Genomic DNA, 57074 nt, shown 5'->3' with positions numbered 1-57074 from the left:
TGACCGGCAACTCGCTGTGTTCACTGGCCGCCTTGAACAGGGCGAAGACCTCATCGTCATTCAGCTGCTGATAGCCCACCGGGGCCAGCAGCACGCCGACGGCACCGGCGTCCCGGGCATCGCCAATATGTTCCAGGACGCGGGAAGTGCGCAGCGCACCCACGCCAGCAAGCACTGGGATCCGGTCCGCATGCTGCACGGCCAGCTCGATGACGCGCCGGCGCTCGGCGCGATCCAGGTACATATACGAGCCAGTTGAGCCCAGCACGGTGATCGAATCCACCTCGGCCCGCACTAGCCGCTGCACCAGGCCAATGAATGCCGGCTCGTCGAGCCGGTCATCGCGCAAGGGCGTGAGCGGGAAGGCGCTGAGCCCGGTCCACGCAGTTGCCGGCGCCGCGTTGTTCTTCGCTGCCAAGCTCATGATCCGTTCTCCTTGGTGATGCGCTGGTTCCTCGATCTTACGGCGAGCAGTGCGCAGAGGATGACCGCGCATCCGCCCACAACGGTGGGCCAACCGATGGGTTCGTGCAGCAGCAAGCCCGCCCAGCAGATGGTCATCACCGGTTGCGCCAATTGCACCTGGCTCACCTGCGCCATCGGCCCGATGGCCAATCCCCGGTACCACGCGATGAAGCCCAAGAACATGCTCACGACACCGAGATAGGCGAAGGCGGCCCACTCGCCGGGTGTCGCCGTGGGCGGGTGCTGGACCGCTGAGACGGTGGCGAGCGTCAACATCACCGGAGATGCGAGAACCAGCGCCCAGGAGATGGTTTGCCACGAGCCGAGCTCGCGCGAGAGCAGGCCGCCTTCCGCGTAGCCGATAGCGCAAGCCAGTACGGCGCCGAAAAGCAGCAGGTCTGCTCCGTGCAGCCCGCCCAGCCCGCCACCTTGCACAGCCGCAAAAGCCAGGGCGGCCAGTGCCCCGGCAGCTGCCGCAATCCAGAACCTGGTGCTCGGGCGTTCCTTGGTGCGCAGCACTGCGGCAACTGCCGTCGCCGCAGGCAAGATGGCGATGACTACCGCACCGTGGCTGGCCGGAGCCGAGGTCATTGCAAAAGAGGTCAGCAGCGGAAACCCGGCGACGACTCCCCCGGCGACGACAAGCAGCCGCCAGCATTGCGGCCGCGTAGGAAATTTCTGGCCGGTCAACCAGAGTGCGCCGATGGCTAGCGCTGCGGCGATCACCGATCGCCCTGCACCGGCAAACAGCGGATGCAGGTGGCCGTGCTCTACGGCGATGCGGGTGAAGGGCACGGTGAAGGAGAAAGCGAGAACGCCCAGTAGCCCCCAGAGCAGTCCGGCACCCGGGGTGGATAGCGGTTGTCGATTATTGACAGTAGCGGTACTATGTAGCTTCATGTTTAACAGTAGCAGTGAGCGTGTGGTTGCGAAACTCCAAGAGTGGATTGCGGCAGCCCCTGCCGGGAGCCAGTTGCCCTCCACGCGTGCTCTGGTGGCGGAACACGAAGTCAGCCCGGTCACGGTGCAAAAGGCTTTGCGCACGCTCATCGGCCAAGGCGTCGTTGAGTCACGCCCCGGTATCGGCACCTTCATCCGCAAGCAACCGGTAGCCCGGGCGCACGACTACGCCTGGCAAACCGCCGCGCTGGGGGTCGTCCATCGCCCGTTGCCGGAGTTGGCCGCCGCCCAGCGGGCGACACCCAATGACGTCATCTCCTTGCATTCTGGATACCCGGATCGCGAGCTGCTGCCTGAACGCCTGGTGCGCAGCGCCTTCGCCCGAGTTGCACGCAGCGACGCCGTGCTCCAGCGCACCGAAGCCGCGGGATTGCCGGAGCTGCAAAGCTGGTTCGCCAGCGAACTCGGGGCGATCACCGCGCCGGGACTGAGCGCCCCGGCGGCCAGCGATGTTGTCGTGCTCCCGGGCAGCCAAAGCGGACTGGGGTCGATCTTCCGCTCGCTGGTTGGGTCCGGAAAGCCGATGCTCATCGAATCCCCCACCTACTGGGGCGCCATCCTGGCTGCCGCGCAGGTCGGCGTGCAGCTCATCCCCATTCCCGCTGGGCCGCACGGTCCGGACACCGAGGTATTGGACCGTGCTTTCGAGCAAACCGGGGCTCGCGCTTTCTACGCGCACCCGAATTTCGCCAACCCCACCGGCGCCCGCTGGTCGCCCGAGGTTTCGCTGCGGGTACTGGAGATCCTGAAGCATCGCGGCGCGTTCCTGGTGGAAGATGACTGGGCCAAGGATTTCGGGATCGACGTGGATTCTTCACCGGTCGCCGCCCGTGATGACAGCGGCCATGTGGTGTATCTGCGATCCCTGACCAAGAGCGTTTCCCCAGCAGTGCGCGTGGCCGGGGTAATTGCCAGGGGCCCGGCACGTGAACGGATCCTGGCCGACAACCAAGCGCAATCGATGTATGTCAGCGGCCCGCTGCAAGCGGTCGCATTGGATGTGGTCACGCAACCCGGGTGGCGCACCCATTTGCGCTCCGTGCGCCAGCAGCTGGCAACCCGCAGGGACCTGGTCCTGGATGCTTTGGCGCAGCATCTGCCCGAAGCCCAGGTTGAACAGATCCCCCGAGGCGGGCTGAACCTCTGGGTACGGCTGCCCGATACAGCTAATCCGGCACAGCTGGTGCGCGACTGCGAGCTGCGCGGTGTAGCGATCGCGGCCGGCGACAGCTGGTTCCCTGCCGAGCCGACCGGACGCTTTTTGCGGTTGAACTTTGCCGGCCCGAATCCCGGAGCCTTCAGCCAGGGAGTGGAGATCATCGGCCAGGTGCTGCGCGGCTAGGTCCAATGCGAAGAGCTAACCAACATACCTGGTCTTCGTAGGGCTGCGAGGTCCGTTGGTCGAGGACAGTGCCTGCGATCATCAACTCCGTTTCGACCGGCAAGGCATTTGCCAGCGTCGCGGCATGTTCCTCGTACTCAGGATGCCAGAAGGCTTCCCAGTACCGTTTTCAGCGTTGTGGGCTACCCGTAGATATGGATGCTGCCGCCATACCCGGCGGGAAGACCTCGGCCTAGCAACCACTGGCCGAGCACTTCGTTGACCTGGGCGATGTTCAAGGATTGTGGGCCTTCGAATTCCATGTCCGTATCAGGATGGCTCGACAGAAAGTCCGGGTCGGCACCGTAGCCGACCCTGATGTTGCATGCCTGATGGCCAACGACAGCGAGCTCCAAAGTGTAGTTCCCATCAGAAAGCTTGGTGCCTTGGGCATACTTGGTCATCGGATTGTTTTCAAAGGAATAGTTTTCTCCCCATTCACGGACCATGCGCAATATTGAGGGGATCTGGGCCACCGATTCGAGCTTATGCAGCTCGTCATGCCGGCTGGTGCCCCACCAGATTTCCTCCGGAGCCACTTCATCCTCCAAGAAGGCATCAAGCTCGGTGGCGTTAAACCAGTTGAACTTCCGGCTCAAACGCAGCTGCCCGATTGAGTCCATAAACTTATCCATATTCGGATCGTAGCGATGAGGAAGGACAAATAAGACACATCCTGAGTCCGCCTGGACAGCCCAAGATACAAGCGGCACGAAACACGGGCCGATTCACTTGGCTAAGTTAGTCATAATCATGCGCGCGCCTCGTAGGTTTTGAAAGCAATAATCAGTTCGCTGCACCCCAACGACCCAAAGAAGGGCACAGGCCCCGGTGAATGAAAAATAATTTCATCCACCGGGGCCTGTTGAACTCTTTGCTGGCTACAGTCCGTCTACCTCGACCAGGCCGCGGCGCGTAGGCACCGGGGCCACGTGCGTGCCGTTGGCCGCCACGCGCTGAACCGACAGCAACCGCGGCGGCGCGCCGTCGGCGGTTTGCAGGATCCACGGACCGACCATCAGGTAGCCGCGATCATTTTCGGCCTCGGTGACCACGCCGGTAATCACGAAATCACCGTAGGGTTCCTGGCTGAAGGATGCGGCAACCAAATCGCCGTGGGACAGCTCGGAAACTTCAACGTCTTCCGGGGCGAACTCGCCTTCGAAGACTGCGGGGAATGAGCGCACGTCCTTATCAGGCTGGCGGGCCATGGTTTCGCCGCCGTCGGCGTCTTTGGCTTTCTTCTTGGCAGCGGCCGCGTTCAGCCCGCCGACCATGACGTCATCGAGCACGGTGGCGTGCGCGGCACCGGAGATCAGGAAGTTGCCGAAGCGGGCGGTCTTGTAGAGCACCGAGATCACGTCCCCGGCTTCCACCTCGCCGAAGGCCGCTTTCATGCCGGCTACATCGCGCTTGGAAGGGCCCTTGATAAAGACGTCCACGGGGTGATTCTCCGATTCTGCAGGAATTAGGTTCTGCGCTTAAGCGTAGGCCAGTTACCAGCCACGAAGAAAACGCCTAGCCTCGCAGGGCGGCGTCGAACCATCCGGTAATGCTCGCCGGATGGGTGATCGCGGTGCCCACCACCACGGCGAACGCGCCGGCATCCAGCGCGGCTTTGGCCTGCGCCGGGGTGTGGATCCGGCCCTCGGCAATCAATGGCGGCTCCAGGCCCGCTGCTGCGATCTGCTCCAGCAGCTCAAGGTCCGGCCCCTCGGTCTTGTCCCGTTCCCCGGTGTAGCCGGCCAGCGTGGTGCCGATCAGATCGGCCCCGGCCTGCGCGGCAGCCAGCGCGTCGTCCAGCGACCCGCAGTCGGCCATTACCAAGGCGGCAGACCGTTCGTGCACCGCGCTAATGGTTTGTTCCAGGCTCTTGCCGTCGGGCCGTTCGCGGCGGGTGCCGTCCAGGGCCACGATGTGCGCCCCGGCGTTGGCCACCGCCAAGGCGTGGTGGATGGTGGGGGTGATGAACACGCCCTCATGGCCGTCCTTGAACAGCCCGATGACCGGCACCTCGACGGCCGAACGGGTGAATTGGATATCCGCGATGCCCTGCACGCGCACCGCGCCGGCGCCTCCGATCACCGCCGAGGCAGCCACCTGCGCCATGGCCTGCGGGTGGCGCATCGGCTCCCCCGGATAGGCTTGCGCCGAAACGATCAGCCGTCCGCGCAGGGCTTGCAGTGCTGCTGCCGAAAGCAACATGTCTTTCTCCTCTTAGTCTTGTGGCCAGAATAGGCTGGCCGCCCCGATCAGGGCGGCATCGGTTCCCAAACGGGCAGGTTCCAGCGCGGTGCCCCGCACCAGGTCGATGGCGCTGGCGGCGAAGCCCTCGCGCAGACCCTCCCACCAGATCTTCCCCGCCCCGGCCATCCCGCCGGCAATGACGATTTTCTGCGGGTCCAGCACGTTGGCCAGCGATCCGGCGGCGGCGCCTGCGGCCAAGCCTCCGGTATGCACTGCCCGATAGGCCAAGGCATCGCCGGCTTCGGCCAGCGCGGTGACCGCCTGGGTGTCGCGCACCTTCGGGTTGCCGGCCAATCGCTGGTAGTGCCGGTGGATCGCCGGCCCGGCGGCGATCGCCTCCACATGACCGGTGCGTCCGCAGGAGCATTCCAGCCCGGTGGCGTAGGCCGAATCGATGTGCCCCATATGCCCGGCCACGTGGTGGAAGCCGGTGACCAGCTGGCCGCCGTGCAGGTAGGCTCCGCCGATTCCGGTGCCGATGGCCAACAGCATCATCTGGCCGGTTCCCCGGCCTGCGCCGAAGCGGGCCTCGCCCAAACCGTGGGCGTGCACGTCATTGACCGCGCGCACCGCTAAACCGGTGAGCCGTCCCAGTTCGGCTGCCATGTCGGTGCCGGCCCAGCCCGCCAGGGTATCGGTGGCCGATACCACCTTCGCGGTTTCCGGGTCGATGACCCCGGCGGCGCCGATACCCAACCCGGCCGGCTGCGCCGAGCATGCACCGCGCAGCTGCTGCACCACGCCGGCCATGGCCGCGATGATCGCGGCGGAGCCTTCGCGGGCCGGTGTGGGTGCTTGGCTGCGCGCGGTGATGGTGCCATCGCGGCGCACTACGGCGCCGGCGATCTTGGTGCCGCCCAGATCCAGGGCGAGCACCTCGCCGGCGCCTGCTAGTTGTTCTTGCACTGGGCCAGAGCCTACTTGGCGGCCACCGGCAGCAGGCCGGTTTCGGCCAGGATCCCGCGGATCGAGGCGGCCTCGGAGGCATCCAGCGACGCCATCGGGGCGCTCATGGCGTTATTGGAGATGATGCCCAGTTCCACCAGGGCGGTCTTGAAGGCGCCCAGGCCCGCAGCCCCTGGCGACACCCGGGAAGCATCGGGGGTGTAGACGATGTCGAAGACGCGGGCCAGGCGGTCCTGCTCGGCCGCGGCGCCGGCCCAGTCGCCGGCCACTGCCTTCTCGAACAGGCGGCGGTAGCCGGCTGGGTCCACGTTGCCCAGGCCCGGGACCACGCCGTGGGCTCCGCCCAGCAGTGCCCCGTCGACGACGACCTCATGGCCGGTGAACACCGAGAAGCCCTCGATGTCCTTGGTGGCCAGCAGCAGCTGGCGGAAGGACACGTCGTCGCCCGAGGAGTCCTTCACGCCCACGATGGCGCCGGACTGCGCCAGCCGGATGGCCACATCCAGCGGCAGCTTGTGGTGGGTGCGCACCGGCACGTCGTAGGCGAAGATGTCGACCTGCAGGGTGTCGTGGATGGCGGTGAAGTGCGCTTCGATCTCCGGGCCGTTGGAGATGGCATAGAACGGGGTGGTGACCACCAGCGCGTCGGCGCCCAGGGCGATCAGGCGCTGGCCCTCGTCGATGACGCGGGCGGTGGTCTGCTCGCTGGCACCGACCAGCACCGGCACGCGGCCAGCGTTGGCGGCCACGATCCGGGTGAGTACCGCGTCGCGTTCGGCATTGGCCAGGTAGGGCACCTCGCCGGAGGAACCGAGCACGAACAGGCCGGCCACTCCCCCGTCGATCAGGTGTTCCACCACGGCATCCAGGCCGGCGGCGTCAATGGCGCCATCGGCGGTGCGCGGGGTGATGACCGGCGGGATGACGCCGGAGTACTTCGGGTTGTTCGTGTAAGCCACGGGGATTCGGTCTTTCTCTAGGTGCCGCAATTGCGGCGATTGGTTAGTGCTCCAGCAGTGCCGGGGCAGCACCCAACAGGGTGCGGGTGTAGTCATTGGTGGGCGCGTCGAATACCTGTGCGGCATCGCCTCGCTCGACGATTTGCCCGGAGTTCATCACGCAGATGGTGTCCGAAACATAGCGCACGGTCTGGATATCGTGGGAGATGAACACCATGCCCAGGTTCAGCTCTGATTTCAGGTCGGTGAGCAGGTTCAGCACCTGCGCCCGCACCGAGACATCCAGCGCGCTGGTGGGCTCATCGGCCACGATCACCGCAGGTTCCAGGGCCAGCGCCCTGGCGATGGCCACGCGCTGGCGCTGGCCGCCGGAGACCTGGCTGGGCAGGGCCGAGGCCGCCGAAGCCGGCAGGCCCACCACCTCAAGCAGTTCCAGCGCCTTGGCCTTGCGCGAAGCATCGCTGCCGATGCCATGCACGCGCAGCGGGTCGGTGAGCGTGTCCATGATCGACATGCGCGGATTCAGCGCGGTGGCCGGGTCCTGGAAGACCACGCCCACGCTGCGCCCGAACTCCTTGCGGCCTGCGGCGTTGCGCTTGCCCACCGGCTTGCCGTTGAACAGCACCTGCCCGCTGGTGGGTTCCTGCAGTCCCACCAGCACCGAGGCCAGGGTGGACTTGCCGCAACCGGATTCGCCCACGATGCCCACGGTCTTCCCGCGGCGCACCGCGAAGTCCACCCCGTTGACGGCCTTGATCAGGCGCGGGGAGAACAGCTTGCCGCCGCGGATCTTGTGGTGCACGTGGATATCCTGCAGCTCGATGATCGCGTTGCTCATTTGCTGGCTCCTTGAAGGTGGCTGCCATTGCCCTGGTGGCTGGCCCAGCGGTGCTCGCTGCCGGCGTCCACCGGGACGAAGGACAGGTGCTGGTCCGGGTCGGCGCCGGCACGCTGCGAACGCTCGGCGAAGCGGTCGCCGGCGGCGAAATCGTACGGGCTGGGGACGGTGCCCGGGATCTGGTGCAGGCGTTGCGCCTTCGACTCGATGGAGAGCACCGCGCCGAGCAGGCCCTGGGTGTATTCGTGATGCGGGTCAGAGAGCACCTCGCTGATCGGACCGGACTCCACCACCTGGCCGGCGTACATCACGGTGACCCGGTGGGCCAGCGAGGCCACCAGTGCCAGGTCGTGGGAGACGAAGACCATCGCGAAGCCCAGCTGCTCGCGCAGCTCGTTGAGCAGGTCGACCACCTGCTTCTGCACGGTGACATCCAGCGCGGTGGTCGGCTCGTCGCAGACCACCAGCTTGGGGCTGCGCGAGAGGGCCATGGCGATCAGCACGCGCTGGCGCTGGCCGCCGGAGAGCTCATGCGGGTAGGAGCGCAGGGTGCGCTTGGCATCCAGCTTGACCAGGGCGAGCAATTCCTCGGGGGTCTTGCGTCCGCCGCGGCGGGTGAGCTGGCGCAACTGGTCGCCGATGAGCATCGAGGGGTTCAGGCTGGACAGCGCGTCCTGGTAGACCATCGCGATCTGCTCGCCGCGCAGGCCCTTGTAGACCTTGTCGTCCCCGGCCCGGGTGCCGCCATCGGAGGTGGCCGGCAGCAGCTCCCGGCCCTCGAAGGTGATGGAGCCGGAGAGCTTGGCGCTGCCGGGCAGCAGGCCCATGATGGCCAGCGAGGTGATGGACTTGCCGCAGCCGGATTCGCCCACCAGCGCCATGGTTTCGCCCTCGCGCACCGCGAAGGAGACATCCTGCACGATCGGGGTGTCCCCGTAGCGCTCCGGGAAGCGGATGGACAGGTTCTTGACCTCCAGGATGGTGCGCGGCGCGCCCTGGGAGGTATCGAGCACCAGGCGGTCGGTGCGCTGGGCCTCGGCCGCTGCCAGCAGGTCCAGTTCCCCGCGCAGCCGCTCGGCGGCCTGCGGGTCCGCGGCCGCCTTGGCCTTGGCCAGCGCAGGTTCGCCGTTCTTCTTCGCCTGCTTCCTGGCCGAGCCCTTGGTGTTCACCAGCGCATCGGTCATGCCTTCGGCCAGCATGTTCAGCGCCAGCACGGTCAGCAGGATCACCAGGCCGGCGAAGGTGGTCGCCCACCACGCGCCGTTGAGCACCAGGGTGCGGCCGTAGGAAATCACGTTGCCCCAGCTCGGGGCCGGGTCCTGGATGCCTGCACCGAGGAAGGACAGGGATGCTTCGAGGATGATCGCGTCGGCCACCATCACGGTGGCGAAGACCATCACCGGGGCCGCGCAGTTGCGCAGCACGTGGGTGCCCAGGATGTAGAAGCGCCCGGCGCCGATCACGCGTTCGGCGCGCACATAGTCCTCTCCCCATTGGGCCAGCACGTTGGCACGGACCACCCGGGCGATCTGCGGGGTGTAGATGATCGCGATGGACAAGATGATCACCGGCAAGGTGTTGCCCAGCGAAGCCAGCAGCGCGGCGGCCAGGGCGATGCCCGGGAAGGCCATCACCATGTCCATGATGCGCATGATCGTCTCATTGGCCCATTTGGCGCTGGTGGCGGCCAACGCACCGAGCAGCCCGCCCATGACCAGTGCCAGCGCCACCGACCCCAGGCCGACCAGCAGCGAGGCTTGGGCGCCGAAGAGCAGGCGCGAGTAGATGTCGCGGCCCAGCCGGTCGGTGCCGAAGAAGTGCTCGGCGCTCGGCTTCTGCGCCGGGATTCCGGTGGCCAGCGGGTCGTGCGGGGCGATCAGCGGGGCGAAGAGGGCCACCGCGGCAATGGCCAGCAGGAAGGCCAAGGCGATTTTGGAGCCTGCCGGCAGCGCCTTGAAGCGGGCGCCGGAATCGGAAAGGCGGTTCACGAGGTTGTTGCGTGGGGCCATGATGCTCATCCCTACACCGTCCTAATTCGTGGGTTGATCAGCAGGTAGAGCAAGTCGACGATGATGTTCACGAGCACGAAGGTGATCGCGATGGTCAGCGTGACGCCCTGGACCAGGTTGGTGTCCTTGTTGGTAATGCCGTTCATGATCAGCTGTCCCATGCCGGGCAGGGAGAAGATCATCTCGATGACCACCGCACCGCCCAGCAGGTAGCCGATGCGCAGCCCGAGCACGGTCACCGGGGTGACCAGGGCGTTGCGCAGCACGTTCTTGGAGATCACTTCGCCGCGCGGCACGCCGTTGCCGATGGCGGTGCGCACGTAGTCGCGGTCCAGTTCCTCGACCATCGAGGTGCGCACCACGCGGGTGAGCGAGGCGGAGACCGGGATGGCCAGGGCCAGGGCCGGCAGCGCCATATGCAGCAGCCAGGTGCCTGGGCCCGATCCTTCGGGGGCAGCTCCTCCGGAGGGGAACAGCGGGCTTGAACCCAGGGCGAACCACTGGATGAGCAGGATGCCCAGCCAGAAGGACGGGGTGGCGATCGCCGCGATGGAGAAGATGCGGACCAGCTGGTCCGGCCAGCCATCGCGGTACAGCGCACCGAGCAGGCCGAAGGCCAGCGAGATGACCACGGCGATGACTACGCCCAGGAAGGTCAGCTGCAAGGTCAGCGGGAATGCGCCGGCGATCATCTGGGAGACCGATTGGGCTGGCGGGGTGGTCAGGCCGAAGTCCAGGCGGATGAGCCGGCCGATGAAGCTGATGTACTGGACCACCAGCGCGTCGTTCAGGCCGCGTTCCTCGCGGTAGGCCTCTTTGGCGGCCTCGGAGGCGCCCTCGCCCAGCGCGGAGGTGGCTTCATCGCCCGGGGCCAGCTTCATGATGATGAAGACCATGGCGGAGATGCCAAGGACCATCACCGGCAGCGCGGCCAGGCGGCGTAAGAGCAGGTTGAGGAAATTCCCCATGGAGTAGCTCCGTCGAGTATCGAAGTGTGCAGGTCATTGCGCTGTGCGGGCCGGGCGGCACGGCGTGGGTGCCGTGCCTCCCGGCCTGCTGCGCGGGGCCGGGGCCAGCTAGGCCTTGCGGTTCACGCCGACAAAGGAGATGCCGGTGGTTGGCAGCGGTGCGAAGCCTTCCAGCGCGTTTTCGTCCCAGGCCGATGGCAGCTGGCGGTGCAGCACCGGGTAGAGCGGGGCCTGTTCGGCGACGATGTTGATCGCCTTGCCCCACGCCGCCATGGCCTTGTTCGAATCATCGGTCTGGATGGCCGCGTCCAGCTGCTTCTGCAGCTCCTTGTATTCGGCCGTATCGTTCCAGCGGAAGCGGTTCTTCGGCCAGACATCGCCGCGGTAGAACCAGCTCATCAGCAGGTCCAGGTCGTTGCCGAAGACCGATGGGTCGCCCGGGGCGGCCACCACCGAGAAGGTGCCGCTGTCCACGTTGTCGGTGTACAGCGCGCCGGACTGCAGGTTCTTCATGGTGACCTTCACGCCCGGGATCTTGTTCCAGGATTCGAGGATCAGCGGGGCGATGTCCTTGACCCACGAGGTGTCGGTGGTCAGCAGCTCGAATTCCAGCTTGTCCACGCCGGCTTCGGCCAGCAGCGCCGCGGCCTTCGCCGCGTCGTAGCCGTAGACCGTATCCGCCTTGATGTACTGCGGGTGGCTTTCTTGCACATAGGAGCTGGCCGCCTTGGCGTTGCCCAGCAGCGCGGTGCTGATGATCGACTCGGTGTCCAGGCCGTAGTGCAGTGCCTGGCGGACCAGCGCGTTGTCGAATGGCTTCTTGGCGCAGTTGAACATCAGGAACAGCAGGCCGAAGGAATCGGCGCTCTTCACCGTGGCCTTCGAAGCCAGGCGGTCCATATCCAGGTACGGAACGTCCTCGATGGCCTGCACGCGGCCCGATTCCATGGCGGTCACGCGGGCCGCCGCATCGGAGAGCAGGAACCAGGTCATGCCGCTGGCGGTCGCCGGGTACTTGCCGTTGTAGCCCTCGAACTTCTCGAAGACGATCTTGTCATCCTTGGTGGCCGAGACCAGCTTGTACGGGCCGGTGCCGATCGGCGCGGCGTCGAAGCCGGCCTGGTCCTTGGAAGCCACGGCCTTCGGCACGATCTTGACCACCGAGATGCGGGTCGGGAACAGCGGGAAGGCGTAGTTCAGCGTGAACGCGACGGTCTTCTCGTCCTTGGCCTTCACCGACTTGATGAAGGGGATGAACTGGGCGAACAGCGAGGCGTTGCCGGTGTCCAGCACCCGCTCGAAGGAGTAGACGACGTCCTGGATGGTGACCGCTTCCCCGTTGTGGAAGGTGGCCCCGTCGCGCAGGGTGATTTCCCAGCTGGTGTCGTCAATCTGCTTCGGCTCCGCCGCTGCCAGCGCCAGGTACGGTTCACGGGTGGCCGGGTGCAGGTCCACCAGGCCTTCGAAGATGTGCATATTGGCGGCGAACGGCGTCGCGCCGGAGGAGGTCATCGGGTCGAAACCTGTGGACAGGGCGTAGGAAATGCCTGCCTCGATGGTGCCCGTGCCGGCAGCTGCGGTGCTGCCCGCGCCGCCGCTGGCTCCTGGGGAGCAGGCGGCCAGGCTGGCCGAGAATGCCGCAGCAGCGCCAACCATGCCGGTGATCTTCAGGAAATCTCGTCGTGCAAAGGGCTTGTTGGCTACTTCGTTCAAAGCCATTCTTGCCACCTCCAGGAAAATGAGTGAGTGTTGTAGGACGTAGGATGTCCGATCTATGGTCTAGACTGTAGTGGACGTCACGCCGCATGGTCAACTGCGTCACATGAACTTCTCCGCCCGCCGAGGAAAGCAGGATCCGTTGAGCACGATGCCAGCCCGCCGATCAGATGCCCGTGCCCGCCTGCGCGCGCTGACCAATGACATCACCACGCTGATCCTGGAACGCGGATTGCTGCCCGGGGACCCGCTGCCCACCGAGCAGGAACTCATGGCCGAGCTGGGTGTGGGGCGCAACTCCCTGCGCGAGGCGATCAAGGTGCTCCAGGCCCTGGGCATCATCGACACCCGCCACGGTTTCGGCATGTTCGTGGCCCAGGAAAACCTCAACGCCCTGCATGACTCCCTGGCCTTCCGCGGGCAGATGTCGCTGCGCCACCATGGCCATGAGGCCAGTGAGCTGGTCGATGTCCGCCAGGCACTGGAAACCGGACTGATCGGCCTGGCCATCCGCGCGGTCACCGACGAGCACCTGGAGGCCTTGGAGCAGTGCGTAAGCCAGATGGAGCAGCACGCGGCGCGCGAGGAGACCTTCGTCGAGCAGGACAAGGCCTTCCACCGCATCCTCTTCGAGCCGCTGGGCAACCAGCTGCTGACCAACCTGCTCGGAGTGTTCTGGGATGTCTACCGCACCATCTACGATGCGATCGACTCCGATCTGGAAATCACCCAGCCGGCCAAGACCGCCCAGGACCACCGCGATATCCTCGACGCGGTACGCGCCAAGGACGTGGAAACCGCCCGGCAGCTGATCTCCGAGCACTTCCACGGCATTCGCGCCCTGCTGGCGAGCCGGGAAGTTTAGCAAAAAGAACCCTAAAGCATTCCTTTCACAGCTAAGCTGGGGTGGTGGACACACTTCAACGCTATGCACCCAATGAAAACCTCAGGCGCGACGAAGCGGCCTGGCGCGCACGGAATATCGAATGGCACTTCGCCGAGGTCCAGCTCGATCTTTCCAATGCCACCGATCGCACAGCCACCAGCTTCAGCTCGATCACCACGCTGAACTTCAGCTCCAAGGATCCGGCAGCCTTCATCGACTTCATCCACGAATCCGTGGACGAGGTACTGGTCAACGGCACCGCGATCGACCTGGAATCCGCAGTGCTCGATGCACGCATCTACCTCGATCAGCTGCGCACCGACGTGCCGAACACCGTGAAGATCACCGGGCGGGCGATCTACTCGCGCTCCGGCGAGGGCCTGCACCGCTTCGTGGATCCGCAGGATGGCCAAACCTACCTCTACACCCAGTTCGAGCCTTCCGAGGCGCGCCGGGTCTTCGCCTGCTTCGAGCAGCCCGACCTGAAGACCAGCTACCGCTTCACCCTCACCGGCCCGGCAGCCTGGCATCTGGCCAGCAACCAGCCGATCGTCGATGAGGTACTGCACGATGACGGCACCAAGACCGTGGCCTGCGCCCCGACTCCCCCGATCTCCAGCTACATCACCGCGGTGCTGGCCGGACCGTACCACGTGGTGCGCGGCGAGCACCTCCAGCGGCTGGAGGACGGCGAAGAGCTGAGCATCGAGATGGCCGCCACCTGCCGCGCCTCGCTGGCCGGGCACTTCGACGGCGACGAGATCATCAAGCTGACCAGCCAGGGCCTGGACTACTACCACCAGCTGTTCGACTACCCCTACCCGTGGGGCAAGTACGACTCGGCGTTCGTGCCGGAGTACAACCTCGGCGCCATGGAAAACCCGGGCCTGGTCACCTTCACCGAACGCTACGTCTTCACCTCGCACGCCACCGAAGGCCAGTACGAGCAGCGCGGCAACACCCTGATGCACGAAATGGCGCACATGTGGTTCGGCGACCTGGTCACCATGAAGTGGTGGGATGACCTGTGGCTCAAGGAATCCTTCGCCGACTACATCGGCACCCTGGCCAACGACGAAGCCACCGATTTCACCACCGCGTGGACCACCTTCGCGGCGCGCCGCAAGGCCTGGGCCTACGTGGCCGACCAGATGCCCACCACCCACCCCATCGTGGCCGACATCCCGGACCTGCTGGCCGCGGACCAGAATTTCGATGGCATCACCTATGCCAAGGGCGCCAGCGTGCTCAAGCAGCTGGCCGCCTTTGTCGGCGCCGAGGCCTTCCGCGACGCCGCCCGCGCCTACTTCCGCAAGCACGCCTACGGCAATACCTCGCTGGATGACTTCCTCGAAGCGCTCGAAGCGGCCAGCGGCCGCGATATGGGCCAGTGGGCGGATGCCTGGCTGAAGACCAGCGGCGTGCCGAAGCTGCACGTCGAGTACACCACCGATGCCGGCGGCACCATCACCGCGGCATCGCTGATCCAGTCGGGCACCGATCCGGTCACCGGGCAGAAGATCGCCCGCCCGCATGTGCTTTCGGTCGGCGCCTACCAGCTGGACGGGAGCCAGCTGGTGCGCACCGACTCGGTGGACGTGGAGCTCTCCGGCGAATCGGCGGCCCTGGACTTCCTGGTCGGACGCCGGATCCCGGATCTGCTGCTGCCCAACGACGGCGATGAGACCTATGCGCTGATCGAATTCGACCCGGTTTCGCGTGCCACCTTGCTCGGCCACCTCTCGGGCCTGGGCGACTCGCTGCCCCGCGCCACCTGCTGGGCGTCGCTGTGGGATGCGGTGCGTTCGGCCACCTTGGATGCGCAAAGCTACGTGCAGGCGATCCTCGATCACGCGCACGCCGTCACCGACGCGGGCGTCTTCGGGGTGCTTACCGACCAGTTGGCCACCTCGATTTCCAAGTACGTTGCCCCCGAGCTGCGCGCGGAGCTGCGCCAGAAGGCCGCCGCAACCCTCACCGGGTGGCTCACCCGGTTCGAGGCCGGCGGAGACCAGCAGACCACCACCGCGCGCACCCTGGTTCGCCTGGCCCGTGCCGGCGTGGCTCCGGAGGCGCTCGACGCCTTCCTGGGCGAGCAGCCCAATGCCTACCAGGTCACCGTCGATGAGCAGCTGCTGTGGGGTTCCTACATCGCGCTGGCCGCTTCCGGCCGGCTCGACGAGGCCGCCGAGGCATCCATGCACGAAGCGGCCAAGGCCAACCCCACCAGCGTGGCGCAGAATTCGGTTCGCACCGCGCTGGCGGCGCGCCCGGATCCGCAGGCCAAGGACACCGCTTTCGACACCGTGCTGATGGCGCGCGATGAACACGGGGAGCTGTCCAACGATGCCCTCTCGGCCACCGCGCTGGGCTTCACCATGGGTTCCTCCGCCCTGCTGGCACCGTTCGAGGAACGCTACTGGGCCGCGATCCTGCCGGTCTTCGAGACCATGGGCATGGAATTCGCCACGCGCGTGATCGAGGGGCTGTATCCAGGGCACCAGGATCTCCAGGGCGCCATCGAGCAGAACCATGCACTGGCTACCGCTACTGCATGGCTGGAACGCCATGAGAGCGCACCGGCCGCCCTCAAGCGCATCCTGCTTGAGGAACGCGCAGAACTGGAACGCTCGCTGAAGGCCCAGGCCTACAGCCGCACCAGCCGCTAGGCGCTGGCCCTCCGAAGGCCGGCCCGCTGCTTATCCACGCAGCGGGCCGGCTTTTCCGTGCCGCTACACGCTGCCGGCCCAGCGGAGATGGCAGGGCCACAGCAACCATGGCCTCAAGCAAAACAAGGGCCTGGCCTCGAACTTGATCGAGAACAGGCCCTTGGATCTTGGCTCGCTACGGAACCCGCGCGGTCCACTGCGCGGTAGCGAATTTGGCCTCGGCCAATTCCTTCGCCGCCAGACGGGATTCGGCATCCAGCTGCGCCGGCTTGGCCCCGGTGCGCTTGGCGAAGGTGTCCATCATGACGTTGATGATCTCCATGCGATCCAGCTTTGTCTGCGACTTCAGCGGATCCACACGCTTGACCGCTGAGGTGATGCCCTTGTCGGAGATCTTCTCCCGGCCAATGCGCAGCACCTGGGTCATCTTCTCCGCGTCGATGTCGTAGCTCATCGTGACGTGGTGCAGCATCGCACCGTTGGCCAGGCGCTTTTGCGCTGCGCCGCCGATCTTGCCGGCAGGGGTCGCGATGTCGTTCAGCGGCTTGTAGTACGCTTCCAGGCCGATGCTTTCCAGCGCTTCCATCACCCAGGCGTCCAGGTACGGGTAGGAATCGGCAAAGCTCATGCCGTCCACCAGGGATTCAGGAGCGTAGAGCGAGTAGGTAATGCAGTTGCCAGCTTCCATGAACATCGCGCCGCCTCCGGAAATGCGGCGAACCACCTGGATGCCGTGCTTTTCGGCTTGCTCCATGTCCACTTCGTTCTTCAGCGACTGGAAGGAGCCGATCACGACGGCGCCTTCGCTCCAGTCCCAGAAGCGGATGGTCGGCTTGCGGGTCCCCTTGGCGATTTGCCGGGTCAGCACCTCATCCAGCGCCACTTGCTCGGTGATTGGAATGATCTCCGGGCCCAAGACTTCCCACTCGTGGTCTTCCCACTTGGTGGCGTGTCCCAGCGCGCGGCGGACGACGCGCGCGATGGCGTCTTCGTCAAAACCGAACATCACTGCGCCTTCACGCAGATTGTCGGTTACCGCATTGCGTATGGTGCTGTGGCTGGCGTCCGCTGGCAAACCGCGTAGCGCATCATTCAAGTCATCGAGTGCATCATCTGGTTCCAGGAAGAAGTCGCCATTCAATGACACTTCGGTGATCACGCCATCGGAAGTATCCAGATCTACAACGACTAATTTGCCACCGACTACCTTGTATTCACCATGATGCTTCATGGTTTCATTCTATCCCCGGCTGCCCACTAGTCGAATCCACGCGCCCCCGGATTCGGTGGTTCGCAGTGGCAACATTCGACGCCGGATAATAATCGAATAAATATTCGAGAATACTTCCACATTCCTCGGATTTCCGGGCCAAACTGTCTGTTGCCGGCAGGATAATTAACTATGGCTATACCCGATTTCATCCATGACGACGATGATGAACATCGTCTACCGTTGCCCCCAGCTGGCACTCGCACAGAATCCCACAAGGATTCGTTATTCAGCGACCATCTCGAACATCACCTGTTCCATGGTCCGCTGAAGCAATTGGCAGATGAGCTCTACGACGCGGGCCCGCTCAATGGCCCCGACGACGCCCTCGAACGGCTGAAGAAGATCCAACGCATTCAGAGCACCCTCGATGCAATGACATCTGTGCTGCTGGCCGATTCAGTAGAACAAGTCAGTGAATCATTTGCCGATATGATCGCCACCGCGGGGACCGCTACCGAGGAGGAGGAACGCGAGGCTCGGAAAAGTGCTCAATACTATGGCGTTGACCGCGGCAGTGACCAGGTCATCAACTCCAACTTCATCGCAGAAGCGGCTGTCGCGCTGCGTGAGACCCCCCGCATGGTATTCAAGCGGATGTTCTATGCCAAGGGTCTTCGCTACGCCTGCAAGGAAACTCTCACGGCTCTGGCTGCCGGAGAGATCACGCCCAAGGCAGCGCATGACATCGTGAAGTATTCGCAGGACTTGCTCCCCGAACAAATCATGCAGATGCAACGCGTGCTGTTGCCCATGGCGAAGACCGCGTCTGATGACGCGATATACCAACGCGCACGCCGGTTCCATGACAGGATGTGCCCGGAGGCCGCCGAACAAAGGTACAAGAAGTCTGAAAAGAATCGCAAGCTCACGCTGTGGGATAACGAAAATGGCATGTCCACCCTCAAGTACTACAACAGTGCCGCAGTGATTCATTCCATCAAGAACTCCGTGAAGTGGCTAGCTGATCAGCATAACGATCCGCAGGATCCCCGTACCCGGGAGCAAATAGAAGCGGACGCCTTTGCAGACATCATCCTCAACGGCTGGCCGGACCGGGAAGGCACGCCCCTCAAGCCACGGGTATCCATCACGATTCCCGCGGTGGAAATGCTGGCGGATCCCACAAGGACCGTGGCTGACCTGGAAGGCTACGGCCCCATCCCACTGGGGGTCGCATTGGCGTTGGCAAAGGATGCGCCTTCGTTCCAGCGCGTGCTGACCGATCCATGGACTGGCGCCGCGATAGATGTCGAGCGCAGGCGCTACCGGCCCTCGCAGAGTCTCAAGGATCTGTTACGGCACCGCGATGAGCATTGCTGCTTCCCCGGCTGTCGCCGTCCAGCTGACCGCTCCGAGATTGACCATATAAATGGCTGGGCTCACGGAGGGCATACGACCAGGAACAATACGCATCTGCTGTGCAAGCAGCATCAAATGTTCAAGCATGCATTGGGTTGGAAAGTCGTTCCGCGTCCTGACGGATCCAAGATGTGGGTGACTCCACACGGGCTGAGCGCACTCGTTATTCCGGAAAGCGTCAAGCGTGTGGACCAATTCGATCATGTAAATGATCATTGCCCAGAGCGCCCTAAGGTCATTCCTTTGCCGCATATTCGACTCACGGCAGAAGTACGCAGGGTACTTGGGCTCAAGCCTCGCGTCGACATTCCAGACGAGGATCCCGGTCCTGAATCGCCGCCAGATGACGGCCAGAAGGAAACAGGCTGAGGACGCTATCCCGATTGACCGGTTTTTGGGTGACAGAATTTTTCAGTCACCAGCACCTCCACACCACCAATAACACCATTCACGCAACGGCGATGGAGCCAGTTGCTCGGAGCAGTGCGGCCAAGACGTCTGCTTCGACGAGTCAGCGAATCCTTATTCAGCCGCCACTGGAAACCCCGACGGCTATAGCACCGAAAAGCTCTGGGCAAACGCTCCTGACAATATTTTTCAGTCATCCCCGGCTGCCCCGACGGCTATTGCGCCGAACGACGCTGGGGCGGACGCTGCTGACAATATTTTTCAGTCACTGGCGCATCCAGGAAACTGCCAAGATGCCGCGATGCGCATCGTGGCGCGAAAAACGAATCCTCTTAGACGGTTCCGTGAAAACATTTTTCAGTCACTGATGGACAGGCGTGCTGTTAAAGCAGCAGCGGCGTGTTCCCAAATACTGGAAACACGCCGCGAAAGCTTGCTAGGGACGAAGTATTACTTCTTGCCGCCGAAGCCCTTGAAGCGGGCGTTGAAGCGCTCGACACGACCAGCGGTGTCCATGATGCGCTGCTTGCCGGTGTAGAACGGGTGCGAAGCTGCCGAGATTTCGACGTCGATTACTGGGTAGGTGTTGCCATCTTCCCATTCGATGGTCTTGTCCGACTTAGCGGTCGAACGGGTCAGGATCTTCTCGCCGGATGCCAGGTCGTTGAAGACAACTGGGCCGTACTGTGGATGGATATCAGCCTTCATAGCTATACACCTTTTTTGTTTATGGCCACTGGATTTTGCCAGTAGCTACTTACTCGGAAATTGTGTCCCGCATTCAGGGCTCCATGAAGAGACCTCAATGCACAGACAGTCCATCCTATCGCAAAAGCGGCGGCGGCAGAAACCTTCTTAGCGTGGCGCGGAGCACAAATGCCAGAATGCAATTGCGCTAGCGGCACCAACATTCAGGGAATCCACTTCGCGGTACATAGGGATGATCACGGTCCGGTCAACGGCGGCCAGAGCTTCATCGGTAACTCCCCTGCCTTCGTTGCCCAAGATCATGGCGACCTTCTGGCCAGACTTGATCTCTACTTCGTTTAGCGGGATCGCGTCCTCGGTCAGTTCCATGGCGAGCATCTCGTAGCCATGCTTCTTCAAGGTCTGGATGTCCTCTGGCCACGACAGCATGCGTACCCAAGGAAGGTCGAAGACCGTCCCCATTGAAACGCGGGCGCTGCGACGGTACCAGGGGTCCACGCATTTGGGGGTGAGCAGCACAGCGTCAACGCCGAGCCCTGAAGCCGAACGAATAATTGCGCCGAGGTTAGTATGGTCGGCGATGTCTTCCAAGATGGCAACGCGCGAACTGGCTTCAAGCACTTCGTCCAGATCCAGCGGTTCGGGACGAGTCATCGCTGCCATGGCGCCGCGGTGCAAGTGGAAGCCGACCAGATCCTGGAGCTGCCGATCATCCCCAATGAAAATCGGCGCGTCCGGGAAACGGTTGAACTCCTCGGTTAGCTGGTCCAAATGCTTTTCGGCGAGCAAGAAGCTGCGCGGCACGTGGCCCGCGTTGATCGCACGCTGCACCACTTTGGTGCTCTCGGCAATGTAGAGCCCGTTTTCCACGTCAGTGCGCATACGCAGGTTCGCTTCGGAGAGCCGGAGGTACTCGTCGAGGCGGGAATCAGCCAGATCCGCGACCGGCAGGATCCGTTCAGGGTTGAGAATTTCAGCCACGAGCTACACCAACTTGTAGAGCATGTTGCCCAAGGCAACCAGGCCCAGGATGACGATGACCAGGCGCAGCAGCCCAGGCGAGAGCTTGCGGCCAATCTTGGCGCCGGCAAATCCGCCGATCAGCGAGCCGACAGCGATAAGCAGGACGACGAGCCAATTGATGCGTTCCGGCGCAATGATCAGGTACATCGCGGCCGCCACGAGATTCACGATCAGGGAGAGGATGACCTTGATTGCATTGGACTGCTGCAGGGATGCTTGCAAGAACACGCCGAATACCGCCATCAGCAGGACTCCCTGCGCGGCGGTGAAGTAGCCGCCATAGACACCGATGATGAACACCAGGATGTAGAGGACCATTGGAATCTGGGCGCGATCGGCATCATCCGGGTCGGTGCCGCCGGAAGCGGCCTGCCGGGTCTTCGCCCACTTGGCAAGACGGGGCTGGAAGATCACCAGCACCAGCGCGCAAACCAGCAGCACCGGCGCAACGATGCCGAAGACGGACTCCGGCAGGTTCAGGAGGAGCAAGGAACCGATCAACCCGCCGACCAGTGAAACCGGCACGAGTTTGAGCAGCGTCTTCTTGACGCTGGCAGCTTCTCGACGGTACCCCCAGGCACCGGAGAAGCCACCAGCAACCAGACCCATGGCGTTGGAGACGACGGCATTCACCGGAGCCATGCCCAACGCCACGAGAATGGGGAAAGTGACCAACGTGCCCGAACCGACGACGGTGTTGATAGTTCCGGCCCACAGTCCGCCAATGAAGACCAGGGCTTCGCGCCAAAATTCGATCACGTGGAATTTTCCCCTTTAGTTATTGCTGTTAGCTGCGTGCAAAAGCAGAGTAGCGTCCACCTTCACGGCGCAGGCTCAGCGGCATGCCGTAGGTTGCTTCCAGGTTCGCTTCGTTCAGCGTGGATTCGATCTCGCCGGCAGCGACAACTTCGCCGTCGCGCATCATCAAGATGTGGGTGAATCCCGCTGGCACCTCTTCAAGGTGGTGGGTTACCAGAACCAGCGCCGGGGCATCCTCGTCGGCTGCCAGTTCCGCCAGCTTGCCAACCAGGTCTTCGCGCCCGGCAAGGTCCAAGCCTGCTGCAGGCTCATCGAGGATCAGCAGTTCGGGATCGGTCATCAAGGCACGGGCGATCAGCACGCGCTTGCGCTCGCCTTCTGAAAGCTTGCCGAAAGGCTGGTTCATGAAGGTGGACATGCCCCAGTTGTGCAGCAGATGGAAAGCACGGCGCTCATCGAGCTTCTCGTACTTCTCGCGCCAGCGACCGGTCATGCCGTAAGCCGCGGTGAGTACTACGTTCAGCGCGGTTTCGTTGGCTGGAATGGAGTTGGCAACCAGGGCTGAGCTCAGGCCGATCAACGGACGCAGATCGAAGACCGACACCTTGCCCAAACGTTCGCCAAGGATATCCGCGGTACCGCGGGTTGGGTGCAGCCGGGTGGCCGCAATGTTCATCAAGGTCGACTTGCCGGCGCCATTGGGGCCAATCACAATCCACCGCTGTCCTTCTTTGACTTCCCAGGACACGTCCTTGAGCAGGTCTTTTCGCCCGCGTACAACGCTGACATCTTTGAAAGTTAGCACTTCGCTCATGGTATTCAAGATTAGACTTTTCGCCCCTGTTTCACTAATTGGAAATGCCGAACGGGGCCTGAGATCGCCGGATTGACCTGTATTGCGTCCAACGGCAATACTAGTTCGCTCCCCTGGGCCTGGTCAGCAGCTTTGCGCCAACACGTCATGTTTGGTCGTAAACACCGAAGCAATGAAAAATGGTTGCATGGCTTCATCATTGGTTTTCGCATCCCGCCCCGCTTTCTCCCGCACCGACTTCAACGCTGTATTGCAGCAAGCGGCCGCCGCCGGGCTCATTCCCGCCGCGGACGAGAGCCAGATCAAAGCCAGCGAAGAGCGGCTGGTCGCCAAGTTCCGCCTTGAACAGGCCGATCAGGCGAAGCTGCAGCAGGCTGCTGCGGCATTCGTCGATGCGCAGGTCGCCGACGGCGCACTGGAATACGCGGACATGTGCGTAGCGGTGGTACCGGCCGAACTCGTCGATGCTCCGCAGCTGCTCTTGCTGATGGATGTCGATTCCACCTTGATCAAGCAGGAAGTCATCGAACTGCTCGCCGCTCACGCTGGACGGGAAGAAGAAGTGGCTGCGGTGACCGAAGCCGCGATGCGCGGTGAACTGGATTTCGCCCAGTCCTTGATCCAGCGCGTAGCTACCTTGAAGGATCTGCCAGATACTGTCCTTGCCGAGGTAGGCCAGCGCATTGTCCTCTCGGACGGCGCCGAAGCCCTGGTCAAACGGTTCCACGCTGCTGGGCACAAGGTCGGCGTAGTTTCCGGCGGGTTCCAGCAGATCTTGGATCCGTTGGCTGCCCATCTGGGCCTGGACCATGCGCTGGCTAACACCCTGGGCATTTCCGAGGGAATTCTTGACGGAACCGTTCACGGCCAGATCGTCGATCGCGGCATGAAGGAAACGATGCTGCGCGCCTGGGCCGAGGAACATCAGATCCCGATGACGGCAACCGTCGCCGCCGGTGATGGCGCCAATGATCTGGCCATGGTTGCTGCCGCGGGTTTGGGCGTGGCTTTCAATGCGAAGCCTGCCCTGCGCGATGAGGCGGTCGTGCGCCTGGACTTCTCGCGCCTGGACGTCATCGCCGACCTAGTACTCAATGATTTGGCTTAGCGGAATCCAACAACTGCATAACAATTCTGCCGATAGCGGCTTTCGGTAACTTGATCGGTTGTTCCAGCGGTTAGTATTTCTATTGACGCGTTTAACGGCTGACGGCATAAGTCCTAGCCGCGCGCGTAGCCCCTATCGCTTTCGAAAGAGCTACCAGACCAGTGCAGACCCCCTCCCCGGACAGTTCCTCAACTACGCCTACGCACTCCGCACAAGACAAGAAGAAGCCGAAGAGCAAGGCCAAGCCTTGGATCATTACCGGTTCTTGTGTCGCAGCCGTAGCCGCAGCATATTTCGGCGGAGCCGCCTATGTCAGTTCCCAGGTTCCAGCCAACGCGTCAATTGCGGGCGTGAACATAGGATCCATGAACAAGGACCAGGCTCGCGCCGAATTGGAACGCGAGGTACTCCCCCTGGCTGAAAAGCCAATGGATGTCACCGTCAACGGTGAAAAGTACACCCTGGATCCGGCCAAGGCCGGCCTGGAACTGAACGTTGATGAAACCATCAACGAACTGACTTCCTACGAAATCAACCCGGCCAAGCTCTACGAGCGGCTCACCGGCGAATTCCACGTCACCCCAGCGGTCGACGTAGATCAGGAAAAACTGGGCGCGCAGCTTGAAGCGCTGGCCAAGAAGGCCAATGCCGAGGTCGCCGAAGGAACTATCGACTTCAAGGATGGCACCTCGAAGCTGACCAAGCCCGTTGACGGCGTAGCGCTGAAGACCGAAGAAGCCGCCACACTGATCAGCGAGGAATGGGAAATTGCCGGCGCGGCGATCGACCTTCCTGCCGAAGTCAGCAAGCCGGCGATCTCTGCCGACACCCTGCAGGCGTTCTACGACAAGGACGTCAAGGCGCTGCTGAAGGACGAGGTCATCCTGGCATCGGATGACAAGAAGGCGTCCATCTCGGCCGCGTCTATTGCCGCGGCGGCAAAGTACGCGCCCAAGGATGGCGCCCCAGCGATCGCATTGGATGACGAGAAGCTCTACAAGGCTGCGACGAAGAATTCAGATCTTTCCAGCACTGCCAAGGATGCGCAGATCGTCTTGAAGGACGGCAAGCCGTCCATCATCAAGTCCTCCAAGGGCATCTCGCTGGAGACCAAGGGCCTGGGCGCCAAGGTCCTGGCCGCCACCGCTGCCAAGAACCGCACTGCCGAAGTTGAGATGACCGAGAAGGAAGCCGACTTCACCACCGCAGATGCGAAGAAGCTCGGCATCAAGGAACCGATCGTCACCTTCTCCACTCCCTACCCGGCTTCCGATACCGTACGCACCAAGAACCTGCATGCCGGTTCGGCGCGCGTCAATGGCGATATCATCAAGCCCGGCGAACGCTTCTCGCTGCTGCAGGCCTTGGGCCCGATCACCGTGGCCAACGGCTATTACAGCTCCGGGGTCGTGGAAAGCGGCTTCAGCACCGAAGCCGTAGGCGGCGGACTCTCGCAGATCTCCACCCAGATGTACAACGTCGGCTTCCTGGCCGGATACGACGACATCACCCACAAGCCGCATTCGCGCTGGTTCGAGCGCTACCCCGCGGGACGCGAAGCCACCTTGTGGGAAGGCCAGATCGACATGATCTGGGAGAACAACACCCCCTACGGCGTGATGATCCAGGCCTGGGTTTCGGGCGACAAGGTCAATACCCGCCTGTGGTCCACCAAGTACTGGGATGTCTCGCAGAAGAGCTCGGGCAAGTACAACCAGACCAACCCCGAAACCAAGTACAACCCGGCCGAAAAGTGCGTCTCGGAATCTGGTGGCAAGAAGGGCTTCAGCATCGATATCACCCGCTACCGGGAAGCCTTCGATGGATCCAAGAAGCTGCCAGCTGAAACCAAGAGCTGGACCTACAGCCCATGGCACAAGATCGTCTGCGGCGACAAGCCCAAGGACTGATCCAAGCGAAATCGCCGGGCGCCTCCCTTTCGGAGGTGCCCGGCGATTTCGCTTAACCCTGCGCATTTTGCCCCAGGCACGGAAAAGCTGGCGGTCGGAACCCCCGCACGGGGTAACTGCCGCCAGCTGATGCGCGCTGCTGCGGGGGCTTACTTGCCCGACTGCTCCAGGAAGTCGCCTGCGCCGCCAACCAGCTCGGTGTGGCCGGTCTCGACGTCGGCGAAGACCATCTTGGCTACCTCGGCGCCGAACTCCTCGACGGAGTACAGCTTGCCGGCAGCTTCGCGGCGGGCGTCGATAGCACCTGGCTCCATGCGGTTGAGCAGGGTTGCGGTGATGGTGCCTTCGATCATGTCACCGGAGACCACCACGAAGGTGATGTTCTTCTCGGCCAGCTTCGGGATCATTTCACGCAGTGCATCTTCGCCGGCGCGCTTGGACTTGGCCACAGCGTCGTAGGCATCCATGGTGGTTACTTCGTTGATGAAGTGCGCCTGGTGGCTGGTAACGAAGACCACGCGGCCGCCCTCGCTCAGCTGGGGCAGCGCGGCTTCCAGCATGGCCACCTGCGCGTCGCGGTTCAGGCGCAGCGCATAGTTTTCGCCCATGGAGGTTTCCATGCCGCCCGAAGCGTTGAGCACGACGACATCCAGCGAGCCGAAGTTCTCAACAGCCGCGTCAACCAGAGCCTGCGGACCCTCAACGGTGGTCAGGTCGGCGCCCACGGCAACGGCCTTGCCGCCCTTTTCTTCAATAGCGGCAACAATCTTGTTGGCGCGCGGGGCCTTGGCGCGGTAGTTGACCACTACGCCAACGCCCTGCTCGGCCAGCAGCTGCGCGGTCACCGCACCGATGCCGCGCGAGGAACCGGTTACAACGGCACCTTTGAATTCACTCATGGTGGTACTCCTTTGGATTTCTTGCTTAAATCTTCTAGTGGCCCATGCCCAGGCCGCCATCAACCGGGATCACGGCACCTGAGATGTAGCCTGCTTCGTCGCTGGCGATCCAGCGGACCACGTTGGCAACCTCTTCAGGCTCAGCAAAGCGGTTGGCAGGGATGCTGGAGAGGTATTCCTTCTGGGTGTCCTCTGGCAGCACAGCGGTCATCTCGGTGTTGATGAAGCCCGGAGCCACAACGTTGGCGGTGATGCCGCGTGAGCCCAGTTCACGGGTCAGCGAGCGGGCGATGCCCACCAGGCCGGCCTTGGACGCCGCGTAGTTGATCTGCCCTGGCGAGCCGTAAAGGCCGACGACCGAGGAGATCAGCACGACACGGCCGCGCTTGAGCCGGATCATGCCCTTGGACGCGCGCTTGATCACGCGGAAGGCGCCGGTGAGGTTGGTGTCGATCACCGAGGTGAAGTCGTCTTCGCTCATGCGCAGCAGCAGGGTGTCCTTGGTGACCCCGGCATTGGCGACGAGGACTTCTACCGGACCGTGGGCCGCTTCAACTTCCTTGAAGGCCGCGTCGATCGATTCGCCGTCGGTGACATCGGCCTTGACGCCGAGCAGTCCGGCGGGAACCTCGCCGCTGCGGTAGGTAATGGCCACTTTGTCGCCGTTGGCTTCGAATGCGCGCGCAATAGCAAGTCCGATGCCGCGGTTGCCGCCGGTCACGAGGACACTGCGGCCAGTGGTTGGTTCCGTAGTCAATGTATTTCTCCGTTCATGCGCTCGCTGTCCTGGCATGGTAAATCTCTCCAAGGGCCAGCCGAAAAGCGCACTTTGCCTAGTTAAGTAGCTACTCCGTGAACAATCCTATTAGTTACTACCCAGTTTTACCGCTTCGACAGCGCGTAGAAATTACACTCTTCGTGCCGCAGGTGAGACAATGGGAGCAGATCCCGTACTGCGAAGCGAAGTCTTTTACATGTCCCCACAGCCCACGAATCACGGTTCCAGCCAACCGGAAGTTCACCGCATTACCGAAGCGCGCGAGTCCCATACCACCGAGCGCGATTCACGTGTGCGCAAATACACGATTTCCATGACCGTGCGCCTGATCTGCTTCGTTCTCGCTTTCTTCTTCGATGGCTGGCTGCGCTGGGTCTTGCTCGCGGGCGCAATTATCCTTCCCTATATCGCAGTGGTGATCGCCAACGGCGGTGCGGATCTGACCAAACGCGAACCGCCCGCCGAGTTCTACAAGGCTCCCGGCGCCCAGGCTATCGCCGCACCGGACGAAACCGCGCCGGCCGCGCAGCAGGCACCGGAACCAGAAGTGATCGACGGAAGCTTCGCCGAAGAAGCTGATCCGGTGCAACAGCCAACAACTGCTCCCAAGGAGGACTAGTGGATCTGCTAGGTTCGCTCGGCGGCTCCCCTGCCGCCGCCGAAATCCAGTGCTCGCGAAAGGGCTGCCGCAACGCCGCCAGCCACCAGCTGCTGTGGAATAATCCGAAGATCCACACCCCGGACCGGCGCAAAATCTGGCTGGCCTGCGAAGAGCACCGCGACTGGCTCGAAACGTATCTGAAGGAACGCCTGCTCCACAAGGAAACGCTGCCGATGCCGGGCAATGAAGGAGAAAGCAAGTAGATGTATCGTTTTCTGGCCAGTACCCGGTGGGTCGGCTGGCTCATTCTGGTGGCGATCTTCGCCGCCGCCTGCATTGGCTTGGGCAATTGGCAAGCCGACCGCCGTGCCGAAGTCCTCGAGGGCATCGAACGGGTCAACCGCAACTACTTCGCAGAGCCGGTCACCGGCACGCAGGCCCTGGAGAATTTCCAGGACCTGGACGAGGACAAGACCTGGATGACCGCGCAGCTCACCGGCCAATATCTGCCCGCGGATACCATGATCGTGCGCAACCGCATCAAGGCCGGCAGCCCCGGCTACGAGGTGCTGGTGCCGTTCAGGACCAACGAGGGCGGAACTGTCGTCGTGAACCGCGGCTACCTGCCGATCGGCAACCAGGAAGACGGCCACCCGGATGCTGTTCCAGCGCCACCTGCCGGAGAAGTCACTGTGGATGTGCGTTTGAAACCATCGGAAATCCGCTTGGACCGCGGCGCCCCGGAGGGCCAATTGGCTTCGATCCAGCTCGAAGACTACGCCAAGCTCCTGGACTACGAGATCGCCCAGGGCGCCTACGGCCTGATGTATGAAGAGGATCCGGCCCCGGCCACTGCGCCACTGCAGCTGGACGCTCCGGATATGGATGAAGGTCCGCATCTTTCCTACGAGATCCAGTGGTACATCTTTGGCGTGCTGGCCTTCATCGGCTTCTGGTATGCCGCTCGCCAGCAGAAGAAGCTGAACGCCGAGGATGCCGCCGAGCAAGCCGAAGCCGAGGCGCTGGGCCTGGACGAGCCGCTGCACAAGGTGCGCAAGATTCGCGCCAAGCCGGATAAGAAGTTCCGCCGTGACGGCACGCCGACCGATGAAGCCATCGAGGATGCGCTGCTCGACCAGGCCGACCACACGCCAGGGGGCCTCCCGAAGTAGCTGCGGGAAACAAGGGAGCCGCGCGGCAGCTGGAATATTCCAGTTGCCGCGCGGTTCTCTGCTTAATGCAGTTTTCTTTCAGCTGCCGTTGGCCGGCGGAGTCCAGCGGATCCCGCTGTCGCTGCACCCAGGAGTCTTGTGCCCCTCGCCTTCGAGGCAGGAGGCATCGATGAGGGTGCGGTCCCCCACCGGCTCCTGCAGTTCCAGCGTGTAGGGCGCGGTCTCGTTGCCCTGGCAGGCATGCGCTTCGCCTTCCAGCGGTTCAACCACGATCCCGATGGCGATCTGGTCTTTGGACAGCTCCACCTGGGTGGCGGTCACCTCGCCGGTCACCCCGGAGGAACAGGCAAGCCGCATGACCCCGAGGTCGAGGCTGGTGCTCGACGCGTTCACCCCGGCAGGGTCCAGCAGCGTCCACTGGGCGTTGACCTCATCGGAAACCTGTGCGGCGCAGCCGGCCAGCGCGCTGGCAAGCAGCAGCCCAGCGCCTGCGATCCGCGGTAATTTGCGTCCAAAAACACTCATGGCTTGGCAGCTCCCCTTAAAGATGGTGATCTGCCAAGCCTACGAGAGCTATTACGGGTTGTCAGGAGTTAAGTCAGCGAAACCAATTCCAGGTAATCCTCGTTGAAGAGGTCCTCATCGCCATCAGGCAGGATGACCACGCGCTCAGGCTGCAACGACATCACTGCGCCCTCATCGTGGGACACCATGACCACGGCACCCGGGAAGGTGGACAGCGCGCCCAGCACCTCGGCGCGCGAGGCAGGGTCGAGGTTGTTGGTCGGCTCATCGAGCAGCAGCACATTGGCGCTGGAAGCCACGATGGTGGCCAGGGCCAGACGGGTCTTCTCGCCGCCGGAGAGCACGCCGGCCGGCTTGGTCACGTCGTCGCCGACGAACAGGAACGAGCCGAGGATCGAGCGGACGTCGGCATCGTTCAGGTGGTCAGGCGCGTTGCGGCGCATGTTCTCCAGCACGCTGGCTTCCGGATCCAAGGTGTCATGCTCCTGGGCGAAGTAGCCGATCTTCAGGCCGTGGCCCGGAATGATCTTTCCGGTATCGGGTTCGGAGACACCGGCGAGCATGCGCAGCAAGGTGGTCTTGCCGGCACCGTTCAGGCCCAGGATGACAACCTTCGAGCCGCGGTCGATGGCCAGCGAGACATCGTTGAAGATCTCCAGCGAGCCATAGGCCTTGGACAGGCCTTCGGCCATGAGCGGGGTCTTGCCGCAGGGAGCCGGATCCGGGAAGCGCAGGGCTGCAACCTTGTCGGAGGCACGCTCTTCCTGCAGCCCGGAAAGCATGCGATCCACGCGCTTGAGCATGGACTGCGCCGCCGAGGCGCCGGAGGCGCGGGCCTTCATCTTGTTCGCCTGGGTCAGCAGGACCGAAGCCTTCTTCTCGATGTTGGCGCGCTCGCGCTTGCGGGCACGCTCATCGGTTTCGCGCTGGATCTTGTAGCGCTTCCAGTTCATGTTGTAGACATCCACCACGCCGCGGTTCGCGTCGAGGTTCAGCACCTTGTTCACGGTGGATTCCATCAGGCCGGTATCGTGGCTGATCATCAGCACGCCGCCGGGGTAGTTCTTGATGAAGTCGCGCAGCCACATGATCGAATCGACGTCCAGGTGGTTGGTCGGCTCATCGAGCAGCAGGGTCTCGGCGTCCGAGTAGAGGATGCGGGCCAGCTCGACGCGGCGGCGCTGTCCACCGGACAGGGTGCGCAGCGGCTGGTCCAGGATGCGGTCCGGCAGATCCAGGTTGGCGCAGATGGCGGCCGCTTCGGATTCGGCAGCGTAGCCACCGGCAGCGATGAATTCTGCTTCCAACCGGTCGTACTGGCGCATGGCCTTGGCGGAGACGGCAGCGTCCTCGCTGGCCATGTCCTCGCGGTTCTGGGCCAGCTTGGTGACCACCACGTCCAGGCCGCGGGCGCCAAGGATGCGATTGCGCGCCAGCTGCTCCATGTCAGGGGTCTTGGGGTCCTGCGGCAGGTAGCCGATGGAGCCCTTGAAGGTGACCTCACCCGAGGCTGGCTGGGTCTCGCCAGCGAGGACCTTGGTCATCGTCGTCTTGCCGGCACCGTTGCGTCCCACCAGTCCGATCTTGTCGCCCTTGTCGATGCGGAAGTTCACTTCGTCCATCAGCAAGCGGGCGCCGACGCGTAGCTCAAGGTTGGCTACGGAAATCATATGGTGTGGCCCTTTCATGCGGGTACAAGAATTGTGCGGCCCACAAATTGGGCAACTTGACTATTCTACCGGCCAACCACGCCGTGGCCGGCGGAACGTGCACAAACTAACAGTTTGGGGTTGAGCTGGCTAAAGAATCGAAGCCCGCACTTCCACCGCAGTGGAAATCCGGGCTTCGAATCGAAATTATTCCTTGTCGCTGGGTTGCGATCGGTAATCCATCATCTGGATCAGGCGGCGGCGCAAGGAGGCTTCGCGGCGCAGGTCCCCGCCGCTGGTCTTGTCGATGTGGTCCTTGCCGAAGCGCCAGAGCAGCACGTCGTCCAGCAAGCGGTCCGGACCCGGCGAGTACCGGTGGTCCAGCGCCGCACGCACATCGGTGACCACATTCGCATCCAGCAGCTGCGCCAGCTGCCAGGTCTGGTCTATGCCGTGGGAGCCGAGCAGCTCGGCGGCCCAGGACCAATCGTCATCGCGCTTGCGGTCCACGTGCGGCAACAGCGTCTGCCATATTTCGCCGATCTTCTCGCCGGTCAACGGCTCGGATCCGGCGCCCTGCTGGTCGTGGTAGCCGTTCAGGCGGTGGTACAGCTCGTCGATGTCCGTGAAGTAGTCCTCCACGGTTTCCAGCATCGCCGCGGTGGCGGTGAAGTGGCGGTCGATCTGCGGATTCCAGGCGGCCTCGCCGGGATGCTTGAAGCGGATGTCGTGCTCCATTTCGGACCAGGCATGCTGCAGCACGGTGCGGATCTGCACTTCGAAAACGAAGTTGCCGCTGGCTACCACCGGCTTGCCCAAAGCCTCCTGGAATTTGCGCACGATCGGCTCGCTGCGGGTCTTGAGCAGCAGGTGGCGCGAGGAGTAGCCGTAGGTGCCGGACTCCACCGAGCCGATGTCCTTCTCCCGGTCGCTGCGGCAGTCGAAGGAGTCGCGGTGCGACTTGATCAGGCTGGCCACCTGCTGGATTTCATGGGGCAGCATCACGATGATGCGGATGCCCACCATGTCGTGGATTTCGCGCAGCGGGTTGGGGAATTCCAGCACCGGGGCGGTCTCGGAACTTTCCTGCAGCCGGCGCGAGGCCTTGGCCGCGAAGGACTGCGGCGATTTCACCCGGCCGGTAATGAACAGCGGTTGCACCTCGGAATTCGCGAACAACCGGCGAATCTTCGCCTTCATGGCCGACATGACGGTATTGAGTTCGCCGGTCACAGACTTGTACTGCTCAACGGCGGCCGCAATCTGTTCGGAGAACTCGTCGTTCGCCTGGCCCTGCGCCGGATCCATCATTGATGCCTCCTGGATGCTAAAGCGTTCCTGAAAATGCTGTCCTCATGCTCATGCCCTGGCGCCAGCCGGGTGCGGCGACGGCCCTTATGGGCGGGAAAGGCGCTTAGCCATGTCGTCGAACAATGGCGCCTTGTCCTCGGTCTTCTTCTGCGCTGCAGGCTTGGCTTCCTTGGCTGGCTGCGCGTTCTGCTTGATCGGGGTGACCTTCGAGTCCGATCGGCCTGCCGCGATGCCTTCGGCGCGGGCTCGGGCCAGCGCGTCCTGGTGATCCTGTTCCAGGACCGATAGGCGTTCTTCCTCGGCGGTCTTGGTGTCGGTCAGCGCAGCGTTGTAGCCATCATCATAAGCGACGCCGTACTTCTCGGCGTTTTCCCGCTCTTCGTTGTATTCCAGCTCAGCGCGCAGCTTCGCGGCTTCGGACTTCTTCTGGTACATGTGCACAGTCAGGTGGGTGATGGCCAGCAAGACGATTGGCGGCATGGCGGCAACCAGCGCGGAAACCAGCGGCGGCACTCCGTTTTCGATCGAGTCCACGGTCAAGATTGCGTGGGTGGAGTTCGCCGCGGTGGAAACGATCGCACCGAAGAACAGCAGCGACCACGGGTAGATCATGGCCTTGCGATGGAAGCCGTTCAGGGCCACGATGGCCACGGTGGCGGCCACGATCATGCCGTCAATGATGATTGGCCAGATCCAGGCCAGGCGCGGGCTGATGCCCGAGCGCTCGGCCAGGTCGGTCAATGCAGCGAACGAGAGCACGAATGCGCCGATGGCAATGAGGACCGTCGCGCCTACGGCCGTGCCTAGGACGGCGCGGTGCGGTTCGGCCGGGACCTCTGGTTTGTTATCTTCCATGCTGCTGAGCAGACCTAACTTTTTGGGAATTATCGGTATGTCTTCAAACGCGAGTTTGCTGGACCGCACCCGAGGCGCAGACCACCGCGTTCCATTTTAGCGTGCGCCTTGCGGTGCTGGGGTGCCTCGGCTCAAAGGGCGCGAAGGTCGATGAAACCGGTACCGCTGATTTTTCCGGCCAGTCCCCGGTGATTCGCCTCGAAGATGAAGTAGAAGGCGCTGATCGCGATATAGATCACAACGAGCATGTTCAGCAGCGGGTAGGGCGTGAAGTCGACCATGCTGGTGGAAATCTGGAAGAGGAAGTTAATCCCGCCAAATCCGAGCAGGCTGCGCAGCAAGGCCCGGACGGCCGGAGCCGGTTGCCCCTGCCCGTCGGTGAGCATCAGCCAGGCGCAGCGCTGGCCGAGGGTGGCCCGTCCCGGCGCCAGGCTCGGCAGCCAGAAGACGCAGAAGACCACGAACAGCGGAAGCCAGAAGTTCATCCACTGTTGGCCGAACTCCGGAGCACCCAAACGCTCCAGCAGTTCCAGGGCAGCACCGATGACAAGGAGCGCTCCGGCGGTGAAGCCTGCATCGAAGATGTTGGCCAGTGCACGGCGGGCGCGGGTCACCGGCCGCGCCGGCGCATTGGCCGCGTCCGCTTCCACCGGGCCGGACAGGAAGCGGAACATCGGCAGGTAGGCGATCATCGCGCCCAGCAGCGCGCCGGCAGTGTTGGTGATCAGGTCATCGACGTCGGCCACGCGGTAGGCGCAGGTGTACAACCCCCAAATAGCGGTGTACTGGGTCAGCTCGATGGCCAGCGAGGCCGCGAAGCCGAGCAGGACACCGGTGAAGATGTTGCCGCGCAGCCAGCGCACGGCCAAGATGCCCAGGGGCATGAACAAGATGATGTTGAACAGCACCTGCCACAGGGTGAAGCTGGTGGCGAATCCGCTCAGCCCGCGTTCCACGATGGCCAGCCTGAAATCATCGACGAAACGGCCGGGCACCAGTTGCGGGATGGCCACCCCGGGACGGCAGAATTCGTCGCGCGTGGACGGCAGCGGAAGCATGGTGTAGCTGAACAGGCCGAATCCGTAGACGGCTGCGGTTGTGGTGGTGATGGTGCGGCGCCAGGACAACCGTCCATGCCGGCGGTATTGCACGGCCAGCAGGAAAACGCCGGCGGACGCCAAGAAGAGGGCGCCGCCGAGAATGGCGATTGCCGCTGGCCAGAACATTGTTTGCATATTTCTATCTAAGCGGAATATTCCGGGAGAAAGCTGGGCTGCAGAATGTGACCTTGGCTATGCTTTCGGCCCGCGCAGCACTTGCCTGGTTCTGGCATCGGCAGTGAAGAGGCCGATGAACAAGCCCGCTACGAGCACGCCAGCCAGGGTCTTCATCACCCAGGCCGAGTGCCACTGCTCGATGGAGAGCTGGTCGACGAAAACCGCCACCAGGATCAGGCTGGATGCATAGATCATCAGCTTTTCAGATCCCCAGGACACCTTGTGCGAAATGGCGAACAGCGCCATCAGCCACAGGATGTACCAAGGCTGGATAATCGGAGCCAGCAGCACCACCGCCGAAAGCGCCCACGCCGCTAGGCGGACCGGGCTGGAGGTGTCCTTGGCCAGCGCCAGGCGCGCCACAATGGCCAGCGCGATGACCTGGAACACGCCCACCACGATGGCATTCACCAAGGAGATATCGGCGCCGAATATGCCAGCGAGATTGCTCAGGGACCAGCCGATCAGTCCCACGGGAGCGTACGGGAACGCCGCATCGCCCGCGGTGAACATGGCAAGCAGCCAGCCGAACCAGAGGTTGGTGACCGCACCGATCAAAAGCAGCCAGGTCAGCGAGAGTGCTGCGACCTTGGCCCAGATTTTCCACCTCTCGCGCATCGACGGGCTCCTGCCCAGCAGGACCAAGCCGATAAAAGGCAGCGCCAGCAGCACGATCGGCTTGACCGACACGGCTATGGCCAGCGCCATCGTGGCGGCCATGGCGTGGCGGTCGTAGGCATAGGCGAAGGCACTGAAGACACCTGCGATCATCAGCGCGTCATTGTGGACGCCGCCGATCATGGTCAGCAGGAACAGCGGATTGCCCACGATGGCCCAGTTGGCCCAGTTGGCCCAGTTGGCGCTCTGCCCCATTTTCTGCGCCAGCTTCGCAGTGAAGTGATAGCAGCCCCAGACACCGAGCACGGCAACGATGCGCAGCAGGCCCACGCCGATTTCGGGAATGCCGTTGGAGGCGAAGTAGATGATGCGGGCGAGCACGAGGAAGAACGGGCCATAGGGCGAGGGCGATTGCGCCCACAGGCTGTCGGATCCGCCATCGAACCAGCCCGGAAGGGCGGACACGCCTTCGGCATACGGGGATTTGCCGGCGTGCAGCATGCGGCCCTGGGCCAGGTAGGAGTAGACGTCGCGGCTGAGGATCGGGAAGCTGAGCATCAGCGGAGCAGACCACATGGCCAGCACGCGGGCCAGTTCCCGCCCGGTGATCTCGCCGGCAGCCTGAACCCATGGCCGGGCCAGGATCCAGGTTCGGGTCAACCAGACAATTCCCACGGCCATCAGCACGATGCAGCTGATGACACCTGGCACTTCGGTTCGGAATTCTATGAAGAAGCCGCTGCGTGCCAGCGGGGACAGCTGGTTGCGCGGGAACCAGCCGATCCCCCAGGAGGCGACGGTGATCATGGCCGAGGCGGTGAACCCTTGCCATGATAGTGACCGCAGGCTAGCGCGCTGCGGTGCCAGCTTCGGCTGCTCCACTGCCACTAGGCTTTCTTGCTCTTCTTCAGCCAGTTGGTCGAGCTGAGCAGATCAGCGCAGATGTTCTTGGTCTTCGGATCGAAGAAGACAAGGTACAGGGCGCAGGCGATGGAGATGCCCCAGGAAATCAATTGGACGCGTGGAACCAGGGAATCCTGCAGGAACTGCCAAACGAAGATCTGGTCAGCGGCCTGGTAGGCCAGGAAGAAGATGGTGGTCAGGTGCAGCCAGAGCATCTGCCAGTCATCGCGCAGGCCGGTAACGGCGAAGAACGGCAGCAGCCACAGGAGGTACCACGGCTGGATCACCGGGGAGAGCACGACAATCGCCGCGAAGGCGATGGCCATGCGCTGCACCAGATGCGAGTGCTTTCCGCGGAAGATCAAGACGAAGGCGATGGCTACGCCGACCAGGCGGCCGAAGAGCTTGGCCGCGGGCAGGATCCACTCGGTGGACAGCCCGAAGGCGGAGACCAGCCCGCTCAGCGCGATGACCGCAATGCCTACCGGGGAGAAGATGGAGTATCCGGTACCGGTGAAGAGCATGACCTTCAGCCAACCGAACCAGTAGCCGTTGAGCCACCCAACCACGGTCATCAGAGCCAGGAAGATCATGCCGGTGTAGAACCAGTAGAGGATGCGGCGCGGCCAGGCAGCATTAGGCCCTGCCCAGAGCAGGCCGATAAACGGCAGCAGTACCAGGGTAATCGGTTTGACCCCGACCGAGGCCGCCAGCACCACGATGGCCCAGAAGCCGTAGCGCTTGCATGCCAGGTAGACGGCCCAGACCGACAGGCCGGTCATCAGTGCATCGTTGTGCGCACTGGCCACGAAGTTCACCAGGAACAGCGGGTTCGCCACGGTCATCCAGGCGGCTTTGGCCCCGGAGACACCGTGCAGTTCGGCAAGCTTGGGCACGTAGCGCAGGCAGAGCAGCACGCCGATGAATGCAATGGCGCGGAAGGCCAGGATCGCCGCGTCGGTCGAAGGGCCGGTCAGCTTGACCACGAGGAATTCGATGCTCAGGTAGAGCGGGCCGTAGGGGGTGCCGTCCTGCGCCCACATGGTGTCGGCACCGAGCTGGAACCAGTTATTCAGCGAGGATATTCCGTCAACATAAGGATCCTGCCCGGCATCCACCAGCCGGCCTTGGCCGATGTAGGCGAACACGTCCCGGCTCATGATCGGCAGGGTGACGAACATCGGGATGCTCCACAGCCAGACCGCGCGGCGGACCACCTTCAACGAACCTTCGCCCCAGCCCTTAAGCTTCTGGCCCAGGCGCCACCAGGAACGGAAGAGGACCCAGCAACCCAGGGCCAGCAGGATCACGCAGGTGATCACGCCGGCCGGTTCGGTGCGCAGCATGATGAAGAACGGGTCGCGGTTCAGCGGGGATACGCTGGCCAGCCACCCGGTACCGAAGGATCCGAAAAGGATCAGGGAGGAACCGATGACGCCGCTGAGAAGGGTCCTGTTCACTCCAGCGTAGGGCGGGGAGCTCACTGCTGCTGGCTTGCTGGCTGACACACTGACACCTCGGGCTGTAACGGACATGAGTTCGAGAGTAATTAAGCCAGCGTCGCATGTGCCGTGCCCTTGCAAGCAGGCAATTCAACAGCCGGAAATCTCAGACGATTTTAGCATCGAGCACGCGTCCAAGCCGGTTGAAACACTGTCCCTCCGCCCTGCGACGAGGGTGCGCTCCCCCACAGCGCTTCTTGAAGTGTAGATTGGTTACGTGGCTAGTAACTCAGAAAAAATTGTATGGATCGATTGCGAAATGACCGGCTTGGATCTGGTTAACGACGCATTGATCGAAGTAGCAGTGCTCATTACCGACTCCGATCTGGAGATCGTCGACGAGGGCATCCAGGTAGTCATCAAGCCCGAGCCGGCAGCTCTGGCGCAGATGGATGATTTCGTTCGCAATATGCATGTGGTTAGCGGCCTGCTGCCCGAGCTGGCGAACGGCATTCCCATGGAGGAAGCCCAGCGCCTGGTGGTCGACTACATCAAGAAGCACGTTCCGGAACCGAACAAGGCGTTGCTGGGCGGCAACTCGGTGGGCACCGACAAGAACTTCTTGGCACGCGATATGCCCGAGGTCATCGAGCACCTGCACTACCGCATTATCGACGTGTCGACCTTGAAGGAGTTGAGCCGCCGCTGGTTCCCGAAGGCGCACTACGGCGCTCCAGCCAAGACCGGCAACCATCGCGCACTGGGCGACATCCAGGATTCGATCAACGAGCTTCGCTACTACCGCGACGCCATCATGGTTCCGGCGCCGGGACCAACCTCCGATGAGGCCAGGAAGATCGCCGCAGGGATCACCCAAAGCGCCGGCTAGCCGCCAAACGAAGGCCCCGGCGCATTGGTGATGCACTGCACAGTACCCCAGGGGCCTTCCGATTGGCATCAAGCGCGGAATTGTGTGTATAGTATTTCTCGTTGCCAGATACGGAATTGGTTCGCAAAAGCGTTCTGACTAGTAACGAAGCAAACATGGTGGGTATAGCTCAGTCGGTAGAGCGTCTGGTTGTGGTCCAGAAGGTCGCGGGTTCAAACCCCGTTACTCACCCCAGAGACAAAGACTCGATCCAGAACGAAAGTTCCAGATCGAGTCTTTTGCTTTACCCGCACGCCTGGCACCGGCAGGTACGTTTTTCGTTACGACCGCGGAGGCAGCGACAACTGCGTTCTCTCCGATCGTGACGCCGGAAAGCAGGGTCGCGTTCGCGCCAATCCAGACGTTGCGCCCTAAGATCACTGGAGCGGGAATAGTATCCGCCCACCGAGCAGGATCATGATCGTGTTTGAGTGCAGCCACAACAACGTTGTGCCCGATCAAGCACTCATCCCCGCTACGGGTACCGCCTTGGTCAGGGAATTTGCGGCGAGCATTGATGAAGACGCTCGTCCCCAGTTCGATATTGCGTCCAAATTCCGGGTTGAACGGCTCGAATAGCACCACTGACTCGTCAACGTCCATGCCGGTCAACTGCCGCAGCAAATCCCGTACTTGCCCTGGGCTGCGGTAGCCGTTGGCCGGCTCCGCGCAAATGCGCAGCTCGCCCTGGCTAGTGCGATGCATGAGCGCATGCAGCTGCGAACCGGCGGTAATTCCCTGGCCGGCGTGCAAGGCTTCTCAAAGATCACCAATATCCAAGAATTCACTCATTATCCATTCTTCACAGTGGCTCGAACCATATCGCCCCTGGACCCGCGGCAAAGCCTTTCCCTCAGGTACTGCAAGCAAAGGGATGATCACGGCACAGGGATTCATCTCATGAGGCAGCTCAGCGGCGAGCAACAGCCCCACGGCCATGAATAATGAGCATCCCGTCACAATCCCGGAGATGGCGCCATGCGAATTGGTATTTCCGGCCTGGATACGTGTATAGTATTTCTCGTTGCCCGGTACGAAATCATGAGCACTACAGCTTCTGACTAGTAACGAAGTAGACATGGTGGGTATAGCTCAGTCGGTAGAGCGTCTGGTTGTGGTCCAGAAGGTCGCGGGTTCAAACCCCGTTACTCACCCCAGATCGAAAGACCTGGTTCGGAATGAAAATTCCGAACCAGGTCTTTTCTCGTTTTCGACGCCTTGAAGCGCAATCGGCAAGGCACCGGGCCTCGTTGACTCCAGACCGAACACCCGGAATCCAGAGGCACACACCGCCAGTCCACGCCAGCGAATCCTCCTCGGCGTTCAGCATCGCGCCGCTAGCCGCCAACCCGCCTTCACCGCCGGCAATGGCCACCGCATGGAACCACCAGATGCCCAGGCACCCTGCCGACGCCGAAACAAGCGGATTCCATCATGCGACAACCGGGTCGATTTCGCGTGGAGCGATCCGCAACCCGCGGGACGGCTCCAGGGTTGCATCATTGGCACTGCGCGCCCCTGCACAACGGGCCGTTTGCCTCCACTAGGCCCCGGTCCGAATTATCGTTGGTTCCGGTGAAGCCAACGCCATTACGCGCGGATTCGAGCTGCGGATTCGTCGCCGACAGGACCGGTTGAACATGCGGTTCGAACCTACCGGCGAGCGCAGTGCTGCCCTGATGCGGTGTTAAGTCATATTTCGGTGGCTAGGAACACGGATTCGAAACTATGTTCGAATGGGTTGTGTTTTGGGGTCTATCCCCGTGTTTTTCGAGACTTTTTGCGTTATCTAGTGACTTGAATCGTTGTTTGCCCTGGCGAGTAGGCACGAATTGGCTTGAGCAACCATAATGGATGATGTACTTCGGCAAGCCAGTGAGCTTTATGCCTTCGTTCCATCCACCGAAAGGTACTCCCCCTGTGAAACGCGCGCTCTTTGAAGAGGACCACGAGCAGTTCCGTGAACTGGCTACGGAATTCAACGCCCGGGAGATTTCCGGTAAATACGCTCAGTGGGAAAAGGATCATCAGATCCCCCGCGAGGTGTGGCAGTCTGCCGGTGAAAACGGCCTGCTGGGTCTTGCAGTGCCTGAGCAGTTCGGTGGCATGGGCATCGATGATTACCGCTTCCGTGTAGTGCTTGATGAGCAGCTCGTGCGTTCGGGGCATCTGTCCGTAGCCTTGGCCTTCCACCTGCACGACGACCTGGTGCTGCCGTACCTGCTCTCCTACGGCTCTGCCGAGCTCAAGGCCAAGTGGCTTCCACGCATGGTCGATGGCTCCACCATTACCTCCTGCGCGTTTACCGAGCCTGGAGCGGGGTCCGACCTGCGTGCGGTGCGCACCAAGGCGGTCCGCGATGGGGATGACTGGCTGATTAGCGGCCAGAAGACTTTCATCGGCAATGCTGCGTTTGGCGATGCCGCTCTGGTGCTTGCGCGCACCGATGGCGAGAGCGGACGTGCGGGCGAGCAGTCATTCTCGCTGTTCATGGTCGAGCGTTCCGAGGGGTACACCAACGGCAGCCCCTTCGACAAGATTGGGCTGCGGGCTTCTGATACCGCTGAGCTGTTCTTCGACGATGTCCGCGTCTCGTCTGCGGATCTTGTTGGCGAGGCTGGACAGGGCCTGGCCTATGTCAAGGCGCAGCTTCCCCAGGCCCGTCTGGCTATTGCCGTGGCTGCCTCGGCGATCTGCACCGCGTCTTTCGAGCAGGCGCTGGAGCATGCGAAGAACCGCTCTACCTTTGGCCAGGCGCTGACCGAGTACCAGAACACCCGTTTCGAGCTGGCTAACCTGAAGACTGAGGCGCATGTCACCCAAAGCTTCGTGGACCGGGCCGTCCTGGCATTCAACGACGGCGAGCTGGATCCTTCCGAGGCTGCCGAGGTCAAGCTTTGGGCTAGTGAGAGCGCTAAAAAGCTTTCCGATCAGGCATTGCAGCTGCATGGCGGCTATGGCTACATCATGGAGTACCCGATTGCCCAGTCCTTCACTGCCTCCCGCTTGCTGACCATCTTCGGTGGCACAAGCGAGATCATGCGTGAAACTATTGGACGAGCACTCTAAGCACTTTTGAAAGGAACCGATCACGTGCCTATTCGGCAGATCACTGTTTACGGAGAACCTGTACTTCACAAGCGTGCGGTGGAGGTCACCGAGTTTGATGGCGCCTTGCGCGAGCTCGTTGCCGATATGCACCTCACCATGGATGAAGCGCATGGCGTGGGCCTGGCGGCTCCGCAGATCGGTTTGGGCCTGCGCATGTTCACCTACGTCTTCGCTGACCAGGACGATGCTCCCGAGCGGGGCGTAGTGATCAACCCCAAGCTGACCCTTTCAAAGGTGTCGCAGGCTCCTGCGGATGCTGATGACGACTCCGAGGGCTGCTTGTCCGTGCCCGGGTTGAACTACCCTCTGCAGCGTGCTGACTATGCGAAGGTGGAGGGTTTCGACGAGTTCGGCAATCCGATCTCTTTCGAAGCGCACGGCTGGTTCGCGCGCATCATGCAGCACGAGTACGACCACCTTGATGGCTACCTCTACGTGGACAAGTTGCAGCCACGCTGGGAGAAGAAGTGGAAGAAGGCCAAGAAGGCTCTGGGTTGGGGCGTGCCTGGCAATACCTGGTTGCCGGGTACCGATGAGGATCCATTCGGCCACTAGGCTTCCCGCCGCCTACCGGGCAGTCTTGAAGTCCAGATACCGCTGATGCAGCGCCGCACCGATTTTGCCGGTGGGCGCTGTTTCTGCGTTCCAGACCTTCGAACCCCTGCCTTGTTCTAGCCAGAAGGGCAGGAACATGCCGTTCTTGCCGGGCAGGATCTGCGCAGCCATCTGCTCGTCGGCTACCAGCGTGCGATTCGCGTAGCCCAGGTAGTACTCGTCAAAGGGACCAAGCAGGCGCAGTGGCAGCCCGGCGGGCTCCATCGCTTCAAGCTCCCGGTGGGCGCGGCTGCCGGCGATGACCCAGTAGCCCTCTCCGCGCTCATCGTTGCCTGCGTCCGCCAGCAAGCCGCCGAGTGCTTCTGCGGCGGCTCTCATGGTGGTCAGCGTCTGTCCCGTGTACCAGGCTGCGTCGCGAAGGGTAGCTGGCCCATGCGAGTGCAGGTACCGGCGCAAGAGTTGCGCCAACGGATCTTCTGGTTCCCGGTGACTTGCAATCCATTCATCCACGAGCACGAAGTCCTGCGCGATGAGTTTCGCGTCTTGTGGAATGGGCCCCTGGCAGATCAACCCGTCCAGGACGAGGACCTGCAGGATAACCAGTCTTCGCTGCTGGCCCGTCTCCACTCCATTCTGGTTCAGTGCCTTGAAGAGCGCGGAGCGGCTGGCTTGCCCGTGCTCCTGCAGATGCGCGCTGATGATGCCAGCTGCCTGGTCAATGTCCTGGGTGCCGATCTGCAGTCCCCGCATCCTTGTGGCCGAGGAGCGCAAGGTGCGTTCACGTGTTGCGCGAGTCATCCAGCGCGCATCTTCGGCCAAGCAGATATGCAGCGTGCCCCGCATGGTCCATGACCGCATGAGCCGTCCTTCGCTGAAGAGCGCATCGACTTGCTGGCGGGATTCTTGCGCTGCGGAGCGCTGAGCCAGCGCGTAGCGTCCTGCAGCGAAGTCCTGGGACTTGGAACGCGAGCATGTGTTCTGCGGCCTGCAGTACGGATTCTGCCGGCTCCAGTAGCAGCTGGCTCGCCATGCGCGCCGCCAGCGTCCGGGTACTGTCTATTAACCAACCTCGATCCAATGCTTGATGGCCTAAAGCCTAGCAGTGCGGGGGTCCAGAGGTGCCCGCGAAGCGGCGCACCTGCAGTCGCCGTTGACGCAGGGGCGGCGCAGGTGGAAACGGACCTCCAAGCCCGGATGCGCGCAAAGGTCGAGACCTGCCTGGACTTTGCTGGAGAGGTGCTGGCCAGGTGCTGGTTCTCGTTGGTGCGCTGGACCCGGGAGGCCCTTTTGGAGGGCGTCGTGCCGCCCGGATGGAATAGCCGAAGGGACCATCCCAGCGCGCAATGCGTTGGGATGGTCCCTTCAGCTGCAAGCAGCGGGGTCCTAGGCGGTGACGGCTTCAGCCTTCACTGCAGGCACTGCAGCCGGGTGGGTGCCGGCCATCGATTCGATGACGCGAACAACTTGGCAGGAGTAGCCGAACTCGTTGTCGTACCAAACGTAGACGACAGCGTTCTTGCCGGACACGATAGTGGCCAGGCCGTCAACGATGCCGGCGCGGCGCGAGCCGACGAAGTCGGTGGAGACAACCTCAGGCGAATCAATGTAGTCGATCTGCTTGTGCAAGCTGGAGGTCAGCGAGGTTTCACGCAGGTAGGCGTTGAGCTCTTCCTTGGTGGTCCCGTTCTCCAGGTTCAGGTTCAAGATCGCCATGGAGACATCCGGGGTCGGTACGCGGATGGCGTTGCCGGTCAGCTTGCCTTCGAACTCCGGCAGGGCCTTGGCCACTGCCTTGGCGGCACCGGTTTCGGTGATCACCATGTTCAGCGCTGCCGAACGGCCGCGGCGCTCGCCCTTGTGGAAGTTGTCGATCAGGTTCTGGTCGTTGGTGAACGAGTGAACGGTCTCGACGTGCCCGTGGGTAACACCGAACTTGTCGTTCAGGGCCTTGAGCACTGGGGTGATGGCGTTGGTGGTGCACGATGCAGCGGTAACGATCTTGTCTTCTGCGGTGATCCACGAATCGTTGATGCCGTGGACGATGTTCTTCAGATCGCCCTTGCCCGGTGCGGTCAGCAGAACGCGGGAAACGCCCTTGGCAGCCAAGTGCTGGGACAGTCCTGCCTCATCGCGCCAGCGGCCGGTGTTATCCACCACGATGGCGTTGTCGATGCCGTGCTCGGTGTAGTCGACGGTGGTCGGATCATTCGAGTAGATGACCTTGATCAGGGTGCCGTTGGCGAGGATCGTGCTGTTTTCCTCGTCGACCGTGATCGAGCCTTCGAAGCGGCCGTGCACCGAGTCGCGGCGCAGCAGCGAAGCGCGCTTGACGATGTCGTCATCCGAGCCCTTGCGGACCACGATGGCGCGCAGGCGCAGGCCGTAGCCGCCACGCTCGATCAGGATGCGGGCCAGCAGGCGTCCGATGCGGCCGAAGCCGTAGAGGACAACGTCCTGGGGTTCAGCGTCGGTTGCGCCGGCCTGGCCAACCTTCTCGCCCAATTCATCGGCCAGGAAGGCGTTCAGATCAGCGGAACCGGATTCCTTGAACTTCTTGTTCACGCGGCCGAGGTCAATTGCTACCGAACCGACGTTCAGGGCCTCGATGGCATCCAGGATGGCCTTGGTGTCGTTCAGGTCGAGCTCTTCGCCATCGATGCGGCGCACTACTCGGTGGGCCTTGATGATGTCGATGGCGGACTGGTTGATCAGCTTGCGGCCGTAGACGGAGGTCACCACATTGTTCTTGCGGTACAGACGTCCGATCAGTGGGATCATGGCCTCGGCGAGCTCTTCGCGCCCGCTCCATTCTTGCTGGGCAACGACAGACTGCTGGGTCACAGAAAATCCTTCCAATTCAGCCGACTCGCAGATCCATAAAGTCGGTTGGCACCGTGGGAAGCACCATTGCTTTTGCGGTGGCACGAGGTAACAGGATCATCCTCGTAAGTACATGATCCATTCTAGACCGTGCGCAGAAAAACTGAGGATCGGGGACTGTGAATCATCTCACCAGCGCACTAAGGGCTGATGCCGGCGCAATCGCAGGAAGGAAGAGTGTGAATGGGATGGCCGATACGCCGGGTTTTGTCGCGCCGAAGCGGGACGGTCATCTATCTACGACTGCCGTTGCCGGCAGCCTCTAGCGGTCCACCCGACTGCATGGGGCGAACAGCCCTCATAACGCAGTCTGTCTGACCTTGCTCCGAGTGGGGTTTACCTAGCCACCCCAATCACTTGGGGTGCTGGTGGTCTCTTACACCACCGTTTCACCCTTACCAGGAAATCCTGGCGGTCTATTTTCTGTGGCACTAGCCTGCGGGTTACCCCGAGTGGGCGTTACCCACCACCCTGTTCTGCGGAGCCCGGACGTTCCTCGGGGCAATTGCTTGCCACGCGACCGTCTGGCCATCCCATTCACTACCAGTCTAATGCGTTGGGCGTGGGCTGCAGACCACTTCCGAACGCTGATTCGATCACAGCCGGCTTCACCCGAACCGCTGCGCCTCAAGCAACCGCAACCAGATTTCGCTGATCGTCGGATAGGCGGGGACCGCATGCCACAGCCGGTCCAGGCTGACCTCGCCGACGATCGCAATGGTGGCCGCATGCAGCAGTTCCGCGGCATCCTGGCCAGCGAAAGTGGCGCCGACGATCACCGAACGCGCCTGGTCTATCACCAGCTTGGCCCGCCCTGAATACCCGTCGGCGTGCAGGCTCGCCCCGGCCACCGCACCCAGATCGTGCTCGATAACCGAAATCTGCAGGCCGGCGTCGAGGGCCTGGCGTTCGGTGGGTCCGACCGCGGCGATCTGCGGATCGCTGAAGACCACGCGCGGCACCGCATGGTGGTCCGCCGTGGCCGCATGCCTGCCCCAGGGCGCATCGAGAACCCCGGTTCCATTGATCCTCGCGGCAATGGCCTCGCCCGCGGCCCGGGCCTGGTACTTGCCCTGGTGGGTCAGCGGGCTGCGCCCGCTGGCATCTCCTACGGCGTAGAGCCAGTCGGTGCCCGCCACGAGCATCGTGTCATCGACCTGCAGCCGCCGGGACGGGTCCACCCCGAGAGCTTCGAGTCCCAGGTTCCCGATCTCCGGCCGCCGCCCGGTGGAGACCAGCACTTCCTCGGCTTCCACGAGGGATCCTCCGGGCAGCTGGAGGCCGGCTATCCCGTGCTCATCGCGGTGGACCTGCAACGGCGTGGTGTCCTGGTGCACCACTACCCCGGCCTCGGCCAGCGACTGGGCCACCAGCTCGCCGGCGAACGGCTCTTCGCGGCCCAACAACGACCCGCGGGCAAGGATGGTGACCTTGGACCCGAGGGAGGCGAAAGCGAAGGCCAGCTCCACCCCGGCAACTCCGCCACCGATGATGGCCAGCCTCGGCGGAATCGCCTTGGCCGCAGTGGCCTCCCGGGTGCCCCACGGCCTGGCTTTAGCCAAACCCTCGATCCCAGGCAGAACCGGAGTGGATCCGGTGGCCAGGACTACGGCCCGGGCCGAGTACTCGCGATCCGCCACCTGCAGCAGGCCGCGCCCGGAAAGCCGCGCCCGGCCGCGGATCAACTCGATGCCCGCCGAGCGCAGCCACCGTTCCTGCCCGGCATCATCCCAGTTGCTGGTGAAGGCGTCCCTCCGCGCGAGCACCGCCTCGGGATCCAGCGCACCAGTCACCGCTTCGCGGGCCCCGGGAACCCGGCGTGCCGCGCGCAGCGCATCGCCGCTGCGCAACAGGGCCTTGGAAGGCATGCATGCCCAATACGAGCATTCCCCGCCCACCAGCTCGGATTCGACGATGGCCGCCTTCAGGCCCTGCCGGGTGGCATAGTCGGCGGCGTTCTCCCCGGCCGGCCCGGCGCCGATCACGATCACATCGAAGTCGCAGTGCTGCCCGGAGGCAGTTTGGCTAGCTCTTGAGTTCTGCTGGGGCATGCTCTGTCCTTGCTCTGCGTGAAGCGCTGCTGGGTAGTGGGTTCAGCCTAGCCAGATCTGCTCTGCGGGTACATGCCCTGGGCAGAAGATCAGGTGAACTCCGATAAGCTGGAACGCGTGCTTATTTTGTTGCCGCCTTCCGAAGGCAAGACCGCCCACGCCGAAGGTTCTCCGTTCGAAATCGAGGACCTGTCTTTTCCGGAGCTTTCCGGGGAACGCCGCCTGGTGCTTGACGCCCTTGCTGAAGTCTCAGCCCGCGAAGATGCCATGGACCTGCTGGGAGTCGGAGCCTCGCTGGCCAAGGAAGTAGCGCGGAATATCAATCTGCACACCGAGCCCGCAGCCAAGGCGCACGATATCTACTCGGGGGTGCTCTTCGAGGCCCTGGACTACGCGAACCTGGATGAAGCAGCGCAGCAGCGCGCCGATGAATCCATCATCGTGGTCTCCGCCCTGTGGGGTGCCGTGCGTTTTGGCGATCGCATTCCGCCCTACCGCTTATCCATGTCGGTCAAGCTCGAGCCGCTGGGCAAGCTGGCCACCTGGTGGAAGAAGCGCCTGGCTCCGGTGCTGGATGCGGTGGCCGGCGACCAGCTGATCGTGGACGCGCGATCGAGCACCTATGCGGCCGCCTACAAGCCGGCCAATGGCAACACCGTTGCGGTCAACGTCTTCCAGATGCGCAATGGGGTCCCGAAGGTGGTCTCGCACTTTGCCAAGCACACCCGCGGAGAGGTCGCCGGTTTCCTGGTCCAGCAACCGGTCGCACCGGAAAACCCTGGAGAATTGCTCGAGCTGGTCCAGACCAAGTGGGAAGCGTCCCTCGTCGAAGACAAGAAGGGCTTGGCGCTGAACATCCTGCTGCCGGAGGACCACCAGTTCACCACAGTGAATTAGCGTCCTTGGGCAAGTCGCCGAAGGCGGCTGGTGCCCTGCCGATGAAGCGTGCTGGCATGGCTAATGCGGCTTCGTCAAAGCGCTGCGACTAGTTCAATCTCGAATCCGGCAGCATCTTCCAAGTACGCCGCGTAGTGCTTTGGTCCCCCGGCGTACGGGTGCAGCTCCGGGAACATCAGGGTGAATCCGTGATCCAGCGCCTGGGAAGCCAACGTTTCCACCGCCTGCCTGGTGCCAGCATGGAAAGCCAAATGATTCAGCCCGGGAGTCAGGCGGTCATGCCGTTGCTTTTTGGCATCCGGTCCGGATTCCAGGACTATATAGAATCCGTCGCGGGCATAGCTGACGCCATCAGCCCATTGGGAATCCACCACATAGCCAAGGCGAGTGAGCAGCCAGCCCAGGGAAGCTGTACTGGCTGCCAAATCCTCAACCCATATTTCCAGATGATGCAGCATGGAACTCACTGACTAAGGAGTCAGCACGAAGTCCCATGGATCGGAATTAACTTGGGAAACCTCGATCTCCACGGTGTGCCCAAGATCGTTGAGCACGTTGCCCAAGGCGCGGGCACCAGCCGACAGCCAGACCCATTCCGAAGCGAAGTGGGAGACATCGATCAGGTAAGGGAACCCGCCGCTGGCAGCTTCGCGTGCCTCGCTTGCCGGGTGGTGGCGCAGATCAGCAGTCACGTAGACATCGGCCTGGTGCGAGCGCACCGCGTCAAACAGGGAATCGCCGGCACCGCCGCAGAGGGCGACCTTCCGGATGATGCCCGTTCGATCTCCGGCGACACGTACACCGCCAGCCACCGCTGGGAGCACGGTGTAAACGCGTTCAGCGAAATCCTCGAGCTTCATCGGCTTCTCCAAGAAGCCCACCCGCCCCAAGCCTTCTTCTGGCAGTCCGTCCTTGGACTCGATCAACGGCACGCAGTCCTTCAGCCCGAAGGCATCGGCGAGAGCATCGTTGACTCCCCCGATGGCGCTGTCGGCATTGGTGTGCGCCGTAAGCAATGCGGTTCCGGATTCGATCAGGCGGTGAATGGCTTCGCCCTTGAAATTGGTGCCGGCAACCTGGGTGACTCCGCGCAGGAGCAACGGGTGGTGAGTGATCAGCAGATCGGCCCCACGCTCGATTGCATCCTCGATCACCTCCAGCGTTGGATCAACAGCCATCACGATCTTGGAAATCTGCTGGCTTGTACGTCCGGTCACCAAGCCAACGGCATCCCAATCTTCGGCCAATGATTTTGGCCAAAGTTCCTCAGCTGCTTCAAGGACGTTACCCAAGGTGGTCTGCGGAACCGAGGTGTCTTCCACCGGTTGCTCAGGCGTTTCTCCGGTAACGGGCTTGAGCGTCGAGGCATCCAGGGAATCGCTGCTCTTCCCCAGGTCTTGCGAGTTATCTGCCTTGCTCTGCATACTCACCACCCTACGCGGTGGGCATGGGGATGGAACAGAATGCAACGCCGCAACGTTGTGAACTGTGTGAGTATTCCCAGCCTTCAGTCCCCTCATCAATTCAGCCCGTTCCTGGACGTCCAGGACACCAAGTTGAGCACCTTCGTACTAGCCGGCGGTTGCTTCTGGTGCTTGGATGCCGTGTACCAGCGAACGCGTGGCGTCCACGCCGTGATTTCCGGATACATCGGTGGCCACACCAAGGATCCGACCTACCGCGAAGTCTGCAGCGGCACCACCGGCCATGCCGAAGGTGTCGCCGTGATCTTTGATCCGCAAGTGGTTCCGGCCGAAGTCATCTTGGACATGTTCTTTACCGTGCACGACCCGACCACGCTGAACCGCCAGGGCTACGACGTCGGTACGCAGTACCGCTCGGCGATGTTCCCGCTCGATGACCAGCAGCGTGGCCTCTTCCAGGACGCCATCGAGAAGTTCTCGCGCGTATACCCCAATCCGATCGTCACTACGCTCGAAGAGTCCAAAGATTTCTATCCTGCCGAGCAAATCCACCAGGATTATTACTCCGAAAACCAGGAAGTCGGCTATTGCCGCGTGATTATCGATCCAAAGATCGCAAAAGTCAGGAAATATTACGCTCAATGGCTAAACGAAGCCTAGTCGCGCTTTTGGCCTACTAGGGTTAGTTGTGAACCTCATAGGTCTCCGGCGGTTACGCCAGATTCCGGCAATTATTTCGCCGCAACCAACTGCGGCCGCATAGAGTCACGTAAGGATTGCATACAAGATGGGCAAGATCTACAACAACGTCACCGAAGTCGTCGGCAACACCCCGCTGGTGAAGCTGAACCGCGTCGGCGAGGGCCTGCCAGGGAACATCGCTGTGAAGCTGGAATTCTACAACCCGGCGAACTCCGTCAAGGACCGCATCGGCGTGGCCATCGTTGATGCAGCCGAGGCCTCTGGTGCGTTGAAGCCAGGCGGCACCATCGTTGAGGGCACTTCGGGCAACACCGGCATCGCACTGGCGATGGTCGGTGCGGCCCGCGGCTACAAGGTCATCTTGACCATGCCTGAAACCATGTCCACCGAGCGCCGTGTGATGCTGCGCGCTTTCGGCGCCGAGATCGTGCTGACCCCGGGCGCCGACGGCATGCGCGGGGCCGTGGAGAAGGCCAAGGAAATTGTTGCGACTTCCGAGAACGCTATCTGGGCGCAGCAGTTCGCCAACACCGCGAACCCGCAGGTCCACGCAGAGACCACCGGTCCGGAGATCTGGTCTGATACCGAAGGCAAGATCGATGTCCTGGTTGCCGGCATCGGTACCGGTGGCACTATCACCGGTGCAGGCCGCTACCTGAAGGAAAAGAACCCAAACCTGAAGATCGTGGCCGTTGAGCCCAAGGATTCCCCGATCCTCAATGGCGGAAAGCCCGGCCCTCACAAGATCCAGGGATTGGGAGCGAATTTCATCCCCGAGGTGCTCGACACCGAGCTCTACGACGAAGTCCTGGATGCCAGCATCGAGGATTCGGTATCGACCGCTCGCGCGCTGGGCGTCAAGGAAGGTATCCTCGGCGGCATCTCTGCTGGCGCAGCCGTTTGGGGTGCGGTACAGATCGCCGCGCGTGAAGAAAACGCCGGCAAGCAGATCGTTGCGATCATCCCTGACTTCGGTGAACGCTACATCTCCACCCTGCTCTTCGACGACATCCGCGGCTAAGTAAATTTGCAGAAGCAGAATAAATCGGCGCGAGCCACTGTTGGGTCTATAGAGAGACCTGTATCGGTGCAGCTCGCGCCGATTTGCTGTGTGACATCTGCGGATTGTCCCCGAGCGAACCGCAACCCCTAAGGTAGTATTCATGAGTTTTTTCTCCCGCCTGCGTGAGGATTTGGCCAACGCACGCCAGCACGATCCGGCAGCGCGAAGCGATCCTGAAAACTTCTTCGTGTATTCCGGACTGCACGCGATCTGGCTGCACCGGTTGGCCCACAAGATGTGGCAGAACCCCTCGCTGAAGTGGCCAGCGCGTTTGCTATCCCAGGCGAACCGCGCCCTGACCGGGATCGAGATCCATCCCGGCGCCACCATTGGGCGCCGCTTCTTCATCGACCACGGCATGGGCATCGTCATTGGCGAGACTGCCGAAATCGGCGATGACGTCATGCTGTACCACGGGGTGACCCTCGGCGGCCGTTCACTGGCCAAGGTCAAGCGCCACCCGACCATCGGTGACCGCGTGGTCATCGGTGCCGGGGCCAAGGTGCTCGGCCCGATCGTGATCGGCGCGGATTCCGCCATCGGCGCGAACGCCGTGGTCGTCAAGGATGCCCCCGAAGGCTCGATTGTCACCGGAATCCCCGCACAGAACCGTCCGCGCAGGCCCGAAGAACGCAAGCCTGCAGTAGACCCGGCCGAGTACATCGACCCGGCCATGTGGATCTAGTTCTATTTCTCCTGCCACTGCGGCAAAGCAAACCCGCCCAGCACACGGACCGGCCACGGTCCGCCTGCTGGGCGGGTTTTCGCTTTCGCCCCGATCCTTGCGGGCAAAGCAAAACATCGATGCCCGGTACCACTGCGAGTCTGGTACCGGGCATCGATGCCTATGCGAGTGATGGAAGCCGTTTAGGCCAGCTTGTGGTCCGCAGCTTCGGTGCCATCGGCCAGCTCTACGACCTCGTCCTCAGGATCCTGGGGCTGGGCGCCGAGCTTGCCACGGGTCAGCTTGTGCATGATCATGGCCAGCGCGCCGTCACCGGTCACGTTGGTTGCGGTGCCGAAGCTATCCAGGGCAATGTAGGCTGCGAACATCAGGCCGACTTCGACCTCGCCGAAGCCCAGCATCTGTGCGAGCAGTCCGGCAGCGGCGGCGATAGCGCCACCTGGCACGCCTGGTGCTGCAATCATCATGACGCCGAGCATCAGGATGAATGGGAAGTAGGTGCCGAAGGAAACGTCGCCACCGGTCAGCAGGAGCACTGCGATGGAGAAGCAGGTGATCTTGACCATCGAGCCTGAAAGGTGGATGGTGGCGCACAGCGGGACGACGAAGCCGGCTACCGTGTCGGAAACACCATTTTTCTTGGCTGATTCCAGCGTCACCGGAATGGTTGCAGCCGAGGATGAGGTACCCAAGGCGGTGAAGTAGGCATTGCGCATGCCCCACAGTGCGGCCAGCGGGTTGCGCTTGTTCATCGCCCCAGCGATGGAGTACTGCACCAGCAGGACAACCAGGGTCAGTGCGAAGGAGACCACGGCGACGAAGAGGAACTTCTGCACCACGGTGACGGCGTCCCCGGCAGCGGACAGATCCAGGAAGATTCCGAAGATGAACAGCGGCAACGCTGGAACAATCACACGGCGGATCACCATCTCGATAATGCTGCGGAACTCCACTGTCCCACGGAAGATCACGGTGGATCGGAAGGCCGTCAGGCCCAGGCCCAGCATGAATGCCAGTACCAGTGCAGTCATGACGCCCATCAGCGGAGTCAGCACGATTTCGGTTGCCGCTTCGCCCGCACTGCCGACCAGGGAAATATACGGTTCGAAACCTGATCCTTCGCCTGCGCCAACTTCCTCGACGCCTCCGCCGGAAAGCGACTTGGTGAATAGCCAACGGCTCACGAAGTACGCGAGCAGTCCCGCGCACAGGGTGGAGGCGTAGGCGATAACCGCGGTGATGCCCAACCACTTTCCTGCGCCCTTGCCGAGTTCAGCGATAGCCGGTGCCACCAAGCCGAAGATGATCAACGGCACGATGAACCCAAGGAATCCGGAGAAGATCGAGTTGTAGGTCAGGAATACGCTTCCTAGCCACACCGGCATAACCGGGCCAAGCAGAATACCCAGCAGGATGGCAACGAGCACCCAGCCAAGCAGTGGGATAGATTTCAGCAGCTTCATGAATGTCCTTTAAACGGTTAGGGATCGGAGCGCACTGTTGGACGGGCCACAAGTGTGTCGTGGCGCACGCCTCAATCATGATAGACGTAATTTTTGTTACACCGAAATCCTGTGAATGGATTGAGTGTTACGAGAATACGCCCTTCTGCCGAATATTCTCTACCGTAAATCGCAACACGCTCAATCAGGTTCGATCTCTGGTGCAGCAGGGGTTCGTGAGTTGAATATTCGGCGATTTTAACGGCAGCAGGGCGGGTCTGCCCCATTAAGCAGTCCCGCCCTGGCTTGGATTCATTGATTATTCGAAGTTCGCTTCGACCACGCCTTGTTCTTGGCCCTGGCCCACCACCTGGCTTTGCACGCGGAGGTTGAGCACGGATCCGTCATCGGCATTTTCATAACTCACGAAGACCGAACCGGCTCCGGCATCGCTGCCCGTTTGCGACCAGTTCGGTCCGCCCGCCGCCGAATGCCCGGTGAGCAAGGCGACCACCTGATCGGTGGCCAGCTGTTGCATCTGCGCTTCATTTCCATTGCCCCAAGCGACGACCAGGGCATCTGCATACTCGGTAGCGCTCGATGGGAGCTTGCCCAGCTCTTGGCCTCCGACAGTTCCAGATTGCTCCGACTCCCCGGCATCCCCGGGAGAGGATGCCGTTGGCGATGCGGACTGCGTTGGGCTGGCGTCAGGAGTTGACGGCTCCTGGCTTGCGGTGCCACCTGCAGTGCTGCCGCAACCGGCGAGCGCAAGGCACCCGGCCAGCGCCGCCACCGAACTGAGCTTGAGTAGTTTCCTAGGTGCGTCCGGCATGGATTTCTCCGCTCTCGCAGGGGGTCGCTGATTCCTTGTGGGTTCGATACTCCACCGGAATCGGCAGCGTTTGCAAGTCCGCCGCCCTCCAGCAGGTGTCGGTTGGAGCATTTCTCAGTAGGCTTGGGGCATGAGCCAGCACCCTGCCGATAGCCATGACACCATTCGAGTACGCCAAGCCCGGGAAAACAACTTGCGAGGTGTTGACATCGATATTCCAAAACGGCGCATTACCGCGTTTACCGGTGTTTCCGGTTCGGGCAAGTCCTCCCTGGTGTTCGGCACGATTGCCGCAGAGTCCCAGCGCCTGATCAATGAAACGTATACGGCCTTCATCCAGAGCTTCATGCCCTCGATGCCCCGGCCTGACGTAGAAGTGCTGGAAAACCTCTCGACGGCCATCGTGGTCGACCAGGAACGCATGGGCGCTAATTCGCGTTCTACCGTGGGCACGGCGACCGACGCCTACTCGCTCTTGCGCGTTCTGTTTTCGCGTTATTCCACTCCGAGCGCCGGCGGCGCTGGCGCGTACTCGTTTAATCTCGGCCAGGGCGCGTGCCCTGTCTGCGAGGGTTTCGGCACCGAGGCGAGCATCGACCTTGATGAGCTGCTGGATTGGGACAAGTCGCTGAACGAGGGGGCCATCAAGGCGCCGAACTTTGCCCCGGATTCCTGGCTGTGGCAGACGCTGACTGCCGGCACGCAGGCAGATCTGGACATGAAGCTCAGGGACATGCCCAGTGCCATGCTTGACCGCTTGCTCTACGAAGAAGCAGGCAAGGTCAAGCTCAACGGGGCCAACATGAGCTACTCCGGTCTGGTCACGCGCATCAAGTCCAATTACATCCATTCGGGCAGGGAGATCAAGCAAGCCCATATTCGTGCCTGGATCGAACGCATCTCCACGACTGCACCGTGCTCTGCCTGCGCCGGATCACGGCTCGGCCAGGCCGCTCGTGATTCGAAGATCAATTCCTTGGGAATCGCGGACATGACTGCACTGCAGGTTTCCGAACTGCTCGAAATCCTCGAGAAGATCCAGATCCCGGATGCAGCGCCATTGACCACCAATTTGAAGGCAGTGCTCAAATCCATGGTGGATTTGGGGTTGGGATACCTGTCCCTTGACCGTCCGGCGGGGACCCTTTCGGGCGGCGAAGCCCAGCGCGTGAAGATGATCCGGCATCTTGGATCAGCACTCAGTGATGTCACGTATGTCTTCGACGAGCCCACCGTTGGATTGCATCCCCATGACATCCAGCGGATGAACGGGCTGCTTGCTGGCCTTCGGGACAAGGGCAATACCGTGCTGGTGGTGGAGCACAAACCCGAGGTCATCGGCATCGCAGACCACGTGATCGACTTGGGCCCGGGCGCTGGTACCCATGGCGGCACCATTTGCTACAGCGGTCCAGTGGACGGCCTGCTGTCCAGCGATACGCTGACCGGAAAGCACTTCACCACGCGTGCTGCGCTCAATGCGAACCCGCGCGAGGCACAGGGGTCCATGCAAGTGCGCAGTGCCTCCTTGCACAACCTGAAGAATGTTTCCGTGGATATCCCTACCGGCGTGATGTGCGCAATCACCGGTGTCGCCGGTTCCGGTAAATCCACGCTGATCCGGTCGACAATCGCCAAACGTGATGACGTGGCGGTGGTGGACCAAACCGCCATCCGAGGCTCCCGGCGTTCGAACCCGGCCACCTATACCGGGATCATGGATCCGATCCGTGCGGCGTTTGCTAAAGCCAACGGCGTGAAGCCTGCCCTGTTCAGCGCCAATTCGGCCGGAGCGTGCCCGGGGTGCAGCGGTGTCGGGTACACCTATACGGACTTGGCATCGATGGCCGGAGTGGCCTTGCCTTGCGAGCAGTGCGGCGGCAAGCGATTCACCGCTGATGTGCTGGAATACACCCTGGATGGGTTGAACATTGCCGAAGTCCTGGACTTGAGCATGGAAGAAGCGCTGGAGCAGCTCAAAGTACCCAAGGCGAAGGCCGTGCTCGAACGCCTGAACCAGGTGGGTCTGGGATACCTGAAACTGGGACAGCGGCTGAACACGCTTTCTGGCGGCGAACGGCAGCGAATCAAGCTGGCTATCCATTTGGGCCAGGGCGCCGGTACCTACATCCTGGACGAGCCAACCACAGGATTGCACATGGCTGACGTGCAGAACCTGCTGCGCCTGCTCGACGAGATGGTCGATGAAGGCAATACCGTCGTGGTCATCGAGCATCATCTGGCGGTGGTTGCCCACTGCGACTGGGTCATTGACTTGGGTCCCGGGGCAGGGCACGAGGGAGGAAGCATTGTCTTCGAAGGGACCCCGGCCGACCTTGCCGCCTCCGGCACGCTGACCGGAGTTCATCTGTCCGACTACATCAAGGGATAGGAATGGCAAAGAAGCTCAGGAAACCGCTGCCTGCCGACGCGCAGGAGCTTGCCAGGTTGCATGTCGAATGCTGGAAAGAAACCTACACGCAGCTGCTGCCAGATGGTTTCTTCGACCCTGCCCACAGTGAGCAGCGGCTGCGCATGTGGGACAGGGTTCTGGAGGACCCGAATCCGCTCTTCAGGATTTCGGTGGCGGAAAATGAGGACGGGAAGCTTGTCGGCTTCGCCCTCAGCGCACCTCCCACCGGCAATACCGACGGGATACCGGAGAACGTTTCTCGCCAGCTGTACAACCTGTATGTGCTCAAGGACTTCCATGGCGACGGAACAGGGCAGGCGCTGCTGGATGCAGTCCTTGGCGATGAGCGAGCCGTGCTGTGGGTGGCGGCCCAGAATCCGTGTGCCATCCGATTCTACGAACGCAACGGATTCGCCTTCGACGGCGTGAGCGAGGACGACCCGGCTGCTCCGCAAATTACCGACGCAAGAATGATCCGGTAGCTAGCAAGCGGAGAGAATCCCGACGATGTCCGGGTCGCTCCCACGACCCAGTTTCGCGTCGATTTTCAGCACCAGCTGAGCCTGGCGAATCAGCGTGCCGTATTCGGGGCCAGGATCGGGGGTCGCACGGATTCCCGTGGCGCTGAGTTGGCGCGATTTGTCCATGGCCAGCTCCTTGAGCACATCACGGATCAAGGCCAAATCCTCTGGCTG

The 57074-nt window shown here is 62.4% G+C and carries 51 protein-coding genes, 2 tRNA genes, 1 other RNA gene and 1 pseudogene (2 of these 55 running past the window's edge); 20 read left to right on the top strand and 35 right to left on the bottom strand.

Annotated elements, in window-relative coordinates; genetic code table 11:
• Positions 1–424, bottom strand: partial view of a dihydrodipicolinate synthase family protein gene (locus tag ACIQTS_RS09815; RefSeq protein WP_402473056.1) — the start only. It extends 515 nt beyond the left edge of the window; 424 of the gene's 939 nt are visible here — the first part of the coding sequence; its start codon is at positions 422–424; its stop codon lies beyond the left edge, outside the window.
• Complete coding sequence (locus ACIQTS_RS09810; protein ID WP_402473053.1) at positions 421–1365, bottom strand: DMT family transporter; 945 nt, start codon at positions 1363–1365, stop codon at positions 421–423. The genes ACIQTS_RS09815 and ACIQTS_RS09810 overlap by 4 nt, the downstream gene beginning before the upstream one ends.
• Here ACIQTS_RS09810 and ACIQTS_RS09805 point away from each other — a divergent pair.
• A complete protein-coding gene (locus ACIQTS_RS09805; RefSeq protein ID WP_332727439.1) occupies positions 1364–2767 on the top strand; it encodes a PLP-dependent aminotransferase family protein in 1404 nt (467 codons plus the stop codon). The two genes, ACIQTS_RS09810 and ACIQTS_RS09805, sit on opposite strands and share 2 nt — an antisense overlap.
• 182 nt (positions 2768–2949) lie before the next feature.
• Here the strand turns inward: ACIQTS_RS09805 and ACIQTS_RS09800 are convergent, their stop codons facing one another.
• The 9 genes from ACIQTS_RS09800 to ACIQTS_RS09760 all read right to left on the bottom strand — a co-directional run bounded on the left by ACIQTS_RS09800 (position 2950) and on the right by ACIQTS_RS09760 (position 12452).
• Complete coding sequence (locus ACIQTS_RS09800) at positions 2950–3441, bottom strand: hypothetical protein (RefSeq protein ID WP_402473051.1); 492 nt, start codon at positions 3439–3441, stop codon at positions 2950–2952.
• 246 nt (positions 3442–3687) lie between these two features.
• On the bottom strand, positions 3688–4248 hold the full coding sequence (locus ACIQTS_RS09795) for a hypothetical protein (protein WP_105657813.1): 561 nt from the start codon (positions 4246–4248) through the stop codon (positions 3688–3690).
• 76 nt (positions 4249–4324) lie between these two features.
• A complete protein-coding gene (locus ACIQTS_RS09790) occupies positions 4325–5011 on the bottom strand; it encodes an N-acetylmannosamine-6-phosphate 2-epimerase (RefSeq protein ID WP_402473049.1) in 687 nt (228 codons plus the stop codon).
• Between the two features lie 12 nt (positions 5012–5023).
• Positions 5024–5959: an ROK family protein gene (locus tag ACIQTS_RS09785; protein ID WP_402473046.1), complete on the bottom strand. Its 936-nt coding sequence runs from the start codon at positions 5957–5959 to the stop codon at positions 5024–5026.
• An 11-nt stretch (positions 5960–5970) separates the two neighbouring features.
• Positions 5971–6918: a dihydrodipicolinate synthase family protein gene (locus ACIQTS_RS09780; protein WP_402473043.1), complete on the bottom strand. Its 948-nt coding sequence runs from the start codon at positions 6916–6918 to the stop codon at positions 5971–5973.
• Positions 6919–6961: 43 nt separating this feature from the next.
• Entirely contained in the window at positions 6962–7756 is a 795-nt protein-coding gene (locus ACIQTS_RS09775) for an ABC transporter ATP-binding protein (RefSeq protein WP_402473040.1), read from the bottom strand.
• Positions 7753–9774: a dipeptide/oligopeptide/nickel ABC transporter permease/ATP-binding protein gene (locus ACIQTS_RS09770; RefSeq protein ID WP_402473038.1), complete on the bottom strand. Its 2022-nt coding sequence runs from the start codon at positions 9772–9774 to the stop codon at positions 7753–7755. Before ACIQTS_RS09770 ends, ACIQTS_RS09775 begins: the two co-directional genes overlap by 4 nt.
• 2 nt (positions 9775–9776) lie before the next feature.
• A complete protein-coding gene (locus tag ACIQTS_RS09765; RefSeq protein WP_332488901.1) occupies positions 9777–10733 on the bottom strand; it encodes an ABC transporter permease in 957 nt (318 codons plus the stop codon).
• Positions 10734–10841: 108 nt separating this feature from the next.
• Entirely contained in the window at positions 10842–12452 is a 1611-nt protein-coding gene (locus tag ACIQTS_RS09760) for an ABC transporter substrate-binding protein (RefSeq protein WP_402473036.1), read from the bottom strand.
• A 103-nt stretch (positions 12453–12555) separates the two neighbouring features.
• Between ACIQTS_RS09760 and ACIQTS_RS09755 the strand changes: the two genes are divergently transcribed.
• On the top strand, positions 12556–13314 hold the full coding sequence (locus ACIQTS_RS09755; protein WP_402473033.1) for a FadR/GntR family transcriptional regulator: 759 nt from the start codon (positions 12556–12558) through the stop codon (positions 13312–13314).
• Between the two features lie 44 nt (positions 13315–13358).
• Positions 13359–16004 carry an aminopeptidase N gene (gene pepN, locus ACIQTS_RS09750; RefSeq protein ID WP_402473030.1) on the top strand — a complete coding sequence of 882 codons (2646 nt, stop codon included), beginning with the start codon at positions 13359–13361 and terminating at the stop codon, positions 16002–16004.
• A 175-nt stretch (positions 16005–16179) separates the two neighbouring features.
• Here pepN and ACIQTS_RS09745 read toward each other — a convergent pair whose 3' ends face one another.
• Positions 16180–17235 (bottom strand): biotin/lipoate A/B protein ligase family protein, encoded by a 1056-nt coding sequence (locus ACIQTS_RS09745; protein ID WP_400342360.1) that lies wholly within the window; start codon positions 17233–17235, stop codon positions 16180–16182.
• Positions 17236–17406: 171 nt separating this feature from the next.
• Between ACIQTS_RS09745 and ACIQTS_RS09740 the strand changes: the two genes are divergently transcribed.
• Positions 17407–19005: a DUF222 domain-containing protein gene (locus ACIQTS_RS09740; protein ID WP_402473026.1), complete on the top strand. Its 1599-nt coding sequence runs from the start codon at positions 17407–17409 to the stop codon at positions 19003–19005.
• Between the two features lie 489 nt (positions 19006–19494).
• Here ACIQTS_RS09740 and ACIQTS_RS09735 read toward each other — a convergent pair whose 3' ends face one another.
• The 4 genes from ACIQTS_RS09735 to ACIQTS_RS09720 form a co-directional block, all read right to left on the bottom strand.
• Complete coding sequence (locus ACIQTS_RS09735) at positions 19495–19752, bottom strand: type B 50S ribosomal protein L31 (RefSeq protein ID WP_013348950.1); 258 nt, start codon at positions 19750–19752, stop codon at positions 19495–19497.
• A gap of 147 nt (positions 19753–19899) precedes the next feature.
• A complete protein-coding gene (locus ACIQTS_RS09730; RefSeq protein ID WP_332595155.1) occupies positions 19900–20733 on the bottom strand; it encodes an RNA methyltransferase in 834 nt (277 codons plus the stop codon).
• A 3-nt stretch (positions 20734–20736) separates the two neighbouring features.
• Positions 20737–21534, bottom strand: coding sequence for a sulfite exporter TauE/SafE family protein (locus ACIQTS_RS09725; protein WP_133833401.1), 798 nt, complete (start codon positions 21532–21534; stop codon positions 20737–20739).
• A 28-nt stretch (positions 21535–21562) separates the two neighbouring features.
• On the bottom strand, positions 21563–22348 hold the full coding sequence (locus ACIQTS_RS09720) for an ABC transporter ATP-binding protein (protein WP_105657799.1): 786 nt from the start codon (positions 22346–22348) through the stop codon (positions 21563–21565).
• A 187-nt stretch (positions 22349–22535) separates the two neighbouring features.
• Between ACIQTS_RS09720 and serB the strand changes: the two genes are divergently transcribed.
• A complete protein-coding gene (gene serB / locus ACIQTS_RS09715) occupies positions 22536–23456 on the top strand; it encodes a phosphoserine phosphatase SerB (RefSeq protein ID WP_365946125.1) in 921 nt (306 codons plus the stop codon).
• 161 nt (positions 23457–23617) lie between these two features.
• A complete protein-coding gene (locus tag ACIQTS_RS09710) occupies positions 23618–25366 on the top strand; it encodes a VanW family protein (protein ID WP_332727430.1) in 1749 nt (582 codons plus the stop codon).
• A gap of 149 nt (positions 25367–25515) precedes the next feature.
• On the opposite strand, the gene ACIQTS_RS09705 is transcribed toward ACIQTS_RS09710, so the two are convergent.
• The gene (locus ACIQTS_RS09705; RefSeq protein ID WP_105661240.1) at positions 25516–26265 is read right to left on the bottom strand and encodes an SDR family oxidoreductase; all 750 of its coding nucleotides are present in this window, start codon (positions 26263–26265) and stop codon (positions 25516–25518) included.
• A gap of 34 nt (positions 26266–26299) precedes the next feature.
• Positions 26300–27058, bottom strand: a complete 759-nt coding sequence (locus ACIQTS_RS09700; RefSeq protein WP_181148862.1) for a beta-ketoacyl-ACP reductase — start codon at positions 27056–27058, stop codon at positions 26300–26302.
• A gap of 181 nt (positions 27059–27239) precedes the next feature.
• On the opposite strand from ACIQTS_RS09700, the gene ACIQTS_RS09695 reads away from it, so the two are divergent.
• From ACIQTS_RS09695 to ACIQTS_RS09685, 3 genes are read left to right on the top strand one after another with little or no spacing between them, the layout of a single operon-like run.
• Entirely contained in the window at positions 27240–27662 is a 423-nt protein-coding gene (locus ACIQTS_RS09695; protein ID WP_332731728.1) for a DUF3099 domain-containing protein, read from the top strand.
• Positions 27662–27907, top strand: a complete 246-nt coding sequence (locus tag ACIQTS_RS09690) for an acetone carboxylase (RefSeq protein WP_402473021.1) — start codon at positions 27662–27664, stop codon at positions 27905–27907. Before ACIQTS_RS09695 ends, ACIQTS_RS09690 begins: the two co-directional genes overlap by 1 nt.
• On the top strand, positions 27908–28816 hold the full coding sequence (locus tag ACIQTS_RS09685) for an SURF1 family protein (protein WP_105661239.1): 909 nt from the start codon (positions 27908–27910) through the stop codon (positions 28814–28816).
• A gap of 78 nt (positions 28817–28894) precedes the next feature.
• Here the strand turns inward: ACIQTS_RS09685 and ACIQTS_RS09680 are convergent, their stop codons facing one another.
• From ACIQTS_RS09680 to mptB (ACIQTS_RS09650), 7 genes are all read right to left on the bottom strand, one after another.
• Positions 28895–29341 carry a hypothetical protein gene (locus tag ACIQTS_RS09680; RefSeq protein WP_388021965.1) on the bottom strand — a complete coding sequence of 149 codons (447 nt, stop codon included), beginning with the start codon at positions 29339–29341 and terminating at the stop codon, positions 28895–28897.
• Between the two features lie 68 nt (positions 29342–29409).
• Positions 29410–31011 (bottom strand): ABC-F family ATP-binding cassette domain-containing protein, encoded by a 1602-nt coding sequence (locus tag ACIQTS_RS09675; protein WP_105657791.1) that lies wholly within the window; start codon positions 31009–31011, stop codon positions 29410–29412.
• Between the two features lie 186 nt (positions 31012–31197).
• Positions 31198–32301, bottom strand: coding sequence for a GTP pyrophosphokinase family protein (locus tag ACIQTS_RS09670; RefSeq protein WP_105657790.1), 1104 nt, complete (start codon positions 32299–32301; stop codon positions 31198–31200).
• Between the two features lie 84 nt (positions 32302–32385).
• Complete coding sequence (locus ACIQTS_RS09665) at positions 32386–33156, bottom strand: DUF2637 domain-containing protein (RefSeq protein ID WP_402473018.1); 771 nt, start codon at positions 33154–33156, stop codon at positions 32386–32388.
• 131 nt (positions 33157–33287) lie between these two features.
• A complete protein-coding gene (locus ACIQTS_RS09660; RefSeq protein WP_402473016.1) occupies positions 33288–34391 on the bottom strand; it encodes a VanZ family protein in 1104 nt (367 codons plus the stop codon).
• Between the two features lie 57 nt (positions 34392–34448).
• Positions 34449–35933 (bottom strand): polyprenol phosphomannose-dependent alpha 1,6 mannosyltransferase MptB, encoded by a 1485-nt coding sequence (gene mptB / locus ACIQTS_RS09655; protein ID WP_402473014.1) that lies wholly within the window; start codon positions 35931–35933, stop codon positions 34449–34451.
• Positions 35934–35938: 5 nt separating this feature from the next.
• On the bottom strand, positions 35939–37489 hold the full coding sequence (gene mptB / locus ACIQTS_RS09650) for a polyprenol phosphomannose-dependent alpha 1,6 mannosyltransferase MptB (RefSeq protein ID WP_400288980.1): 1551 nt from the start codon (positions 37487–37489) through the stop codon (positions 35939–35941).
• A 184-nt stretch (positions 37490–37673) separates the two neighbouring features.
• Between mptB (ACIQTS_RS09650) and orn the strand changes: the two genes are divergently transcribed.
• Both orn and ACIQTS_RS09640 read left to right on the top strand, forming a co-directional pair.
• Positions 37674–38285 carry an oligoribonuclease gene (orn, locus tag ACIQTS_RS09645; protein ID WP_365946117.1) on the top strand — a complete coding sequence of 204 codons (612 nt, stop codon included), beginning with the start codon at positions 37674–37676 and terminating at the stop codon, positions 38283–38285.
• Between the two features lie 158 nt (positions 38286–38443).
• Positions 38444–38519: transfer RNA gene (locus ACIQTS_RS09640), tRNA-His, on the top strand.
• Here the strand turns inward: ACIQTS_RS09640 and ACIQTS_RS09635 are convergent.
• Positions 38508–39029, bottom strand: a complete 522-nt coding sequence (locus ACIQTS_RS09635) for an acyltransferase (RefSeq protein ID WP_402473009.1) — start codon at positions 39027–39029, stop codon at positions 38508–38510. The genes ACIQTS_RS09640 and ACIQTS_RS09635 overlap by 12 nt on opposite strands.
• A gap of 376 nt (positions 39030–39405) precedes the next feature.
• Here ACIQTS_RS09635 and ACIQTS_RS09630 point away from each other — a divergent pair.
• The 3 genes from ACIQTS_RS09630 to def all read left to right on the top strand — a co-directional run bounded on the left by ACIQTS_RS09630 (position 39406) and on the right by def (position 41990).
• Positions 39406–39481 (top strand) — tRNA-His (locus ACIQTS_RS09630).
• Positions 39482–40244: 763 nt separating this feature from the next.
• Complete coding sequence (locus ACIQTS_RS09625) at positions 40245–41393, top strand: acyl-CoA dehydrogenase family protein (RefSeq protein ID WP_400288977.1); 1149 nt, start codon at positions 40245–40247, stop codon at positions 41391–41393.
• A gap of 24 nt (positions 41394–41417) precedes the next feature.
• Positions 41418–41990, top strand: coding sequence for a peptide deformylase (gene def / locus ACIQTS_RS09620; protein WP_105657783.1), 573 nt, complete (start codon positions 41418–41420; stop codon positions 41988–41990).
• A 12-nt stretch (positions 41991–42002) separates the two neighbouring features.
• On the opposite strand, the pseudogene ACIQTS_RS09615 reads toward def, so the two are convergent.
• The 4 genes and pseudogenes from ACIQTS_RS09615 to ACIQTS_RS09600 all read right to left on the bottom strand — a co-directional run.
• Positions 42003–42935, bottom strand: a pseudogene (locus ACIQTS_RS09615) (winged helix DNA-binding domain-containing protein); the annotation flags it as partial.
• 438 nt (positions 42936–43373) lie between these two features.
• Complete coding sequence (locus ACIQTS_RS09610) at positions 43374–44831, bottom strand: glyceraldehyde-3-phosphate dehydrogenase (protein ID WP_400288975.1); 1458 nt, start codon at positions 44829–44831, stop codon at positions 43374–43376.
• A gap of 219 nt (positions 44832–45050) precedes the next feature.
• An RNA gene (rnpB, locus tag ACIQTS_RS09605) (RNase P RNA component class A) lies at positions 45051–45406 on the bottom strand.
• 72 nt (positions 45407–45478) lie between these two features.
• Positions 45479–46921: a dihydrolipoyl dehydrogenase family protein gene (locus tag ACIQTS_RS09600; RefSeq protein WP_402473007.1), complete on the bottom strand. Its 1443-nt coding sequence runs from the start codon at positions 46919–46921 to the stop codon at positions 45479–45481.
• Positions 46922–47038: 117 nt separating this feature from the next.
• Between ACIQTS_RS09600 and ACIQTS_RS09595 the strand changes: the two genes are divergently transcribed.
• Positions 47039–47818, top strand: coding sequence for a YaaA family protein (locus tag ACIQTS_RS09595; RefSeq protein ID WP_402473004.1), 780 nt, complete (start codon positions 47039–47041; stop codon positions 47816–47818).
• 74 nt (positions 47819–47892) lie between these two features.
• Here ACIQTS_RS09595 and ACIQTS_RS09590 read toward each other — a convergent pair whose 3' ends face one another.
• Complete coding sequence (locus ACIQTS_RS09590; protein ID WP_402473350.1) at positions 47893–48276, bottom strand: VOC family protein; 384 nt, start codon at positions 48274–48276, stop codon at positions 47893–47895.
• Between the two features lie 12 nt (positions 48277–48288).
• The gene (locus ACIQTS_RS09585) at positions 48289–49242 is read right to left on the bottom strand and encodes a Nif3-like dinuclear metal center hexameric protein (RefSeq protein ID WP_400288967.1); all 954 of its coding nucleotides are present in this window, start codon (positions 49240–49242) and stop codon (positions 48289–48291) included.
• Positions 49243–49374: 132 nt separating this feature from the next.
• Here ACIQTS_RS09585 and msrA point away from each other — a divergent pair, with 132 nt between their 5' ends.
• From msrA to epsC, 3 genes are all read left to right on the top strand, one after another.
• On the top strand, positions 49375–49902 hold the full coding sequence (msrA, locus tag ACIQTS_RS09580) for a peptide-methionine (S)-S-oxide reductase MsrA (RefSeq protein WP_400288964.1): 528 nt from the start codon (positions 49375–49377) through the stop codon (positions 49900–49902).
• 127 nt (positions 49903–50029) lie between these two features.
• Complete coding sequence (gene cysK / locus ACIQTS_RS09575; RefSeq protein ID WP_105661227.1) at positions 50030–50965, top strand: cysteine synthase A; 936 nt, start codon at positions 50030–50032, stop codon at positions 50963–50965.
• Between the two features lie 142 nt (positions 50966–51107).
• The gene (gene epsC, locus ACIQTS_RS09570) at positions 51108–51692 is read left to right on the top strand and encodes a serine O-acetyltransferase EpsC (RefSeq protein ID WP_105657773.1); all 585 of its coding nucleotides are present in this window, start codon (positions 51108–51110) and stop codon (positions 51690–51692) included.
• 182 nt (positions 51693–51874) lie between these two features.
• On the opposite strand, the gene ACIQTS_RS09565 is transcribed toward epsC, so the two are convergent.
• A complete protein-coding gene (locus ACIQTS_RS09565) occupies positions 51875–53155 on the bottom strand; it encodes a dicarboxylate/amino acid:cation symporter (protein ID WP_402473000.1) in 1281 nt (426 codons plus the stop codon).
• Between the two features lie 298 nt (positions 53156–53453).
• Complete coding sequence (locus ACIQTS_RS09560; protein ID WP_402472998.1) at positions 53454–53966, bottom strand: hypothetical protein; 513 nt, start codon at positions 53964–53966, stop codon at positions 53454–53456.
• 130 nt (positions 53967–54096) lie between these two features.
• Here ACIQTS_RS09560 and ACIQTS_RS09555 point away from each other — a divergent pair, with 130 nt between their 5' ends.
• Positions 54097–56358: an ATP-binding cassette domain-containing protein gene (locus ACIQTS_RS09555; RefSeq protein WP_402472995.1), complete on the top strand. Its 2262-nt coding sequence runs from the start codon at positions 54097–54099 to the stop codon at positions 56356–56358.
• Between the two features lie 2 nt (positions 56359–56360).
• Positions 56361–56861: a GNAT family N-acetyltransferase gene (locus ACIQTS_RS09550; RefSeq protein WP_402472993.1), complete on the top strand. Its 501-nt coding sequence runs from the start codon at positions 56361–56363 to the stop codon at positions 56859–56861.
• Here ACIQTS_RS09550 and ACIQTS_RS09545 read toward each other — a convergent pair whose 3' ends face one another.
• Positions 56862–57074, bottom strand: partial view of a hypothetical protein gene (locus ACIQTS_RS09545; RefSeq protein ID WP_402472991.1) — the 3' end only. The gene runs 321 nt beyond the window's last position; only the last 213 of its 534 coding nucleotides appear in the window; its start codon lies beyond the right edge, outside the window — the gene reads right to left on this strand; its stop codon occupies positions 56862–56864. It lies immediately after the preceding gene.

Origin of the sequence: Glutamicibacter sp. NPDC090743 (genome assembly GCF_044769125.1) — a bacterium.
Lineage (GTDB): Bacteria > Actinomycetota > Actinomycetes > Actinomycetales > Micrococcaceae > Glutamicibacter.
The sequence above is the reverse complement of the archived record's forward strand: the minus strand, read 5'-3'. Positions and strand labels throughout refer to the sequence as shown.

Bases quoted from the DNA above. Each gene is read 5' to 3' on its own strand.
- ACIQTS_RS09635 (WP_402473009.1), bottom strand. From the start codon at position 39,029: ATGCATCGCACTAGCCAGGGCGAGCTGCGCATTTGCGCGGAGCCGGCC.
- ACIQTS_RS09565 (WP_402473000.1), bottom strand. From the start codon at position 53,155: ATGAAGCTGCTGAAATCTATCCCACTGCTTGGCTGGGTGCTCGTTGCC.
- mptB (WP_400288980.1), bottom strand. From the start codon at position 37,489: ATGTCCGTTACAGCCCGAGGTGTCAGTGTGTCAGCCAGCAAGCCAGCA.
- serB (WP_365946125.1), top strand. From the start codon at position 22,536: ATGGCTTCATCATTGGTTTTCGCATCCCGCCCCGCTTTCTCCCGCACC.
- ACIQTS_RS09770 (WP_402473038.1), bottom strand. From the start codon at position 9,774: ATGAGCATCATGGCCCCACGCAACAACCTCGTGAACCGCCTTTCCGAT.
- cysK (WP_105661227.1), top strand. From the start codon at position 50,030: ATGGGCAAGATCTACAACAACGTCACCGAAGTCGTCGGCAACACCCCG.
- ACIQTS_RS09685 (WP_105661239.1), top strand. From the start codon at position 27,908: ATGTATCGTTTTCTGGCCAGTACCCGGTGGGTCGGCTGGCTCATTCTG.
- ACIQTS_RS09585 (WP_400288967.1), bottom strand. From the start codon at position 49,242: ATGCAGAGCAAGGCAGATAACTCGCAAGACCTGGGGAAGAGCAGCGAT.
- ACIQTS_RS09680 (WP_388021965.1), bottom strand. From the start codon at position 29,341: ATGAGTGTTTTTGGACGCAAATTACCGCGGATCGCAGGCGCTGGGCTG.
- ACIQTS_RS09720 (WP_105657799.1), bottom strand. From the start codon at position 22,348: ATGAGCGAAGTGCTAACTTTCAAAGATGTCAGCGTTGTACGCGGGCGA.
- ACIQTS_RS09790 (WP_402473049.1), bottom strand. From the start codon at position 5,011: ATGTTGCTTTCGGCAGCAGCACTGCAAGCCCTGCGCGGACGGCTGATC.
- ACIQTS_RS09700 (WP_181148862.1), bottom strand. From the start codon at position 27,058: ATGCCAGGACAGCGAGCGCATGAACGGAGAAATACATTGACTACGGAA.
- ACIQTS_RS09600 (WP_402473007.1), bottom strand. From the start codon at position 46,921: ATGCCCCAGCAGAACTCAAGAGCTAGCCAAACTGCCTCCGGGCAGCAC.
- ACIQTS_RS09810 (WP_402473053.1), bottom strand. From the start codon at position 1,365: ATGAAGCTACATAGTACCGCTACTGTCAATAATCGACAACCGCTATCC.
- ACIQTS_RS09560 (WP_402472998.1), bottom strand. From the start codon at position 53,966: ATGCCGGACGCACCTAGGAAACTACTCAAGCTCAGTTCGGTGGCGGCG.
- ACIQTS_RS09555 (WP_402472995.1), top strand. From the start codon at position 54,097: ATGAGCCAGCACCCTGCCGATAGCCATGACACCATTCGAGTACGCCAA.
- ACIQTS_RS09765 (WP_332488901.1), bottom strand. From the start codon at position 10,733: ATGGGGAATTTCCTCAACCTGCTCTTACGCCGCCTGGCCGCGCTGCCG.
- ACIQTS_RS09755 (WP_402473033.1), top strand. From the start codon at position 12,556: ATGAACTTCTCCGCCCGCCGAGGAAAGCAGGATCCGTTGAGCACGATG.
- ACIQTS_RS09740 (WP_402473026.1), top strand. From the start codon at position 17,407: ATGGCTATACCCGATTTCATCCATGACGACGATGATGAACATCGTCTA.
- ACIQTS_RS09800 (WP_402473051.1), bottom strand. From the start codon at position 3,441: ATGGATAAGTTTATGGACTCAATCGGGCAGCTGCGTTTGAGCCGGAAG.
- ACIQTS_RS09695 (WP_332731728.1), top strand. From the start codon at position 27,240: ATGTCCCCACAGCCCACGAATCACGGTTCCAGCCAACCGGAAGTTCAC.
- ACIQTS_RS09675 (WP_105657791.1), bottom strand. From the start codon at position 31,011: ATGATTTCCGTAGCCAACCTTGAGCTACGCGTCGGCGCCCGCTTGCTG.
- ACIQTS_RS09805 (WP_332727439.1), top strand. From the start codon at position 1,364: ATGTTTAACAGTAGCAGTGAGCGTGTGGTTGCGAAACTCCAAGAGTGG.
- ACIQTS_RS09665 (WP_402473018.1), bottom strand. From the start codon at position 33,156: ATGGAAGATAACAAACCAGAGGTCCCGGCCGAACCGCACCGCGCCGTC.
- ACIQTS_RS09760 (WP_402473036.1), bottom strand. From the start codon at position 12,452: ATGGCTTTGAACGAAGTAGCCAACAAGCCCTTTGCACGACGAGATTTC.
- ACIQTS_RS09745 (WP_400342360.1), bottom strand. From the start codon at position 17,235: ATGAAGCATCATGGTGAATACAAGGTAGTCGGTGGCAAATTAGTCGTT.
- ACIQTS_RS09550 (WP_402472993.1), top strand. From the start codon at position 56,361: ATGGCAAAGAAGCTCAGGAAACCGCTGCCTGCCGACGCGCAGGAGCTT.
- ACIQTS_RS09705 (WP_105661240.1), bottom strand. From the start codon at position 26,265: ATGAGTGAATTCAAAGGTGCCGTTGTAACCGGTTCCTCGCGCGGCATC.
- ACIQTS_RS09590 (WP_402473350.1), bottom strand. From the start codon at position 48,276: ATGCTGCATCATCTGGAAATATGGGTTGAGGATTTGGCAGCCAGTACA.
- ACIQTS_RS09775 (WP_402473040.1), bottom strand. From the start codon at position 7,756: ATGAGCAACGCGATCATCGAGCTGCAGGATATCCACGTGCACCACAAG.
- ACIQTS_RS09660 (WP_402473016.1), bottom strand. From the start codon at position 34,391: ATGCAAACAATGTTCTGGCCAGCGGCAATCGCCATTCTCGGCGGCGCC.
- ACIQTS_RS09735 (WP_013348950.1), bottom strand. From the start codon at position 19,752: ATGAAGGCTGATATCCATCCACAGTACGGCCCAGTTGTCTTCAACGAC.
- ACIQTS_RS09670 (WP_105657790.1), bottom strand. From the start codon at position 32,301: ATGATGGATCCGGCGCAGGGCCAGGCGAACGACGAGTTCTCCGAACAG.
- epsC (WP_105657773.1), top strand. From the start codon at position 51,108: ATGAGTTTTTTCTCCCGCCTGCGTGAGGATTTGGCCAACGCACGCCAG.